At 70.1% G+C, this 55,948-nt stretch carries 52 protein-coding genes, 2 tRNA genes and 1 riboswitch (2 of these 55 cut by a window edge); of the genes, 27 read left to right on the top strand and 27 right to left on the bottom strand.

Translation table 11 applies throughout. The annotated features are described in order from the left end of the window. Window positions 1-838 carry the 3' portion of a 1-aminocyclopropane-1-carboxylate deaminase/D-cysteine desulfhydrase gene (locus tag ACZ7L4_RS23995; protein WP_472105357.1) on the top strand. The gene continues 110 nt to the left of window position 1, outside the view, so only the last 838 of its 948 coding nucleotides appear in the window; its start codon lies beyond the left edge, outside the window; it ends in the stop codon at window positions 836-838. Here the strand turns inward: ACZ7L4_RS23995 and ACZ7L4_RS23990 are convergent. Then, complete coding sequence (locus ACZ7L4_RS23990; RefSeq protein ID WP_472105355.1) at window positions 817-2,415, bottom strand: Na+/H+ antiporter; 1,599 nt, start codon at window positions 2,413-2,415, stop codon at window positions 817-819. The two genes, ACZ7L4_RS23995 and ACZ7L4_RS23990, sit on opposite strands and share 22 nt — an antisense overlap. A gap of 51 nt (window positions 2,416-2,466) precedes the next feature. On the opposite strand from ACZ7L4_RS23990, the gene ACZ7L4_RS23985 reads away from it, so the two are divergent. From ACZ7L4_RS23985 to ACZ7L4_RS23975, 3 genes are all read left to right on the top strand, one after another. Further along, entirely contained in the window at window positions 2,467-2,727 is a 261-nt protein-coding gene (locus ACZ7L4_RS23985) for a UBP-type zinc finger domain-containing protein (protein ID WP_472105353.1), read from the top strand. Between the two features lie 265 nt (window positions 2,728-2,992). Then, window positions 2,993-3,406: an ATP-binding protein gene (locus ACZ7L4_RS23980; protein ID WP_462721330.1), complete on the top strand. Its 414-nt coding sequence runs from the start codon at window positions 2,993-2,995 to the stop codon at window positions 3,404-3,406. Further along, window positions 3,403-4,446, top strand: coding sequence for an RNA polymerase sigma factor SigF (locus ACZ7L4_RS23975; RefSeq protein WP_472105351.1), 1,044 nt, complete (start codon window positions 3,403-3,405; stop codon window positions 4,444-4,446). Before ACZ7L4_RS23980 ends, ACZ7L4_RS23975 begins: the two co-directional genes overlap by 4 nt. A 73-nt stretch (window positions 4,447-4,519) precedes the next feature. On the opposite strand, the gene ACZ7L4_RS23970 is transcribed toward ACZ7L4_RS23975, so the two are convergent. Beyond that, window positions 4,520-4,963 (bottom strand): hypothetical protein, encoded by a 444-nt coding sequence (locus tag ACZ7L4_RS23970; RefSeq protein ID WP_472105349.1) that lies wholly within the window; start codon window positions 4,961-4,963, stop codon window positions 4,520-4,522. Between the two features lie 126 nt (window positions 4,964-5,089). On the opposite strand from ACZ7L4_RS23970, the gene ACZ7L4_RS23965 reads away from it, so the two are divergent. Continuing rightward, window positions 5,090-6,058 (top strand): diacylglycerol/lipid kinase family protein, encoded by a 969-nt coding sequence (locus tag ACZ7L4_RS23965; protein WP_472105347.1) that lies wholly within the window; start codon window positions 5,090-5,092, stop codon window positions 6,056-6,058. Window positions 6,059-6,378: 320 nt separating this feature from the next. Then, window positions 6,379-6,636: a WhiB family transcriptional regulator gene (locus tag ACZ7L4_RS23960; protein WP_016639615.1), complete on the top strand. Its 258-nt coding sequence runs from the start codon at window positions 6,379-6,381 to the stop codon at window positions 6,634-6,636. 205 nt (window positions 6,637-6,841) lie between these two features. On the opposite strand, the gene ACZ7L4_RS23955 is transcribed toward ACZ7L4_RS23960, so the two are convergent. After that, window positions 6,842-8,308, bottom strand: a complete 1,467-nt coding sequence (locus tag ACZ7L4_RS23955; RefSeq protein WP_472105663.1) for a sensor histidine kinase — start codon at window positions 8,306-8,308, stop codon at window positions 6,842-6,844. 376 nt (window positions 8,309-8,684) lie between these two features. Beyond that, entirely contained in the window at window positions 8,685-9,749 is a 1,065-nt protein-coding gene (locus ACZ7L4_RS23950) for an SIS domain-containing protein (RefSeq protein WP_472105345.1), read from the bottom strand. A gap of 239 nt (window positions 9,750-9,988) precedes the next feature. Here ACZ7L4_RS23950 and nagB point away from each other — a divergent pair, with 239 nt between their 5' ends. Beyond that, window positions 9,989-10,774, top strand: coding sequence for a glucosamine-6-phosphate deaminase (gene nagB, locus ACZ7L4_RS23945; RefSeq protein ID WP_472105343.1), 786 nt, complete (start codon window positions 9,989-9,991; stop codon window positions 10,772-10,774). Window positions 10,775-10,903: 129 nt separating this feature from the next. Here the strand turns inward: nagB and ACZ7L4_RS23940 are convergent, their stop codons facing one another. The 4 genes from ACZ7L4_RS23940 to ACZ7L4_RS23925 form a co-directional block, all read right to left on the bottom strand. Then, entirely contained in the window at window positions 10,904-12,397 is a 1,494-nt protein-coding gene (locus ACZ7L4_RS23940) for a glycoside hydrolase family 3 protein (RefSeq protein ID WP_472105341.1), read from the bottom strand. Between the two features lie 9 nt (window positions 12,398-12,406). Next, window positions 12,407-13,285, bottom strand: a complete 879-nt coding sequence (locus tag ACZ7L4_RS23935) for a carbohydrate ABC transporter permease (protein WP_472105339.1) — start codon at window positions 13,283-13,285, stop codon at window positions 12,407-12,409. Continuing rightward, entirely contained in the window at window positions 13,282-14,289 is a 1,008-nt protein-coding gene (locus ACZ7L4_RS23930) for a carbohydrate ABC transporter permease (protein ID WP_472105338.1), read from the bottom strand. Before ACZ7L4_RS23930 ends, ACZ7L4_RS23935 begins: the two co-directional genes overlap by 4 nt. Window positions 14,290-14,386: 97 nt before the next feature. Next, a complete protein-coding gene (locus tag ACZ7L4_RS23925) occupies window positions 14,387-15,691 on the bottom strand; it encodes a sugar ABC transporter substrate-binding protein (protein WP_472105336.1) in 1,305 nt (434 codons plus the stop codon). A gap of 406 nt (window positions 15,692-16,097) precedes the next feature. On the opposite strand from ACZ7L4_RS23925, the gene ACZ7L4_RS23920 reads away from it, so the two are divergent. From ACZ7L4_RS23920 to ACZ7L4_RS23885, 8 genes are all read left to right on the top strand, one after another. Then, window positions 16,098-16,862 carry a GntR family transcriptional regulator gene (locus ACZ7L4_RS23920; protein WP_472105334.1) on the top strand — a complete coding sequence of 255 codons (765 nt, stop codon included), beginning with the start codon at window positions 16,098-16,100 and terminating at the stop codon, window positions 16,860-16,862. 114 nt (window positions 16,863-16,976) lie between these two features. Next, the gene (locus tag ACZ7L4_RS23915) at window positions 16,977-19,118 is read left to right on the top strand and encodes a carbon starvation CstA family protein (RefSeq protein WP_472105332.1); all 2,142 of its coding nucleotides are present in this window, start codon (window positions 16,977-16,979) and stop codon (window positions 19,116-19,118) included. Continuing rightward, window positions 19,087-19,290 carry a YbdD/YjiX family protein gene (locus ACZ7L4_RS23910; protein ID WP_450812504.1) on the top strand — a complete coding sequence of 68 codons (204 nt, stop codon included), beginning with the start codon at window positions 19,087-19,089 and terminating at the stop codon, window positions 19,288-19,290. Before ACZ7L4_RS23915 ends, ACZ7L4_RS23910 begins: the two co-directional genes overlap by 32 nt. Before the next feature lie 126 nt (window positions 19,291-19,416). After that, window positions 19,417-19,689: a DUF3311 domain-containing protein gene (locus ACZ7L4_RS23905; protein ID WP_472105330.1), complete on the top strand. Its 273-nt coding sequence runs from the start codon at window positions 19,417-19,419 to the stop codon at window positions 19,687-19,689. Further along, a complete protein-coding gene (gene mctP / locus ACZ7L4_RS23900) occupies window positions 19,686-21,317 on the top strand; it encodes a monocarboxylate uptake permease MctP (protein ID WP_472105328.1) in 1,632 nt (543 codons plus the stop codon). Before ACZ7L4_RS23905 ends, mctP begins: the two co-directional genes overlap by 4 nt. A gap of 103 nt (window positions 21,318-21,420) precedes the next feature. Further along, window positions 21,421-21,912 (top strand): GNAT family N-acetyltransferase, encoded by a 492-nt coding sequence (locus ACZ7L4_RS23895; protein ID WP_472105326.1) that lies wholly within the window; start codon window positions 21,421-21,423, stop codon window positions 21,910-21,912. 61 nt (window positions 21,913-21,973) lie between these two features. After that, window positions 21,974-22,104: riboswitch (cobalamin riboswitch) on the top strand. A gap of 128 nt (window positions 22,105-22,232) precedes the next feature. Next, window positions 22,233-24,584: a ribonucleoside-diphosphate reductase subunit alpha gene (locus tag ACZ7L4_RS23890; RefSeq protein ID WP_472105324.1), complete on the top strand. Its 2,352-nt coding sequence runs from the start codon at window positions 22,233-22,235 to the stop codon at window positions 24,582-24,584. Continuing rightward, window positions 24,584-25,603 (top strand): ribonucleotide-diphosphate reductase subunit beta, encoded by a 1,020-nt coding sequence (locus tag ACZ7L4_RS23885; RefSeq protein WP_472105322.1) that lies wholly within the window; start codon window positions 24,584-24,586, stop codon window positions 25,601-25,603. Before ACZ7L4_RS23890 ends, ACZ7L4_RS23885 begins: the two co-directional genes overlap by 1 nt. On the opposite strand, the gene ACZ7L4_RS23880 is transcribed toward ACZ7L4_RS23885, so the two are convergent. Continuing rightward, window positions 25,600-25,767 carry a hypothetical protein gene (locus ACZ7L4_RS23880; protein ID WP_472105320.1) on the bottom strand — a complete coding sequence of 56 codons (168 nt, stop codon included), beginning with the start codon at window positions 25,765-25,767 and terminating at the stop codon, window positions 25,600-25,602. The genes ACZ7L4_RS23885 and ACZ7L4_RS23880 overlap by 4 nt on opposite strands. A gap of 94 nt (window positions 25,768-25,861) precedes the next feature. On the opposite strand from ACZ7L4_RS23880, the gene ACZ7L4_RS23875 reads away from it, so the two are divergent. Continuing rightward, window positions 25,862-26,824, top strand: coding sequence for a helix-turn-helix domain-containing protein (locus ACZ7L4_RS23875; RefSeq protein ID WP_472105318.1), 963 nt, complete (start codon window positions 25,862-25,864; stop codon window positions 26,822-26,824). A gap of 11 nt (window positions 26,825-26,835) precedes the next feature. Here the strand turns inward: ACZ7L4_RS23875 and ACZ7L4_RS23870 are convergent, their stop codons facing one another. The 10 genes from ACZ7L4_RS23870 to ACZ7L4_RS23825 form a co-directional block, all read right to left on the bottom strand. After that, window positions 26,836-28,221, bottom strand: a complete 1,386-nt coding sequence (locus tag ACZ7L4_RS23870; protein ID WP_472105316.1) for a cytochrome P450 — start codon at window positions 28,219-28,221, stop codon at window positions 26,836-26,838. Then, on the bottom strand, window positions 28,218-29,360 hold the full coding sequence (locus ACZ7L4_RS23865) for a terpene synthase family protein (protein WP_472105314.1): 1,143 nt from the start codon (window positions 29,358-29,360) through the stop codon (window positions 28,218-28,220). Before ACZ7L4_RS23865 ends, ACZ7L4_RS23870 begins: the two co-directional genes overlap by 4 nt. Window positions 29,361-29,652: 292 nt before the next feature. Further along, window positions 29,653-30,303 (bottom strand): peptide deformylase, encoded by a 651-nt coding sequence (def, locus tag ACZ7L4_RS23860; RefSeq protein WP_472105312.1) that lies wholly within the window; start codon window positions 30,301-30,303, stop codon window positions 29,653-29,655. A gap of 168 nt (window positions 30,304-30,471) precedes the next feature. Further along, window positions 30,472-31,452, bottom strand: a complete 981-nt coding sequence (locus ACZ7L4_RS23855; protein ID WP_399231574.1) for a tetratricopeptide repeat protein — start codon at window positions 31,450-31,452, stop codon at window positions 30,472-30,474. Between the two features lie 138 nt (window positions 31,453-31,590). Beyond that, a complete protein-coding gene (locus ACZ7L4_RS23850; protein WP_472105661.1) occupies window positions 31,591-32,820 on the bottom strand; it encodes an HD-GYP domain-containing protein in 1,230 nt (409 codons plus the stop codon). Between the two features lie 65 nt (window positions 32,821-32,885). Continuing rightward, window positions 32,886-34,217 (bottom strand): HD-GYP domain-containing protein, encoded by a 1,332-nt coding sequence (locus tag ACZ7L4_RS23845; RefSeq protein WP_472105310.1) that lies wholly within the window; start codon window positions 34,215-34,217, stop codon window positions 32,886-32,888. Between the two features lie 148 nt (window positions 34,218-34,365). Then, window positions 34,366-34,662 (bottom strand): mycothiol system anti-sigma-R factor, encoded by a 297-nt coding sequence (rsrA, locus tag ACZ7L4_RS23840; RefSeq protein ID WP_422409631.1) that lies wholly within the window; start codon window positions 34,660-34,662, stop codon window positions 34,366-34,368. Continuing rightward, window positions 34,659-35,324, bottom strand: a complete 666-nt coding sequence (locus ACZ7L4_RS23835; RefSeq protein WP_425829768.1) for a sigma-70 family RNA polymerase sigma factor — start codon at window positions 35,322-35,324, stop codon at window positions 34,659-34,661. The genes rsrA and ACZ7L4_RS23835 overlap by 4 nt, the downstream gene beginning before the upstream one ends. A gap of 244 nt (window positions 35,325-35,568) precedes the next feature. Then, window positions 35,569-36,207 (bottom strand): alpha/beta hydrolase family protein, encoded by a 639-nt coding sequence (locus ACZ7L4_RS23830; protein ID WP_472105308.1) that lies wholly within the window; start codon window positions 36,205-36,207, stop codon window positions 35,569-35,571. A gap of 27 nt (window positions 36,208-36,234) precedes the next feature. Beyond that, window positions 36,235-37,050: an SOS response-associated peptidase gene (locus tag ACZ7L4_RS23825; RefSeq protein ID WP_472105306.1), complete on the bottom strand. Its 816-nt coding sequence runs from the start codon at window positions 37,048-37,050 to the stop codon at window positions 36,235-36,237. Between the two features lie 60 nt (window positions 37,051-37,110). Between ACZ7L4_RS23825 and ACZ7L4_RS23820 the strand changes: the two genes are divergently transcribed. From ACZ7L4_RS23820 to ACZ7L4_RS23805, 4 genes are all read left to right on the top strand, one after another. Next, window positions 37,111-37,812 carry a M50 family metallopeptidase gene (locus ACZ7L4_RS23820; protein WP_472105304.1) on the top strand — a complete coding sequence of 234 codons (702 nt, stop codon included), beginning with the start codon at window positions 37,111-37,113 and terminating at the stop codon, window positions 37,810-37,812. Window positions 37,813-37,848: 36 nt separating this feature from the next. Beyond that, window positions 37,849-39,174: a 3-phosphoshikimate 1-carboxyvinyltransferase gene (gene aroA, locus ACZ7L4_RS23815; protein ID WP_472105302.1), complete on the top strand. Its 1,326-nt coding sequence runs from the start codon at window positions 37,849-37,851 to the stop codon at window positions 39,172-39,174. A 12-nt stretch (window positions 39,175-39,186) separates the two neighbouring features. Next, a complete protein-coding gene (gene rsgA, locus ACZ7L4_RS23810; RefSeq protein WP_472105300.1) occupies window positions 39,187-40,197 on the top strand; it encodes a ribosome small subunit-dependent GTPase A in 1,011 nt (336 codons plus the stop codon). A gap of 109 nt (window positions 40,198-40,306) precedes the next feature. Then, window positions 40,307-40,630 carry a DMT family transporter gene (locus ACZ7L4_RS23805; RefSeq protein WP_450812475.1) on the top strand — a complete coding sequence of 108 codons (324 nt, stop codon included), beginning with the start codon at window positions 40,307-40,309 and terminating at the stop codon, window positions 40,628-40,630. 22 nt (window positions 40,631-40,652) lie between these two features. Here ACZ7L4_RS23805 and ACZ7L4_RS23800 read toward each other — a convergent pair whose 3' ends face one another. Next, a complete protein-coding gene (locus ACZ7L4_RS23800) occupies window positions 40,653-41,234 on the bottom strand; it encodes a TetR/AcrR family transcriptional regulator (RefSeq protein ID WP_472105298.1) in 582 nt (193 codons plus the stop codon). Between the two features lie 154 nt (window positions 41,235-41,388). Here ACZ7L4_RS23800 and hisN point away from each other — a divergent pair, with 154 nt between their 5' ends. Further along, window positions 41,389-42,189: a histidinol-phosphatase gene (hisN, locus tag ACZ7L4_RS23795; protein WP_472105296.1), complete on the top strand. Its 801-nt coding sequence runs from the start codon at window positions 41,389-41,391 to the stop codon at window positions 42,187-42,189. A gap of 168 nt (window positions 42,190-42,357) precedes the next feature. Then, on the top strand, window positions 42,358-42,756 hold the full coding sequence (locus ACZ7L4_RS23790; protein WP_472105294.1) for a CBS domain-containing protein: 399 nt from the start codon (window positions 42,358-42,360) through the stop codon (window positions 42,754-42,756). A 97-nt stretch (window positions 42,757-42,853) separates the two neighbouring features. On the opposite strand, the gene katG is transcribed toward ACZ7L4_RS23790, so the two are convergent. After that, window positions 42,854-45,064, bottom strand: a complete 2,211-nt coding sequence (gene katG / locus ACZ7L4_RS23785) for a catalase/peroxidase HPI (protein WP_472105292.1) — start codon at window positions 45,062-45,064, stop codon at window positions 42,854-42,856. Window positions 45,065-45,201: 137 nt separating this feature from the next. Here katG and ACZ7L4_RS23780 point away from each other — a divergent pair, with 137 nt between their 5' ends. The 4 genes from ACZ7L4_RS23780 (at window position 45,202) to ACZ7L4_RS23765 (ending at window position 48,551) form a co-directional block, all read left to right on the top strand. Next, the gene (locus ACZ7L4_RS23780; protein ID WP_450812469.1) at window positions 45,202-45,621 is read left to right on the top strand and encodes a Fur family transcriptional regulator; all 420 of its coding nucleotides are present in this window, start codon (window positions 45,202-45,204) and stop codon (window positions 45,619-45,621) included. Between the two features lie 144 nt (window positions 45,622-45,765). Continuing rightward, window positions 45,766-46,524, top strand: a complete 759-nt coding sequence (locus tag ACZ7L4_RS23775; RefSeq protein ID WP_472105290.1) for an ABC transporter ATP-binding protein — start codon at window positions 45,766-45,768, stop codon at window positions 46,522-46,524. Continuing rightward, a complete protein-coding gene (locus ACZ7L4_RS23770; RefSeq protein ID WP_472105288.1) occupies window positions 46,521-47,387 on the top strand; it encodes an ABC transporter permease in 867 nt (288 codons plus the stop codon). The genes ACZ7L4_RS23775 and ACZ7L4_RS23770 overlap by 4 nt, the downstream gene beginning before the upstream one ends. A 30-nt stretch (window positions 47,388-47,417) precedes the next feature. Further along, a complete protein-coding gene (locus ACZ7L4_RS23765; protein WP_472105286.1) occupies window positions 47,418-48,551 on the top strand; it encodes an ABC transporter substrate-binding protein in 1,134 nt (377 codons plus the stop codon). A gap of 56 nt (window positions 48,552-48,607) precedes the next feature. On the opposite strand, the gene ACZ7L4_RS23760 is transcribed toward ACZ7L4_RS23765, so the two are convergent. From ACZ7L4_RS23760 to ACZ7L4_RS23745, 4 genes are all read right to left on the bottom strand, one after another. Next, a tRNA-Met gene (locus ACZ7L4_RS23760) sits at window positions 48,608-48,681 on the bottom strand. A 190-nt stretch (window positions 48,682-48,871) separates the two neighbouring features. Further along, window positions 48,872-50,668: a tetratricopeptide repeat protein gene (locus ACZ7L4_RS23755; protein WP_422474020.1), complete on the bottom strand. Its 1,797-nt coding sequence runs from the start codon at window positions 50,666-50,668 to the stop codon at window positions 48,872-48,874. Window positions 50,669-50,896: 228 nt separating this feature from the next. After that, window positions 50,897-50,970: transfer RNA gene (locus ACZ7L4_RS23750), tRNA-Met, on the bottom strand. A 47-nt stretch (window positions 50,971-51,017) separates the two neighbouring features. After that, window positions 51,018-53,915 carry a UPF0182 family membrane protein gene (locus tag ACZ7L4_RS23745; protein WP_472105659.1) on the bottom strand — a complete coding sequence of 966 codons (2,898 nt, stop codon included), beginning with the start codon at window positions 53,913-53,915 and terminating at the stop codon, window positions 51,018-51,020. 143 nt (window positions 53,916-54,058) lie between these two features. On the opposite strand from ACZ7L4_RS23745, the gene ACZ7L4_RS23740 reads away from it, so the two are divergent. Next, window positions 54,059-54,601, top strand: coding sequence for a PPA1309 family protein (locus ACZ7L4_RS23740; RefSeq protein WP_472105285.1), 543 nt, complete (start codon window positions 54,059-54,061; stop codon window positions 54,599-54,601). A 126-nt stretch (window positions 54,602-54,727) separates the two neighbouring features. Here ACZ7L4_RS23740 and ACZ7L4_RS23735 read toward each other — a convergent pair whose 3' ends face one another. Together ACZ7L4_RS23735 and ACZ7L4_RS23730 are read right to left on the bottom strand one after the other, a co-directional pair. Then, on the bottom strand, window positions 54,728-55,816 hold the full coding sequence (locus ACZ7L4_RS23735) for a YlbL family protein (RefSeq protein ID WP_472105283.1): 1,089 nt from the start codon (window positions 55,814-55,816) through the stop codon (window positions 54,728-54,730). A 51-nt stretch (window positions 55,817-55,867) separates the two neighbouring features. After that, window positions 55,868-55,948, bottom strand: partial view of a hypothetical protein gene (locus ACZ7L4_RS23730; RefSeq protein ID WP_266713872.1) — the 3' portion only. The gene runs 84 nt beyond the window's last position; the window shows 81 of its 165 coding nt (coding positions 85-165); the start codon falls outside the window, past its right edge; its stop codon occupies window positions 55,868-55,870.

Below are 55,948 nucleotides of genomic sequence, written 5' to 3'. Positions count from 1 at the left end.
TCTGCTGCTCAAGCGGGACGACCTGATCCACCCGGATCTGATCGGCAACAAGTGGCGCAAGCTCGCCCGGAACCTCGACGTCGCAGCGGCCCGGGGCCGGGCGATCGTCACCTTCGGGGGCGCGTACTCGAACCATCTGCGGGCGACGGCCGCGGCGGGCCGCCTCCTCGGCCTGCCCACGATCGGCGTCGTCCGCGGCCAGGAGCTGGCCGACCGTCCGCTCAACCCGTCGCTGTCGCGCTGCGCGGCCGACGGGATGCGCCTGCACTTCGTCGACAGGTCGACGTACCGGCGCAAGACCGATCCGGACGTGCTGGCCGGGCTCCTCGACGCGGCCGGCGCCGAGGACGCGTACGTGGTGCCCGAGGGCGGCAGCAACCCGCTCGCCGTCCAGGGCTGCGCGGACCTCGGCCGGGAGCTGCGCGGCCGGGCGGACGTCGTCGCGCTCGCCTGTGGCACCGGCGGCACCCTCGCGGGGCTCGCCGCCGGGCTCGCCCCCGACCAGCGCGCCGTGGGGGTCGCCGTCCTCAAGGGCGGGTTCCTGGAGGCCGACGTCCGGTCCCTCCAGGAGGCGGCGTTCGGCGGCAGGCGGGGCTCCTGGCGCATCGAGGACCGCTTCCATTTCGGCGGCTACGCGCGCGTGCCCGAGGAACTCGCGGCGTTCGCCGAGGACTTCGAGAGCCGCCACGGCGTGCCCGTCGAGCGCCTGTATGTCGCCAAAGCGCTGTACGCACTTGTCGCCCTCACCCAGGAGGGCGCGTTCCCGCGCGGCACGACGCTGGCGGCGGTGATCACGGGCGCCCCCTTCGAGGACGCTCAGCCGTCGACCTCCCGGTAGGCGGCGGCCTCCTCCAGGTCCAGCTTGCGCAGCAGCGTCCGCAGCATCTCGTCGTCGATCCGCCGCTCGTCCCGCATCCGTACGAAGACCTCGCGCTCGGCCGCGATCGCCTCCCGCGCGAGCCGGCGGTACGTGTCGTCGGCGGACTCGCCGGTCACCGGGTTGGCCTGCCCGAGCCGCTCCCACACCGAGTTGCGGCGCCGCTCCAGAACGGTGCGCAGCCGGTCCTGGAGGGGCGTGGGCAGGCAGTTGCGCTCGTCCCGCATCAGCTCCTCCACGCGCTCCTCCGCGGCCACGGAGGCGGCGTTCTGCGCCTGGGCCTCGGCGAGCGTCTCGGCCTGCGTGTCCCGGCCCGGCAGCTTCAGCCACTTGATGAGCGGCGGCAGCGTGAGGCCCTGGACGACGAGCGTGCCGATGACGGTCGTGAAGGTCAGGAAGAGCACCAGGTTGCGCGAGGGGAACGGCTCCCCGTCCTCCGTGACCAGCGGGATGGAGAACGCGATGGCCAGCGACACCACGCCGCGCATGCCGGCCCAGCTCACGACCAGCGGCCGCTTCCAGTCCGTGTCGCTCTCCCGCGCGCGGATGCGGGGCGACATGCACCACGGCAGATAGGTGGCCGGATACGACCACACGAAGCGGATCACGACCACGAAGACGAACACCCCGACCGCGTACCAGACGGCCTGCCACACGCTGTACTCGCCGAGCCCTTCGAGGACGAAGCGCAGCTGGAGCCCGATGAGCGCGAAGACCGACGACTCCAGGATGAACGCGACGACCTTCCACACCGCGGTCTCCTGGAGCCGTGTCTCGAAATCGACCTGCCAGGAGCGGTGCCCCAGGTAGAGCGCCACGGTGACGACGGCGAGCACCCCGGAGGCGCCGACCTGCTCCGCGACCGCGTAGGCGACGAAGGGGATCAGCAGCGAGAGCGTGTTCTGCAGCAGCGCTTCCTTGAGGTGCGTGCGCAACCAGTGCAGCGGCACCATCAGGAGCAGGCCCACGCCGACCCCGCCGACGGCCGCCACCAGGAACTCCTGGATCCCGCCCGCCCAGCTCGCACCCTCGCCCACCGCCGCGGCGAGCGCCACCTTGTAGGCGGTGATCGCGGTCGCGTCGTTCACGAGGGACTCGCCCTGGAGGATCGTCGTGATCCGGGAGGGCAGCCCCACCCGCCGCGCGATCGCCGTGGCGGCCACCGCGTCCGGCGGCGCGATCACCGCTCCCAGGACGAGCGCGGCCGTCAGCGGCAGGTCAGGGATCAGCTCGTACGCCAGCCAGCCCACCGCGAGCGTGGCGAACAGGACGTAGCCCACGGAGAGCAGCGCGACCGGCCTGATGTTCGCCCTGAGGTCCAGGTACGAGCTCTCCAGGGCGGCGGTGTGCAGCAGCGGGGGCAGGATCAGCGGCAGCACGATGTGCGGGTCGAGCACGTACTGCGGGACCCACGGCACGTAGGACGCGATCAGGCCGACGGCGACCAGGAGGAGCGGTGCGGGGACCGGCGTCCTGCGCGCCGCCCCCGCCACGGCCGCGCTCGCCGCGACCAGACCCACCAGAGGCAATACGTCCATGACCCGCCTTCCACCGCCCTGCTCCGCGCCGGCCGTCGTAACCTGGCCATCATGAACGAGTGCTCGCACGTCGCCGCGTTGCCGCACCCCGAGCCCGCGCCCCTGAGCGAGACCTGCTTGGAGTGCCTGGCCGTCGGCAGTCACCCTGTGCAACTACGGCTGTGTCTGGTCTGCGGTCACATCGGCTGCTGCGACTCGTCCCCGTACAAGCATGCGACGGCCCACCACGCCGAGACCGGCCATCCGGTGATGCGCACCTTCGAGCCTGGTGAGAGCTGGCGTTGGTGCTTTGTCGACTCGATTCTCGTCTGACCCGACGGATCCCCGGCACCAGCGGGGTTCGATCCACTGACACCTGGGTAACTCAAACCGGCGCCCGCTCTTTCCAATTGAGCCCGCACACCCTCTAGCCACTGTCCGTACCCATGTGCTTACTATGAGTGACAGCAATGGGCCGGGGGTCCCCGGGACAGGAAAGTCGGGCGCGCGGTAGCGTCACCGCAGATATAAGTGGCGCATCACCCGGGGGACGACGCCTCCGGAGCCCGAAAGTGCTTGTACCACCTTGGAGGTGAGGGTGTCCCAGATCGCAGGCGACCCCGGTAATCAGGACTTCGTGGAAGTCCGACTCCCGGCTGCGGGTGCCTACCTGTCGGTGCTGCGTACGGCGACGGCCGGCCTCGCGGCGCGTTTGGACTTCACCCTCGACGAGATCGAGGACCTGCGCATCGCTGTCGACGAGGCCTGCGCGATCCTGCTTCAGCAGGCCGTCGCGGGCTCCGTGCTCAGCTGCGTGTTCCGGCTGGTCGACGACTCCTTGGAGGTGACGGTCTCCGCGCCGACGACCGACGGCCGGGCCCCTGAGCGCGACACCTTCGCGTGGACGGTGTTGTCGGCCCTCGCGGGCCAGGTCGACTCCACGGTGGCCGAGGACAGGACCGTCTCCATCAGCCTCTACAAGAAGCGCGGCGCGGGCCCCGGCCCGACGTGAGGAACGGGGACGGTCCGGTGCGGGACGACAAGCGCGGCACACGGGATCTCCCGGCCGACGACGCGAGCGGGATGCAGCGGCCGACCACCGGCATCCCCGAGCAGCAGGCCCGGCCACACCCAGAGGACGCTGCGGACACGGCGGACCCGGCGACCGACGCGGCACAGCAGGCAGCGCCGACCCCGGGGGCCGTACTTCGCAGGGGCTCAGGGGGATCGGACGCGCGACGGGCGGGATTGATGAGCGACCACGAGCGACACGGCGAGCAGCACGGCCGGCACGATCCGACGGACCGCAGCGGCGCGCGGGCGATGTTCATCCGGCTGCGCACGCTGAAGGACGGCAGCCCGGAGTACGCGGAGCTGCGCAATCAGCTCGTCCGCATGCACCTGCCGCTCGTCGAGCATCTGGCGCGCCGCTTCCGCAATCGCGGCGAGCCCCTGGACGACCTGACCCAGGTGGCGACGATCGGCCTGATCAAGTCGGTCGACCGTTTCGACCCCGAGCGCGGCGTGGAGTTCTCCACGTACGCGACGCCGACGGTCGTCGGCGAGATCAAGCGGCACTTCCGCGACAAGGGCTGGGCGGTGCGCGTGCCCCGCCGGCTCCAGGAGCTGCGCCTGGCCCTGACGACGGCGACGGCCGAGCTGTCCCAGCTGCACGGCCGCTCCCCCACGGTGCACGAGCTGGCCGAGAAGCTGGCCATCTCCGAGGAGGAGGTCCTGGAGGGCCTGGAGTCGGCCAACGCGTACTCCACGCTGTCCCTGGACGTCCCGGACACGGACGACGAGTCCCCGGCGGTCGCGGACACGCTGGGCGCCGAGGACGAGGCGCTGGAGGGCGTCGAGTACCGCGAGTCCCTCAAGCCGCTCCTGGAGGACCTGCCGCCGCGCGAGAAGCGGATCCTGCTGCTGCGCTTCTTCGGGAACATGACGCAGTCGCAGATCGCCCAGGAGGTCGGCATCTCCCAGATGCACGTCTCCCGTCTGCTGGCCCGCACGCTGGCCCAGCTCCGGGACAGGCTCCTCGTCGAGGAGTGAGCCACGCACGCGAACGAGAAAGGCGCCCGAAGCGGGATCCCGCTTCGGGCGCCTTTCTCGTTCGCACCGCGTGCTACTGGGTGGACCCCGGCGTACGGATGCCCAGGGCGCGCGTGGTCTCCCGGTTGACGAGCAGCACCAGCGCGGCGATCGACACGGCGGCGAGCGCGATGCCGCCCCCGATGGCCATGCTGTCGGCCTGCAGCAGCGTGTAGGCGACCGGCAGCGCCATGATCTGCGTGATGATGGCGGGGCCGCGGCTCCAGCTCTTGCGGGCGAGCAGTCCGCGCGCGGCGAACAGCGGCAGCAGCGCGAGCACGATGAGCGTGACACCGCCGGTGACGGCCTGCTCCGGGTTGTCGGGATGCCCGGCGAGGCCCGCGACGAGCATGTAGGCGCCGCCCACGACGAGCGCGAGTCCTTCGAGCCCGGCCAGGGCCGCGGCGGCGGTCAGCCGGCCGGGACGCGGGGCGTCGTCTTCGTCGGGCTCGGGGGCGGGGTTCTGCTCTGAGGTCACCTTTGCAGCGTAGCCGCCTGCCGACGCCGTCCCGAAGCCCGGACCCCACGCGGAATCCGTGTGAAGCCTCACCCGACGCCCACCTCGGTCTGGGCGCGATCAAGGGCGCTGGGTACGCTGCCTTGCATGCGTGCACTCCTCGTGGTCAATCCGGCGGCAACCACCACCAGCGCGCGCACGCGTGATGTGCTGATCCACGCCCTGGCGAGCGAGATGAAGCTCGAGGCCGTGACCACCGAGTACCGGGGCCACGCGCGCGACCTCGGCCGGCAGGCGGCGGAGAGCAAGGACATCGAGCTGGTCGTCGCCCTCGGCGGCGACGGCACGGTCAACGAGGTCGTGAACGGGCTGCTGCACAACGGGGTCGACCTCGACCGGCTGCCCGGCCTCGCCGTCGTCCCCGGCGGCTCCACGAACGTCTTCGCGCGCGCCCTCGGCCTGCCGAACCACCCCGTGGAGGCCACGGGACAGCTCCTGGACGCCCTGCGCGAGGGCCGGCGGCGCACGGTGGGCCTCGGCCTCGCCTCGGGCACTCCGGGCACGGAGGACGAAGGCGTGCCGTCCCGCTGGTTCACGTTCGCCTCGGGGCTCGGCTTCGACGCGGGTGTGGTCGGCCGGGTCGAGCAGCAGCGGGAGCGCGGCAAGCGTTCGACCCATGCCCTGTACGTGCGACAGGTGGTGCGGCAGTTCCTCGGCGAGGCCGACCGCCGGCACGGCACGATCACGCTCGAACGGCCGGGCGAGGATCCGGTCACCGATCTTGTCGTCTCCATAGTCAGCAACACCTCGCCGTGGTCGTTCCTCGGCAACCGGCCGCTGTATCCGACGCCCCAGGCGTCCTTCGACACCGGCCTTGACGTGCTGGGACTCAAGAAACTCTCCACTCCCGCGGTGGCCCGCTACGGCACTCAGCTGCTGGCTTCGACGCCCGAACGCGGCCCGCACGGAAAGAACGCGGTCACGCTCCACGACCTGACGGACTTCACCTTGCATTCGAAGGCGCCCCTGCCCCTTCAGATGGACGGTGACCACCTGGGACTGCGGACCAGCGTGACGTTCACAGGCGTACGCCGTGCACTGCGTGTGATTGCGTGAGTGGAAGGGACTAAAGTCCTTCATCTCGAACGTTTGGGCTGGCATCCACCCCATGGAAGTACGGCTGTGACCTAGCCGACACCGAGGAATCAAAAAAAACTTTCCGGAAGGGGTTGTATCCGCCGCCGAGGTTTGCGAATCTCTACATGGCGCTCGGGACGGCCCGAAACATCGGCCCCACAGAGAGCCCGAATCCCCTCCCCAAAGCAACGGACATCCGTCGCAGATGTGACGTTCGTCCGGTTCACTTGTTGAGGGATTCGTGAAAGCGTTCACATTCACAAGCAACTTGCACGTAATACCAAGGAGAGGTAGCAGCCATGGACTGGCGTCACAACGCCGTTTGCCGCGAGGAAGACCCCGAGCTCTTCTTCCCCATCGGCAACACCGGTCCTGCGCTGCTGCAGATCGAGGAAGCCAAGGCCGTCTGCCGCCGCTGCCCCGTCATGGAGCAGTGCCTGCAGTGGGCGCTCGAGTCCGGCCAGGACTCCGGCGTCTGGGGTGGCCTCAGCGAGGACGAGCGCCGCGCGATGAAGCGCCGCGCCGCTCGCAACCGGGCCCGTCAGGCCTCCGCCTGATTCCCCACCCCGTTCGAGCCTGAGCCCGGCGGCGCGTACATCGAGTACGCATCTCCCGCCCCCGAGCCGCAGCGCGCAGTACCCCCGATGCTCCCCCAGGCTCAGCCCGGGACATGACCCGAGCAACGCGAGTAATGAGCCCCGGAACCGTTCAACGGTCCCGGGGCTCACTGCTGTTCGGGGCCGGCGCCCCGGCCTCGTACGGCTATTTGCTGCTGCGTACGGGGATGTCGAGGATGACCTGTGTGCCGCGCTCCGGTGCGGGCACCATGTCGAACGTTCCGCCGAGCTCGCCCTCCACCAGGGTGCGTACGATCTGCAGGCCCAGGTTCCCGGCGCGCTTCGGGTCGAAGTTCTCCGGCAGGCCGACGCCGTCGTCCTGGACGGTGACCAGGAGGCGGGCCTCCTTGCTGGTGCCGCCGCGCACGGCCGAGACCTCGACGGTGCCGGTGTCGCCCTGCCGGAAGCCGTGCTCCAGCGCGTTCTGCAGCACCTCGGTGAGGACCATGGACAGCGGCGTCGCCACCTCGGCGTCGAGGATGCCGAAGTGACCGGTGCGCCGGCCGACCACCTGACCCGGTGAGATCTCCGCCACCATGGCGAGCACCCGGTCGGCGATCTCGTCGAACTCCACGCGCTCGTCCAGGTTCTGGGAGAGCGTCTCGTGCACGATCGCGATGGAGCCGACCCGGCGGACCGCCTCCTCCAGGGCCTCGCGGCCCCCGTCCGAACCGATGCGGCGGGCCTGGAGGCGGAGCAGGGCGGCGACCGTCTGGAGGTTGTTCTTCACCCGGTGGTGGATCTCCCGGATGGTCGCGTCCTTGGTGATCAACTCGCGTTCGCGGCGACGCAGTTCGGTGACGTCGCGCAGCAGGACGAGCGAACCGATGCGCGGGCCCTTGGGCTTGAGCGGGATCGCGCGCAGCTGGATCGAGCCCTCCTCGCCCTCGATCTCGAACTCGCGCGGCGCCCAGCCGCTGGCCACCTTGGCGAGCGCCTCGTCCACCGGGCCGCGCGACGGGGCGAGTTCGGCCGTCGTCGTGCCGAGGTGGTGGCCGACCAGATCGGCCTGGAAGCCCAACCGGTGGTACGCGGACAGGGCGTTGGGCGAGGCGTACTGGACCACGCCGTCCGCGTCGAGCCGGATCAGGCCGTCGCCCGCGCGCGGCGAGGCGTCCATGTCGACCTGCTGGTCGGGGAACGGGAACGTACCCGCCGCGATCATCTGTGCGAGGTCGGAGGCCGACTGCAGATAGGTCAGCTCCAGGCGCGAGGGCGTGCGCACGGTGAGCAGGTTGGTGTTGCGCGCGATGACGCCGAGGACCCGGCCCTCCCTGCGTACGGGGATGGACTCCACCCGCACCGGGACCTCCTCGCGCCACTCGGGGTCGCCCTCGCGCACGATGCGGCCCTCGTCGAGCGCGACGTCCAGCATGGGGCGGCGGCCGCGCGGGACGAGGTGGCCGACCATGTCGTCCTGGTAGGACGTCGGGCCGGTGTTGGGCCGCATCTGGGCCACGGAGACGTATCGCGTGCCGTCGTGGGTGGGGACCCACAGGACGAGGTCGGCGAAGGAGAGGTCGGAGAGCAACTGCCACTCCGAGACCAGCAGATGCAGCCACTCGAGATCGGAGTCACCGAGGGCGGTGTGCTGGCGGACGAGATCGTTCATGGAGGGCACGAGCCGAGCTTAACCGCCGGGGCGCGGGGGTCCGAAAAGCTCCGGGGCCCGAAAGCTCCGGGCCCGGAAAGACCGACGGGCCGCGGCGCCGGGGGTCGGGACCCTCAGCCCTTTCCCTGGCACCGCAGCCCTTCAGGTGCACCGGCTTCCAGGTGTGCGGTCCCGGCTGCCGATCGAGGATCCGACGCGGTCAGGGCAGAGAGCGTCGGGTCCTCTGTCCGTCCTCCTGTGCGGGGAGGGCGGAAGCCTCAGTTACGCATTGTGGACTAGACCATTCTCGTCTGTCCATGCGTCTGCAGAGGTTTGTTCTCCGCATCCGCACTTGCCCAACGTACGACCTTCCCCACGAGTGCCGGGCGGATTCGGTTCACCTGGTCTCCGTCACCTTCGCGAGGGCGCGCGGGGCGTCGGGGTCCTGGCCGCGGGCGATGGTCACCTCGTAGGCGAGGAGCTGGAGCGGGAGGATCTCGAGCACCGGCTGGACCTCCTCCGCCACTCCTGCGGTCGGCAGCACGAAACCGGCGGACGCGCGGGCCACCTGGGCCTCGGGGCCGACCACCATCAGATCGGCGCCGCGCCCGCGCAGCCGGTCGAGGACGGGCTGGAGGGCCTCCCCGCCCCGGCCGTCCGTGACCACGGCGATCACCGGGGAGATGTTGTCGACCATGGCGAGCGGTCCGTGCAGCAGGTCGGCGCCGGAGTACGCGAGGGCGGGGATGTAGCTGGTCTCCATCAGCTTGAGGGCGGCTTCCTTGGCGGTCGGATAGCCGTAGCCGCGGGAGGTGATCACCATCCGCCCGGCGAAGCGGTAGCGGGCGGCCAGGGTGCGGACCTCGTCCTGGCGGGCCAGGATCCGGTCGGCGTGGCCGGGCAGCACGGCGGCGGCCGCCCCGTCGCCGCCCCGCAGGCCCTCCACGAAGAGGTACAGGGCGAGCAGCGACGCGGTGTACGTCTTCGTCGCGGGCAGCGCCTTCTCGGGCCCGGCCATGATGTCGATGTGGTGCTCGGAGACGGCGGCCAGCGGGGAGTCCGGGTTGTTGGTCACGGCGAGGGTGATCGCGCCGGCCTCGCGGGCGGCCTTCGTGGAGGCGACCAGGTCGGGCGAGCCGCCGGACTGGCTGACCGTGATCACGAGGACGTCGCGCAGATCGGGGCGGGCGCCGTAGGCCGTCGTGGTGGACATCGAGGCGAGACCGCAGGGCAGACCGAGGCGGATCTCCAGGAGGTACTTGGCGTAGAGCGCGGCGTTGTCGGAGGTGCCGCGGGCGGTGAGCAGGACGAAGCGGGGGGCGCGGTCGGCGACCCGGCGGGCCACGTCCTGGATGCGCGGGGCGCCGTCGGCGAGGAGGCGGCGCAGCACGTCGGGCTGCTCGTGCATCTCCCGCGTCATGATCCGGCCGGGGCGCTCCGGGACGGGCGGAGTGGCGGTCATACGGGCACCTCCGGTGGGGCGACGGGGGCCGGGCCGGAATCGAGGGCCCCTGGCACCTTCCACTGTGGCCGCACCGTGCCCGCGCCGCCTACCGGGCGCTCGAGGTGCCGGGCTCCGGCGCAGCGCCGAGCATGGACGAAGAGGTGTGGTGAAGGGCCTGACCGGCGGGGTCGCGCTCTGTTAGATTGGTCTATACCACATGTCATCCCGTCTCCTCTGACCAGAACGGCAGGCCCAGCGTGGAAGTTGTGATCGTTCCGGACGCCAAGGCAGGTGGCGAGCTGATCGCCGAGGCCATGGCCCAGCTGCTGCGGCGCAAGCCCGACGCACTGCTCGGTGTGGCCACCGGCTCGACCCCGCTGCCCATCTACGAGGCCTTGGCGGCCCAGGTGGACGCCGGCGCGGTCGACGCGTCGAAGGCACGGATCGCCCAGCTCGACGAGTACGTGGGGCTGCCGACCGGGCACCCCGAGTCGTACCGGGCGACGGTGCTGCGGCAGGTCGTCGAGCCGCTCGGGCTGAGCGAGGCGGCGTTCATGGGTCCCGACGGCAGCGCCGCCGACGTGCAGGCCGCCTGCGAGGCGTACGACCGGGCGCTCGTCGAGGCCGGGGGCGTGGACCTGCAGCTGCTCGGGATCGGCACGGACGGGCACATCGGGTTCAACGAGCCGTGTTCCTCGCTCGCCTCGCGGACCCGGATCAAGACGCTGACCGAGCAGACGATCACGGACAACGCGCGGTTCTTCGACGGGGACCTGAGCCAGGTGCCGCGGCATGTGATCACGCAGGGCATCGGGACGATCCTGGAGGCGCGGCACCTGGTGCTGCTCGCCACCGGTGAGGGCAAGGCGGACGCGGTGGCCGCGACCGTCGAGGGCCCGGTCGCCTCCGTGGTGCCGGCCTCCGCGCTGCAGCTGCACCCGCACGCGACCGTCGTGGTCGACGAGGCGGCGGCGTCGAAGCTGAAGCTGGCGGACTACTTCCGGCACACGTACGCCAACAAGCCGGAGTGGCAGGGGCTGTAGGCCCACCAGGACCACGCGACGGTGCCGGTCGCCCCTGTTCGGGGGTGACCGGCACCGTATTTTCAAGCCCCTGCGGCGATTGAGCAGCGGGGGCCGGGGCAGAGCCCCGAGGCCTGGCCATGGACGGCCTCAACCGCCGACGATCACCCCAGCGGCAGCGATTCCGCAGACCCGCGCCGCCCCGTGCGTCGCGATGTGCAGCGCGCCGCGTGGCGGGGCCTGGGGGACGCCCATCTCCACGACGACGGTGTCCGGGCGGGCCGCCAGCAGGTCGTCCAGGGCCCGGGCCATCCACGGGTGCCGGTGCTCGTCGCGGACCACCGCCACCACACGCCGCTCCCCCGCGGCGGCCAGGGCGGCGGACCCCGCGTCGGGGCCGGTGTAGGAGCCGGTGGTGGTGCCGGGCAGCAGGCGTTCGAGCTCGGCGGCGACGCCCCAGGGGGTCTCGTCGCCGACCGCGATGTTGGCGACGGGCGTGAAGGCGGCGACGTGCACGGGTCCCGAGACCGGCGCCACGTTCCCCCCGCGCGTCACCGTGACCGCGCGGCGCGCCGCGTCGAGCCCCACCTCGGGGTTGCCCTCCCGGGTCCCGGTGCGGGCCGACGCCGTCGCCCACTTCGACAGCGCGCGGACCCGCGCCGCCGCGTCCGCGAGCCGTTCCTCCGGCAGCTCGCCGGAGCGCACCGCGCCCACCAGGGCGTCGCGCAGCCGCAGCACCGTGTCGTCGTCGGCGAGCCCGCCGCCCACGCAGATCGCGTCGGCGCCCGCGGCGATGGCGAGGACGCTGCCGCGCTCGATGCCGTACGTCGCGGAGATGGCCTGCATCTCCATGCCGTCCGTGACGATCAGGCCGTCATAGCCGAACTCCTCGCGCAGCAGGCCCGTGAGGATGCGGCGCGACAACGTTGCCGGGTACTCCGGGTCGAGCGCGGGCACCAGGATGTGCGCGCTCATCACGGCCCGCGAGCCCGCCGCGATGGCCGCGCGGAACGGGGCGAGGTCACGGCCGTGCAGCACGTCCAGGCCGACGTCGATGCGCGGCACGTCGTGGTGCGAGTCGACCGCCGTGTCCCCGTGTCCCGGGAAGTGCTTCGCGCAGGCGGCGACGCCGGCGGACTGCAGGCCCTCGACGTACGCGGCGGTGTGCCGGGCCACGAGGGCGGTGTCCGCGCCGAAGGAACGTACGCCGATCACCGGGTTGTCCGGGTTGGCGTTGACGTCGGCGGAGGGCGCCCAGTTGAGGTTGACCCCGCATTCGGCGAGCCGGCGGCCGAGCTCGGCGGCCACGGCGCGGGTGAGCCCCGGGTCGTCGACCGCGCCGAGCGCGTGGTTGCCCGGGAAGGACGAGCCGGTGCGGACCTCGAGGCGGGTGACGTCGCCGCCCTCCTCGTCGATGGCGACCAGGACGTCGTCGCGCTCGGAGCGCAATTGGGCGGTGAGAGCGGCCAGTTGTTCGGCCGTCGCGATATTGCGTCCGAACAGCCCGACCGACGCGAGGCCCTCGCCGAGCCGGCGCAGCAGCCAGTCGGGCGCCGATGTGCCGGTGAAGCCGGGCTGCAGGACGGTCAGGGCGTCGCGCGTCAGAGTGTCGGTTCCACGTGTCAATGTCGACCGGTTTGTCATCGGGGTGCGTTATCCCTTCACGGCGCCGGATGTGAGTCCCGTGGCCATCTTCTTCTGGATGAACATGAAGAAGATCACCACCGGCAGAGCGATCATCGTGGACGCGGCCATCAACGCGCCGTAGTCGGTGCCTCGTTCGGTCGTGAACGTCATCAGCCACACGTTAAGGGTGTACTTCGAGTCCTCGTTCATCAGGATGTACGCGAACAGGTACTCGTTCCACGCGTTGACGAGGGCGAAGATCGAGGAGGCGGCGAGGCCGGGGGCGAGCAGCGGGAAGACGACGCGGCGGAACGCGGCCATGCGCGTACAGCCGTCGACCATCGCCGACTCCTCCAGCTCCACGGGGATGTTGACCACGAAGCCGCGGATCATCACCGTGGCGAAGGGCAGCGTGGAGACGAGGTAGACGACGATGACGCCCCAGTACTCGTTGAGTCCGCCCATCGCGTTGAGCTGGGTGTAGATGGGGATGAGCATCGCGGTCGGCGGCAGCATCTGGACCAGGATCAGCGCCATGAGCAGCGCGCGCCGGCCGGTGAAGCGGAAGCGGCCGATGGCGAGCGCCGCGAGGGTCGCGATGACCATGCCGCCGACGACGGCGGTGATCGAGATGACGAGGCTGGACTGGATCGCGGTGCCGAAGTTCGGCTGCTTCACGGCGCGGGCGAAGTTGTCGAAGGTGATCGACGAGGGCCACAGCGTCTGGTCGTAGGACCGGATCTCGTGGTTGGGGCGCAGGGCCGAGATGATCAGCCAGTAGACCGGGAAGGCCATCACGACGGCGATGACGAGCCCGAGGACGTTGTAGCCGAGCCTGGTCTTCTTGCGGTCGGGGCGCAGGTCGGGGCGCAGCCCCTCCTTGACCGGTGCGGTGGAGGCGCTCATTCGACCTCTCCTGTCTTCATGAGCTGGCGCAGGTAGTACACGGCCACCCCGGAGAGCAGCAGCACGGTGATCAGGGCGATCGCGGTGCCCTGGCTGAAGGACGTCGAGGTGAACGCCTTGGAGAAGGAGTAGAGACCGAGGGTCTCGTAGTCGGGTTCGGGCTTGTTGCCGCGCAGCAGCCAGATCTGCCCGAAGACGTTGAAGTCCCAGATCACCGAGAGCGTGGTGACCATGATGAAGACGGGCTTGATGACCGGCCAGGTGACGAAGCGGAAGACGCCGAAGGCGGTGGCGCCGTCGAGCTGGGCGGCCTCCTCCAGCTCCGCGGGGACCTGGGTGAGGGCCGCGTACAGGGTGATCACGACGAACGGGACGGCGCCCCAGATGACGAGCGCGGCGATGACCGAGAAGCCCTGCAGCGGGTCGAGGAACCAGTTGTGGCCGAGCCAGTCGTCGCCCGCGACCTTGGCGATGAGCGTGTTGATCAGGCCGTAGTCGGAGTCGGCGAGCCAGCGGAAGATCGACGAGGCGACGAGCAGCGGCATCGACCAGGCGGCGATCAGCGCCGTGGTGAGCGTGAGGCGCACCCAGGCCGACAGGCGCATCATCAGCAGCGAGATCAGCAGGCCGATCGCCATGGTGAGCGCGACGCAGACCACCATGAAGACCACCGTGCGGACGGTGACCTGCCAGAACTCGGCATCGCCGAGGATGTTGGTGAACTGGTCGAAGCCGACCCACGGCGGGCTGTCCCCCGTCCACAGTTCGCGGCGCCCCATGTCCTGGAAGGACATGATCACGGTCTTGACCAGGGGGTACGCATAGACAGCGGCCAGCGCGACGATCGCCGGCAGGATCAGGAGGTAAGGGAGCGACGCCCCCTTCTTCCGCGGGGGGCGGCCGGGGCCACGGGGGCCCTTGATGCCCTTGGTGAGCACGTCCCCTTCCGGGGTGCCCGCCGCGAGGGGCGGTGGCCCGGCGGCCTTGGTGTCGGCGGCAGTCACGTGGCTGACCTTTCTCGTTCTCTGCGAAACGGAGAAGAGGGTGGAACGGCGGGGCCGGTCGGTGCCGGCCCCGCCCCTCGCTCCGGAGCCCGAAGGCTCAGGACTCCTTGTTGATCAGCTCGTCGATCTTCGCGTCGGCCGCCTTGGTGGCCGAGGCGACGGACTTGCCCTTGAGGATGTCGAGCAGCATGTTCTTCAGGACCTCCTCCTTCTCGATCGCGGTCCAGCCCGGGGCGATCGGCGTGAACCAGGCGCTCTCCACCGCGTTCGCCGCCGCCTCGGTCTCCTTCTTCTCCTTCAGCGGCTGCAGCTGCTTGGTGTTGCTCGGCAGCACGTTCTTGGAGGTGAGGACGTCCTGGGACTTCTCGCTCGTGAACATGGAGATCCAGTCCTGGGCGAGGTCCGCGTTCTTCGACTTCTGGGTGACGGCGAGGTCGGAGCCGCCGACGAAGGACGGCAGGGTCTTGCCGTTCGGGCCGGGCATGGAGGCGACGGCGATCTTGTCCTTCAGCTTCGGGTTGCCGTTGGCCTTGCCGTCGACGACGGAGCCGGCCTCCCAGCCGTTGCCGTACAGGACGCCGGCCTTCTCGTTGGCCATGACGTTGGCGTGGTCCTGCTCGTCCTTGGTGATGTCGCCCTTGTTGTACTTCTTCACCAGGTCGATGAAGTGCTGGATGCCCTCCTGCGACTTGGCGTCGGAGAGGGCGCCCTTCCACTTCTTGGTGCCGTCGTCGTACGTGGCGATCTGACCGCCGTACGCCTGGACGTAGGACATGGCGGCGTACCAGTAGCGGCCCGGCAGGTAGAGCGAGGAGAAGCGCTTGTCCTTCGCGCCCTGCTTCGCCGTCTCCTTGTCCATCGCCTTGAGGAAGGCCGTCTCGTCGGTGGGCAGCTCGGCGGAGCCGGTGGCCGACTTCAGCAGGTCCTTGTTGTAGATGGCGACGCGCGCGCTGGAGTAGTACGGGACGCAGTACATCTTGCCCTCGAAGGAACAGGTGTCCTTGAGGCCCTTGATCCAGGTGTCGCTGTTGTCGTACTTCTTCGGGTCGATCTCGGCGAGCGCCCCGTTGAGGATGTACTGCATGGTCTCGGTGTTGCCGAGCTCGACGACATCGGGGAACTTGTCGCCGCCCAGGGCGGTGTCGAGCTTCTTGGCCTTGTCCGCCCACTGCTGGTACGAGACGTTGACCTTGACCTTCGGGTACTTCTTCTTGAACTGCGCGTTGACGTCCTTGACCAGGCCGGGCCAGGTGCTCTGCGCGTCCACCATCAGCCAGACCGTGACGGCGCCGGTGCGGTCCTTCGGGGCCTTGCCGGCGTCGCTGCCGCCGTCGCCCCCGCACGCCGCGACCGCGGACATCATGGCCGCGACACCAACGGCCGCTATGAGCTTGCGCTTCATGTCACCCTCCTCAGGGATGCCTGCAACCCCCCACCCACAGCGATGACATACGGCGAGCACACGTCTGCGTACGCGGATCCGGCTGATGGGACTGGGACCTGATCACTAATGGTGTAGACCAGTACGGGGAGCTTGGCCCAGACCAATAGGGCTGTCAAGGGTGGCCGAGAAAGGTCTCCGCGTCCGTTATCGGAACGACACCCGCCAGACGGGGCACGGCCGTTGGGCCCCTCGAGCAACTCCGGCGGGTGGACTAGACCAGATGGTCACCGGGCGGTATAAGAAGGGATCACGGTGCGTGCGAGAAGGCTCAAAGGGAGTTCCTCCGAGCGAGCCGTGCCACGATGTGAGCCGTGGCCGACGGGGACGAATGGTCGCATCGGCACCGGAGCCGGGAAGGCGGAGCATGAGCACCGACGTCAGCAGTGCGGAGAACGAGAGCGGGGCACCCGTCCGCACCGCACGCGTGCCCAAGTACTACCGCCTCAAGAAGCACCTGCTCGACATGACGGAGACGCTGCCGCCCGGCACCCCCGTCCCGCCCGAGCGCACGCTCGCCTCCGAGTTCGACACCTCCCGCACCACCGTCCGCCAGGCGCTCCAGGAGCTCGTCGTCGAGGGCCGGCTCGAGCGGATCCAGGGCAAGGGCACCTTCGTCGCCAAGCCCAAGGTCTCCCAGGCGCTCCAACTCACCTCGTACACCGAGGACATGCGGGCCCAGGGCCTCGAGCCGACCTCGCAGCTGCTCGACATCGGCTACGTCACCGCCGACGAGACGCTCGCCCAACTCCTCGACATCGCCGCGGGCGGCCGCGTCCTGCGCATCGAGCGGCTGCGCCTCGCGAGCGGGGAGCCGATGGCGATCGAGACCACGCACCTGTCGGCGAAGCGCTTCCCGGCGCTGCGCCGCAGCCTCGCCAAGTACACCTCCCTCTACACGGCGCTCGCCGAGGTCTACGACGTGCACCTCGCCGAGGCCGAGGAGACCATCGAGACCTCGCTGGCCACCCCGCGCGAGGCGGGCCTGCTCGGCACGGACGTGGGCCTGCCGATGCTGATGCTCTCCCGCCACTCGATCGACGGTTCGGGCCAGCCGGTGGAGTGGGTGCGCTCGGTGTACCGCGGCGACCGGTACAAGTTCGTCGCGCGCCTGAAGCGGCCCACCGACTAGCTCAACTGCCGTGCCCGGTAACGGAGTAGACGCTTTCCCGCACGCGGTGTAGCGCAGGTCACACCCTCTGGCTTACGGTCCTCCCGTCGTCGCATGGACGGGGAGGACAGACCGGTGCGTACCGCTTCTCCTGGAACCATCATCCTGTGGACCGTGGTCGCCCTAGTGGGCGCGGCCGGCTGGTCCGTACTCGCGCTCTCCCGCGGCGAGGAGGTCTCCGCCGCGTGGATGGTGGCCGCCGCCCTCGGGTCGTACGCCATCGCCTACCGCTTCTACGCGAAGTTCATCGCGAACAAGGTCCTGAAGGTCGACGCGAAGCGGGCCACGCCCGCCGAGCGGCTCAACAACGGCATGGACTTCCACCCCACCGACCGGCGCGTGCTCCTCGGGCACCACTTCGCGGCCATCGCGGGGGCGGGCCCGCTGGTCGGGCCCGTGCTCGCGGCGCAGATGGGGTATCTGCCGGGCACCATCTGGATCATCGTCGGCGTGATCTTCGCGGGCGCGGTGCAGGACATGGTCGTGCTGTTCTTCTCGACGCGGCGCGACGGGCGTTCGCTCGGGCAGATGGCGCGCGAGGAGATCGGCCCGTTCGGCGGGGCCGCCGCGCTGGTCGCCGCCTTCGCCATCATGATCATCCTGCTCGGGGTGCTCGCCCTGGTCGTGGTGAACGCGCTGGCCGAGTCGCCGTGGGGCACCTTCTCCATCGCGATGACCATCCCGATCGCCCTGCTCATGGGCTTCTATCTGCGCGTACTGCGGCCCGGACGGGTGTCCGAGGTCTCGCTGATCGGCGTCGCGCTGCTGCTGATCGCGCTCGTCGCGGGCCGCTGGGTCGCCGAGTCCTCCTGGGCCGACACGTTCACCCTCGCGCCGTCCACGCTCGTCATCTGGATGGTGATCTACGGCTTCGTGGCCTCGGTCCTGCCGGTGTGGATGCTGCTCGCGCCGCGCGACTACCTGTCGACGTTCATGAAGCTGGGCACCATCGGGCTGCTCGCCATCGGCGTCGTCGTCGCGCTGCCGACCATGAAGATGGACGCGGTCACCGACTTCGCCTCGCGCGGCGACGGCCCGGTCTTCGCGGGCTCGCTGTTCCCCTTCGTCTTCATCACCATCGCGTGCGGCGCGCTCTCCGGATTCCACGCGCTGATCTCCTCCGGCACGACGCCGAAGATGATCCAGAAGGAGACGCAGGTCCGGATGATCGGCTACGGCTCCATGCTGATGGAGTCGTCCGTCGCCGTGATGGCGCTGGTCGCCGCGTCGATCATCGACCCCGGCCTGTACTTCGCGATGAACGCGCCCGCCGGCGTCATCGGCGACAGCGTGCAGTCCGCGTCCCAGGCCGTCGCGAACTTCGGGTACTCGATCTCCCCCGCCGAGCTCGCGCAGGCCGCGAAGAACGTCGAGGAGTCGAGCCTGCTGTCCCGTACGGGCGGCGCGCCCACGCTCGCCGTCGGCGTCTCGGAGATCTTCTCGCAGGTGACCGGGGGCGGGCTGCGCTCCTTCTGGTACCACTTCGCGATCATGTTCGAGGCGCTGTTCATCCTGACCGCGCTCGACGCGGGCACCCGCGTGGGCCGCTTCATGCTCCAGGACATGCTCGGCAACGTCTACAAGCCGTTCCGGAACATCAGCTGGAAGCCGGGCCTACTGCTCACCAGCGCCGTCGTCGTCGGCCTGTGGGGCTACTTCCTGTGGGTCGGCGTGCACGAGCCGCTCGGCGGGATCAACCAGCTCTTCCCGATCTTCGGCATCTCCAACCAGCTGCTCGCCGCGGTCGCCCTCGCCGTCTGCACGACGCTGCTCGTGAAGTCCGGGCGGCTCAAGTGGGCCTGGATCACCGGGGTTCCGCTGATCTGGGACACCGTCGTGACGCTGACCGCCAGCTGGCAGAAGGTGTTCTCGTCCGACCCGCGCGTCGGCTTCTTCCAGCAGCGCTCGAACTACCAGGACGCCATCGACGCGGGCAAGATCCTGCCGCCCGCCAAGTCCATGGACGACATGCACACCGTGGTCACCAACTCCACGGTGGACGGCGTCCTTTCGGCGGCGCTCGCGCTCCTGATCGTCGTGGTGGTTCTCGACGCGCTGCGGGTATGCGTGAAGCACGTACGGAACCCGCAGTCGTCGAAGCTGAGCGAGGCGCCGTACGTCGAGTCCACGCTGGTGGCACCGGCCGGGCTCGTCCCCACGCAGAAGGAGAAGGCGGAGGCGCGCGATGCCGGCGTCGGCAGTGCTACGGGTGGCTAGGTATGTCCGCTGGTTCGTCCGGGAGTTGACGGACGAGAGTGCCTACGAGCGGTACGTGGCGCACGTCGGGGAGACCCACCCCGGTGCGCCCGTACCGTCCCGGCGCGAGTTCGAGCGCATGCGGACGGACCGCCAGGAATCGGATCCGCGACAGGGGTTCCGCTGCTGCTGAGCGGGCCTGCGAGTACGTCCGTTATCCGGACGGGGGTTCCATAGATCAAGACTCTCGCCTAGATTTCCCGCACGTTAAACATGAGATAAGTGGGATCTCTGATCAGCGAGGGGACGGAACCGCGAAATGTCCGATGCGCCTGAAGTGAAACAACCGGTGGTCACGCCGGTACGCGTGATCATTGCACTCTGTCTGGTCGCACCGTTCGTCGCGATGCTCTGGGTCAGCTCGTACGCCAAGGTCGAACCGACCTTCATCGGCATCCCGTTCTTCTACTGGTACCAGATGCTCTGGGTGCTCGTCTCGACCGCGCTCACGATGATCGCGTACAAGCTGTGGCAGCGCGATCAGCGCGCCCGTAAGGCCACTTCGGCCACTTCGGAAGGGGCAGGCGCGTGAACGGCGGCGTCAACGGTGTCGCGCTCACCGTCTTCATCTTCTTCTTCGTGGCCGTCACGGTCATGGGCTTCCTCGCCGCGCGCTGGCGGAAGGCCGAGAACGAGGCCAGCCTCGACGAATGGGGCCTCGGCGGCCGCTCGTTCGGCACCTGGATCACCTGGTTCCTGCTCGGCGGCGACCTCTACACCGCGTACACCTTCGTCGCCGTCCCCGCGGCGATCTACGCGGCCGGCGCCTCCGGCTTCTTCGCGGTGCCGTACACGATCCTCGTGTACCCGCTGATCTTCACGTTCCTGCCGCGCCTGTGGTCGGTCTCGCACAAGCACGGGTACGTGACGACCTCGGACTTCGTACGCGGGCGCTTCGGCTCCAAGGGCCTCTCGCTCGCGGTCGCGATCACCGGCATCCTCGCCACGATGCCGTACATCGCGCTCCAACTGGTCGGCATCCAGGCCGTCCTGGACGTAATGGGCGTCGGCGGCGGCGAGAACACCAACTGGTTCATCAAGGACCTGCCGCTGCTGCTCGCCTTCGGCGTGCTGGCCGCGTACACGTACTCGTCCGGCCTGCGGGCGCCCGCGCTGATCGCGTTCGTCAAGGACGGGCTGATCTACCTGGTGATCGCGGTCGCCATCATCTACATCCCCATCAAGCTGGGCGGCTTCGAGCACATCTTCTCGGCGGCGGGCGACAAGTTCGACGCCGCGAACGAGGCGGCGGGCAAACCGGTCGCCGGGCTCGCGCCGGGCTCATCGGGCACATGGACGTACGCGACGCTCGCGCTCGGCTCCGCCCTCGCGCTGTTCATGTACCCGCACTCGATCACGGCGACCCTGTCCTCCAAGAGCCGCAACGTGATCCGCCGCAACACCACGATCCTGCCGCTCTACTCGCTGATGCTGGGCCTGCTCGCGCTGCTCGGCTTCATGGCCATCGCGGCCGGGATCAAGGTGCAGAACGGGCAGTTGGCGATTCCGCAGCTGTTCGAGGACATGTTCCCCGACTGGTTCACGGGCGTCGCGTTCGCCGCCATCGGCATCGGCGCGCTGGTCCCCGCGGCCATCATGTCCATCGCCGCGGCGAACCTCTTCACGCGCAACATCTACAAGGACTTCATCAAGCCGGACGCGACGGCCGCGCAGGAGACCAAGGTCTCCAAGCTGGTCTCGCTGCTCGTGAAGGTGGGCGCGCTGGCCTTCGTCCTGACCATGGACAAGACCGTCGCGATCAACTTCCAGCTGCTCGGCGGCATCTGGATCCTGCAGACCTTCCCTGCCCTGGTCGGCGGCCTGTTCACGCGCTGGTTCCACCGCTGGGCGCTGCTCGCCGGCTGGGCGGTCGGCATGGTGTACGGCACGCTCGCCGCGTACGGTGTCGCGTCGCCGACGCAGAAGCACTTCGGCGGCTCGTCGGCGGAGATCCCCGGCATCGGCCAGATCGGCTACATCGGCATGACGGCGTTCGTCCTCAACGTCGTCGTCACCGTCGTCCTGACCTTCGTCCTCAAGGCGTTCAAGGCCCCGGACGGCGTCGACGAGACGGCGCCCGAGGACTACACGGCCGACGCGGGCGACAAGGGCGTCCAGGTCGACCTGCCGAAGGTCGGCGCGGAGGCGTCGGGCCACTAGGCACGTACAGCTGAACGCTTCGGGCCCCTCCGACTCGGAGGGGCCCGAAGCTTTTTCCGGAAACCGTTGCGACCACGGCCGCGGGTCGCGTAACCATGGCGTCGTGATCAGAACAGTGCGCCCCGATGAGTACGCCGTGCTCGGCGAGTTGAGTGCCCGCGCCTACCTGGGCAGCGGCCTCCTCGCGTTCGGCGAGGACGACTGGTACGCCGCCGAACTGCGCGACGTCGAGAAACGCGCGCGGCAGGCCGAGGTCCTCGTCGCCGAGGGGCCGGACGGCCGGGTCCTCGGCGGCGTCACCTACGTCCCCGCGCACGACCACCCGTACGCGGAGGTCTCCCGCGCCGGCGAGGCCGAGTTCCGGATGCTCGCGGTCGACGTCGAGGCGCGCGGCAAGGGCGTCGGCGAGGCGCTCGTGCGGGCCGTGGTCGACCGGGCGCGCGCCGCCGGCAAGACGGCGCTGGTGCTGTGCACGCAGCCGCTCGCGACCGCCTCGCACCGCCTCTACGAACGCCTCGGCTTCACCCGGATCCCGGACCGCGACTGGTCCCCGATCCCGGAAGTGACGCTGCGGGCGTACGAGTTGAAGCTCTAGCCGGTCCGACCCCAGGAGCACGCCGACACAACATATGGGGCTGAAGCGAAAGCCCGGCACAACATGTATGCTCGCTCTCGCTGTCGCCGCAGGGGAATCCGGTGCGAATCCGGAACTGTCCCGCAACGGTGTGCGTAGGCGTACAAAAACGCCCGCGTGAGTCCGATGACCTGTCGACGGTACGCCCGAGCCGCCCGGCCCGGGCGTCGACGACGTCCGGGCCTCGCGGAAAGGGCCGGTGGACGAGGGCCCGCCCCGTGCGCGCCCGCGCTGCCACCTCCTCCCCGCAGGCCCCGAGCCGAGCGAGGGAGAGCCTCCACGTGACCATCGCGCCCGCCGAACCGGTCTCAGCCACCCCCGAGGACGGCCCGGGTGCAGCCCTGCTGCGCACCCTGACCGAGCTGACCGCCGACCTCCCCGACGCCGACCCCGGCAGAATCGCGGCTGCCGCCCTGCGGGGACGCTCGGCGCGGGCCGACGAGGCCGAGCTGCGCGATCTCGCCACCGAGGCCGCGGCCGGGCTGATCTCCGAGGACCCGGCCTACTCCCGGCTCGCCGCCCGGCTGCTCACCCGCTCCATCGCCGCCGAGGCCGCCTCACAGGGCGTCACGTCCTTCACCGGATCGGTCGCCGTCGGCCACCGCGAAGGCCTGATCGCGGACCGCACGGCCGAGTTCGTACGGGTGCACGCGGCGCGCCTCGACGCGCTGATCGACACCGCGGGCGACGACCGCTTCGGCTACTTCGGCCTGCGCACCCTGCACAGCCGCTACCTGCTGCGCCACCCGATCACCCGGCACGTCATCGAGACCCCGCAGCACTTCATGCTGCGCGTGGCGGCGGGGCTCGCGGAGGACGACAGCGTCCGGGCGCTCGACGAGGTGGCCGCGCTCTACGGCCTGATGAGCCGCCTCGACTATCTGCCCTCCTCCCCCACGCTCTTCAACTCCGGCACCCGGCACCCCCAGATGTCGAGCTGCTACCTCCTCGACTCCCCGCTGGACGAGCTCGACTCGATCTACGACCGGTACCACCAGGTCGCCCGCCTCTCGAAGCACGCGGGCGGCATCGGCCTCTCGTACTCCCGTATCCGCAGCCGCGGTTCGCTGATCCGCGGCACGAACGGGCACTCCAACGGCATCGTGCCGTTCCTCAAGACGCTCGACGCGTCGGTCGCCGCCGTGAACCAGGGCGGGCGCCGCAAGGGTGCCGCCGCGGTCTACCTGGAGACCTGGCACTCCGACATCGAGGAGTTCCTGGAGCTGCGCGACAACACCGGTGAGGACGCGCGCCGCACCCACAACCTGAACCTCGCGCACTGGATCCCCGACGAGTTCATGCGCCGCGTGAACGCGGACGAGCCGTGGTCCCTGTTCTCCCCGGCCGACGTCCCCGAGCTGGTCGACCTGTGGGGCGCGGAGTTCGACGCCGCGTACCGCAAGGCCGAGGCCGACGGGAAGGCCCAGCGGACCATCCCGGCCCGCGATCTGTACGGCCGCATGATGCGCACCCTCGCGCAGACCGGCAACGGCTGGCTGACCTTCAAGGACGCCGCCAACCGCACCGCCAACCAGACGGCGGAGCCCGGCCACACGGTCCACTCCTCGAACCTCTGCACGGAGATCCTGGAGGTGACGGACGACGGGGAGACGGCCGTCTGCAACCTGGGCTCGGTCAACCTCGGTTCCTTCGTGGTCGAGGGCGACATCGACTGGAAGCGCCTCGACGAGACCGTCCGCACGGCCGTCACCTTCCTCGACCGCGTCGTCGACATCAACTTCTACCCGACCGACCAGGCGGGCCGCTCCAACGCCCGCTGGCGCCCGGTGGGCCTGGGCGCGATGGGCCTCCAGGACGTCTTCTTCAAGCTGCGCATGCCGTTCGACTCGGCGGAGGCGCGGGCCCTGTCCACGCGGATCCAGGAGCGCATCATGCTCGCCGCGTACGAGGCCTCCGCCGACCTCGCCGAGCGCAACGGGCCGCTCCCCGCCTGGGAGAAGACCCGTACCGCGCGCGGCGTGCTGCACCCCGACCACTACGACGTACAGCTGACGTGGCCGGAGCGCTGGGCGGCGCTGCGGGAACGCATCGCCGATGTCGGCATGCGCAACTCCCTGCTCCTCGCCATCGCGCCGACGGCCACGATCGCCTCCATCGCCGGCGTCTACGAGTGCATCGAGCCGCAGGTCTCCAACCTGTTCAAGCGCGAGACGCTGTCCGGCGAGTTCCTCCAGATCAACGGCTATCTGATCGACGAGCTGAAGAAGCTCGGCGTGTGGGACGCCCAGACCCGCGAGGCGCTGCGCGAGTCCAACGGCTCGGTGCAGGGCTTCACCTGGATCCCCGACGAGGTCCGCGCCCTGTACCGCACGGCGTGGGAGATCCCGCAGCGCGGCCTCATCGACATGGCGGCGGCGCGCACCCCGTTCCTCGACCAGGCGCAGTCCCTGAACCTCTTCATGGAGACGCCGACCATCGGCAAGCTCTCCTCGATGTACGCGTACGCCTGGAAGTCGGGCCTGAAGACGACGTACTACCTGCGCTCGCGCCCGGCGACGCGCATCGCGCGGGCGGCGGGCAACAGCACCGTCCCCGCGCAGACCGCGACCCCGGACCCGGACGCGGTCGCCTGCTCCCTGGAAAACCCCGAGTCCTGCGAGGCCTGCCAGTAATGACCACTCCTTCTTCGGACAAGAACCTGCTCGACCCGGGCTTCGAACTGACCCTGCGCCCCATGCGCTACCCGGACTTCTACGAGCGCTACCGCGACGCGATCAAGAACACGTGGACGGTGGAGGAGGTCGACCTCCACTCGGACGTCGCCGACCTCGCGAAGCTGTCGCCGGGCGAGCAGCACATGATCGGCCGGCTTGTCGCGTTCTTCGCGACGGGCGACTCGATCGTGGCGAACAACCTCGTCCTCACCCTCTACAAGCACATCAACTCCCCCGAGGCGCGCCTCTACCTCTCGCGCCAGCTCTTCGAGGAGGCCGTGCACGTCCAGTTCTACTTGACGCTGCTCGACACCTACCTCCCCGACCCGGAGGACCGGGCGGCGGCGTTCGACGCGGTGGAGAACATCCCGTCCATCCGCGAGAAGGCCCAGTTCTGCTTCAAGTGGATGGACTCGGTCGAGGAGATGGACCGCCTGGAGTCCCAGGCGGACCGCCGCCGCTTCCTCCTCAACCTCATCTGCTTCGCGGCGTGCATCGAGGGCCTGTTCTTCTACGGGGCGTTCGCCTACGTCTACTGGTTCCGCAGCCGCGGCCTGCTGCACGGCCTCGCGACCGGCACCAACTGGGTGTTCCGCGACGAGACGATGCACATGAGCTTCGCCTTCGACGTCGTCGACACCGTCCGCAAGGAGGAGCCGGAACTCTTCGACGACGCGCTCCAGCAGCAGGTCACCGACATGCTGCGGGAGGCGGTCGACGCGGAGCTGCAGTTCGGGCGCGACCTGTGCGGCGAGGGCCTGCCGGGCATGAACACCGACTCGATGCGCCAGTACCTGGAGTGCGTCGCCGACCAGCGCCTCCAGCGCCTCGGCTTCCCGCCGGTCTACGGCTCGGAGAACCCGTTCTCCTTCATGGAGCTCCAGGGCGTCCAGGAACTGACCAACTTCTTCGAGCGCCGCCCCTCGGCGTACCAGGTGGCGGTCGAGGGCTCGGTCGGGTTCGACGAGGACTTCTAGGCCGCCTCGGTGAACTCCGCGCGGCCCGACGGGCGTTCGGCGGCCCGGCTGGCCTCGCGGAGCTGCCGGTCGATGCGGCGGTCGTGGGCCATGCCGTACAGGGACGGGGTCGCCAGGAGGAGGAAGACGAAGAGGACGGCGAGGTAGTTCAGTGCTGTGGTCATGTCCTCCACTGTCCGCCGGTTCGGCGGCGCGCGGCAGTGGCAGGACTGACACCGACCCTCGAATTACTGCCATGTCTGCGGCACACTGGCAGACATGCTGAAGAACGTGGCCGCCGTGCTGCTCGACGGCGTGCATCCCTTCGAACTCGGCGTCGTGTGCGAGGTGTTCGGCCTCGACCGGAGCGAGGCCGGGCTTCCCGTGTACGACTTCGCGGTGGCCTCCGCCGCGGGTCCGACGCTCGGCACCCATGTGCCGGGCATGACCGTCTCCACCCCGTACGGGCTCGAACGCCTGGAGGAGGCGGACCTCATCGCCGTGCCCGCCGCCGACCGGCCGCGGGACGGCTATCCGCCCGAGCTGCTCGACGCCCTGCGGCGGGCCGTCGACCGGGGCGCGCGCGTCCTCAGCGTGTGCTCGGGCGTCTTCGTGCTCGGCGCCGCGGGGCTGCTCGACGGGCGGCGGTGCGCGGTGCACTGGCGGTACGAGCGCGAGCTGGCGATCCAGTTCCCGCGCACCCGCGTCGACCCGGACGTGCTGTACGTCGACGAGGGGCAGGTCATCACCTCCGCCGGGACGGCCGCGGGCATCGACGCCTGCCTGCACATCGTGCGGACCGAGCACGGCGCCGAGGTCGCGAACGCGATCGCCCGCCGCATGGTCGTACCGCCGCACCGGGACGGCGGGCAGGCCCAGTTCGTGGAGCGCCCACTGCCCGCGACGCGCTGCGACACCGTGGGCGAGGTGCTGTCCTGGATGGAGCGGCACCTGGACGAGCCGGCCACCGTGGAGGAGCTCGCGGCGCGGGCCCACATGTCCCCGCGCACCTTCGCCCGGCGCTTCCAGCAGGAGACCGGGACGACGCCGTACCGCTGGCTGCTGCGCCAACGGGTGCTGTTCGCCCAGGAGTTGCTGGAGCGCACGGACGAGACGGTGGACGCGATCGCCGCGCGCGCCGGATTCGGCACCGCGGCGGCGATGCGCCACCAGTTCATGAAGGCGCTGGGCACGACGCCCAACGCCTTCAGAAGGACCTTCCGGGTGCGGCTCGCGTCCTAGGACACGGCGGTTCAGCCGCGGGCCCGCACCCGCAGGTTCCCGTTCTTGGGCCCGATGGTGATCCCCAGCTTCGCCACCGCCTCCGTCTCGGGGACCTGCTCGAACCGCCACTTGGACACCAACGTGCCCAGGATCAGGGAGAGTTCGACCATGCTGAAGTGGTCGCCCGGGCACTTGCGGTTGCCGGTGCCGAACGGCTGGTGCGCCACGTTCGCCACGTCCGTGACACGCTCCGGCAGCCAGCGGTCGGGGTCGAAGACGTCCACGTCGTCGAACGAGCGCGGGTCGTGCTGCATCGCGTACGGGCTGTAGACGATGTCCGTACCGGCCGGAATGCGATAGCCACCGAGCGTCGTATCGGCCGCCGAAATGCGCGTGAATATCCACACGCTGGGGCGAATGCGCATCGACTCGGTAAGGAGATTCCGCATATATGCGAGTTTCCCGATGTCACCGAAAGCCACCTGCCTGGCACCACCGGTAGCCGATTCAACCTCTTGGTACAACCGGCTTTCGTGGTCGGGGTGTTCGGCGAGCAGTCCGAGCGTCCATGCCAGCGTCTTGGAGACATTCTCGCCCCCGGCCAACAGGAGGGCCAGAACCTGATCGTGGATCTCTTGGTCGGTGACCGCTTCGCCGTCGTCGTCGTGCGCGTCGAGCAATGCCGCGAGAAGGTCCCCGGTGTCGATTCCCTCGGCCGCCTGAGCCCTTCGCTCGACGATGATCTCGTCGACCATGCGGTGCAATTCGGCCATCGCGCGCTCGAAACGCCGATTGGCGGGAAGGGGCAGCCGGTACAGCGGCCCGAAGGACAGGATCATCCGCCGGTACATGCCGGCGAAGACCGTGCCCATCGTCTCGCCGAGGCGGTCCGAGCGGTCGTCCTCCGCGTCGATGTGCAGCATGGCGCGGGCCGTGATCCGGGCCGCGAGGCGGAACATCTCGGCGTTGATGTCGACGGTCTGCCCGTCCTGCCAGCGGTCGGCCGTCGCCTGCGCCTCCTCCGCCATCAGCGTGGCGTAGTCGGCCATCCGCTCGGCACGGAACGCGGGCTGGATGGCGCGGCGCTGGCGCCGGTGCTTCTGCCCGTTGCTGCTCGCCACGCCCTCGCCGAGCAGCACCTCGAGCGCGTCCCACATCGCGCCGCCTATGAGGAAGTCCGGGCTCTTCAGGAGCTTCTCGACCAGCACGGGGTCGCAGACCGCGAAGACCGTCTTCGGGCCGAGCCGCAGCCGGACCACGTCGCCGCCGTCCCGCAGCCGGGTCAGGAAGGCCAGCGGGTCGCGGAGCATCTGTGGAGCGTGGCCGAGCAGCGGCGCACCGCCGGGCGCGAGCGGCGGCAGCGACGCTCCCGCCTGGCCGGGCGCCGGGGGCGGCAACGTGGATTCCACGGTCATGCGCACTCACCTGCCTGTTCGGGGACCCCGTCGGGGATCCGGTGGGGGGCCTGCCTCGGGACGCGAGCGCCGCCGGGCCCGGCGGCGCCGACCGGCTCGTCGCTCACGTACGGCGGATTGCTGCGGTCCTCCCAGTCGTCGACCTGATAGCGGCCCGATTCGTGGTGGAACCAGTAGACGGAACTGAACCAGTTCCGCATGTTCTCCAGACATGACCTCATGGCCACGGAGAGGTCTTTCCCTTTCTCTCCGAGCACCTCGACGCCGTTCGCGATGTTCTCGACCTCGACTTCCGCCTCCAGGAAATCGTCGACACATCCGAGTACCCGGCTCCGCACTTCCGCGGCGGCTTCAGTCACGGAAAGACCCTCGTGTTCGATGAGGCTTATCCCGAGGTTGTGGAATTCGTTTCCCGCGAGTTCCTTGGGGAGCGAACACAGGTCGTTGTACCAGGCCGAGAAATCCTGCACGGCAAGTGCCGCACGCATGAACGCCGGGGTTTTCCGCACCCACGCCGGGAGTTCGTACTGCGCCGTCGCCTCGAGCAGGTCTATCCAAATCCAGTGCGCGAAGGTCTGCCGGCGCAACTCTATGTACGCGTCGACGGCGGGCACGGTTCCCGTCGTCCGGTTCCTGAACTCCTGGTCGTACGCGTCGATCACCGGGTGGAAGTGCCGGGCGAACCGCACGTTCCAGCTGCGGCTCAGCGAGCCGTAGAACCGCTGGAGGCAGTCGGCGAAGCCCGCGACCAGCGGATCCCCATGGTCCAGATGGAGTTCGGGCGCCTCGGTCGCCGCGTGCAGCTGGGCGACGAGCCGCCGCCAGTTGTCCGCGCGGCCGTGGATCACGTCGCGGTCGTGCCGGTCGTCCCAGGCGAAGAACCACGCGCTGTAGTCGCTGATCGTCGCGAGCAGTTCGTCCGGCGCACCGATGTAGTAGCCCGCGACGAGGTCCGAATAGCAGAGATCGTCGGCATACTTGGCCACCTTGTCCGGCGGCATGACCCCCATTTCCAGGAGCCAGGACCTGGTCCTTCCCTGGAGCTTCGGCCAATACGGGTGCAGCCGGCGAGGAAACCCACCCTCGATCACCGGAAGCGCCACAGCCGCCGGAACCGACGTATGTGAGAAAGCAGGCACGTAGTAACCCCTCTCTGTGGCCTGCGGCGCGCGCCTCCCGCTGTGCCGGTCGCGCGCCGTCGTGTAACCCCGCGCTTTCTATTCAGCACCATAACTGACCGCTGTGGGAACGGATTTGCTTCCCTCACTACCCCACACTTCCCGATTCTTCACGCGCCATGACCGGATTCGGGCGGTACGCGACCGGGTACTGGGCCCCCGCCCGCACATGCGAACGGCGCCCGGACGGAGGTCACTTCCGTACCGGACGCCGCGTGACGCCTCAACTCCCCCGTGGGGGAAGGGGGTTTGCTCAGGAGTTGGGGACCACCGGGTAGCGCGGCGTCCCCTCCTCCATCTGCTTCAACGCGCCCTTGCGCTCCCGCTTCGACAGCCGGTCGATGTACAGGTACCCGTACAGGTGGTCGGTCTCGTGCTGCAGGCAGCGCGCGAAGTAGCCGGTGCCGCGCACCGTGATCGCGTTGCCCTTCTCGTCCCGGCCGTCGACCACCGCGTAGTCGGGGCGCGCCAGTTCGGCGTACGCCGTCGGCACGGACAGGCAGCCCTCGTTCGAGTCGTCGAGGCGCCGCTGCTCGGCGGGCAGCTCGCGCAGGACGGGGTTGCAGACGACGCCGGTGTGCCGCACGCCGTCGTCGTCCGGGCAGTCGTACACGAAGACCTTCAGGTCGACGCCGATCTGGTTGGCCGCGAGGCCCACGCCCTCGGCGGTGTGCTGGCTCGCGAACATGTTGTCGACGAGCTTCGCCAGCTCGTCGTCGAACGCGGTGACGTCCTTGCACTCCTTGTGCAGCACCGGGTTCCCGACGACGGTGATCGGCCGCGACGTGCCGCGCTCCCGGTACGCCGCCTCCCGCGCCTCACAGTCCTCGCTGTCGACGACAAAGCCCTCGTCATCCACGGGAAGCACGCCGGCGTGCTGCTGATCGGTGTCCTGCTGAGCCATGGGGGACGAAAGCCTTCCTGGGAAACAAGGGGGTCGAACCCTTACAGGGTACGGGGGCCCCTAGGGGCGCGGGGAACTGCGCAATCTTTTCGGGGGTCTGGGGGCGCAGCCCCCAGGGACGGGACGGGAAGGGGCGGAGGGGGCGACCACCAAGACCGCACCCCGCGCCTAACAGACCTCTTCGAGATCCCGCCAGTCACGGGAGTCCGGCGAGTCCGCCACCCACCCGTCGAGCAGCCCCCGCACCAGAGAGGCCGGCGCGGCCACCCCGCACTCCCGCTCCGGCACCCACAGCTGCCCGTCGGTCCGGTGCCCGAGCGGCCCCGGATGCCCCGGCTCGCTGTGGTCGTGCGGATCGAGATGCGTGCCGTCACCCTCGTCGGACGGCATCCGCGACTCCGAGCACGTCCGGCAGAGCAGCCGCACGGAGGACGACCAGTCCTCGGCGGCGAAGCCCGCGTCGGCGGCGAGCCGCTCCAGCGCGTCCCGGTCGTCCTCGGTGGCGGCCTCGAGCAGCACCACCCAGGTGGGGACCGGCGAGGGCGCCCACAGCTCGATCTCGTCGAAGACCGGGTACGAGTGCCCGGACGCCGTGGTCCGCTCGCCGTGCGGGACGCCGTCGTGCAGCACGACCTCGCCCCAGCGCCGCCCGGAGGACGGCAGCGGGATGGAGAGCAGCTCGATGCGCGCGGGGTCGAGCCTGCGCCCCCACACGACCTCCGCCTCGCCCTCCGGCGAGAGCCGCACGGCGGCGCTCCCGAGGTCCATCCCGGTCGGCTCCCCGGCAGCGGCGGCGCCGCCGGGCACCTTCAGCCCGTACGCCTGCCAGGCCCTGCGCGCGAGCGGCCAGTCCTGCAGGGCGGTGGCCGCGATGCCCACGTTCCACCAGTCCGGTGCCCCGCCCTCCTTCTCGAGCAGGGCGACGGCCCGCAGACCCGTGGTGCGGGCCTGCTCCCAGTCGTGCCGGAACTTGTGCAGCAGCGCGAGGTTGAACCAGGACTCCGACAGCCAGGGCTCCAGGTCGGCGGCCCGCGTGAGCAGCGCTCCCGCGTCCTCGTACCGCCCGTCGCCGATCAGCGTGAACGCGCGATCCGTGGCCTGCCGCCAGGAGGCGGAGGGCCGGTGCCGTCCCTTGCCGAAGATCCTCACGATTCCCGCCTGCCGATACTCGAGGCCTGTGCCCCCGGACGCCGAGTCTTCCGCGTGCCTTGCATGTTCTGTCTTGCGTTTCCTGCCTTGCTTCGCATCCAACCACGTACGGTCCCACGACCGCTCATTACCCATGGGTTACCCAACCGACCCCAGGCTCAGACCGGGCGTGCAAACCACTCTGGCCAGCGCCTCCACGACCTCCGGCTGGTAGTCCCGGCCCGTGGCCAGACGCAGGCTCTCCAGGGCCCTGAGCGGCCCCTGTGGTCCCTGTTCCCTCGCCATCTCGTCGTACGCGTTCGCTGTCCGCACAATCCGGGCGATGAGCGGCTGCTCGCGGTACGGATCGGCCTGCCGCTCGACCACCACCGCCACCTGGGTGTCCACCCCGGTCTGGCGGACGACGGCGCCGCCGAGGAGGGCTATCCGGCGCTGCTGGGCGGGCGGCAGCGCGGCGGTGGCGCCCTCGGCCACCGGGTCGACGAGCGAGAGCTGCCCGATGTCGTGCATCAGCGCCGCGTACTCGAGGACCGACAGGTCAGGCTGGGAGAGCCCCAGGTCGCGGCCGACGGCCCGGCTGAGCTCGGCCACCCGGCGGGCGTGCCCGTGCGGGGTGTAGCCGGCGATCTCGGTGGCGCGGGCCAGTGAGGTGATGGTCTGCCGGTACGTGGCCTTGACCACGGAGTACCGCCGGAACGCCAACTGGGTGAGCAGCAGCGGCAGGCTGATCAGGGGCAGCGCCCACAGCCCGGCGACGGCGACGGCGAGCGCCATGACGGCCCCCGTCGCGCACACGGCCGATCCGATGCCGAGCATCGCCCGCAGCTCGTCGCGCAGCAGCGGGCCGAACGGCCAGCGCGTCCGGGCGTGCGCCATGGCGGCGGCGAGCACGGCGTCGCACAGCGCGGTCAGCACCAGCAGCGCGACGAGCAGCAGCGCGTAGGAGGCCCCGTCCCCGAACCACTTCGCCAACACGCCTTGGTTGTAGAGCGGTTGGAAGCAGACGGCGGCGAAGGCGACGGTGAGCACGCGCCGGGCCACATGGTCGAGCGAGGCGCCCTTGCCGCGCGCCACGTGCGGTATGCAGCCGACGAGCGTGCCCGCGACGACGATCGCGACGACCTGGAGCGCGCCGTGGTGCGTGGGCCGCCCCGCGACCTCCCCGAGCAGCGCGTACGCGAGCGCCCCCGCGGCCCCGAGCGGCGCGGCCTCCCGGTCCTCGGCGCCGCCCCTGCGGGCCAGCTCCCCCACGGCGACGAGCACCCCGAACGCCAACGCGTTCCCGCGCTCGACCACGCCGTGCCACACGGTGTCCCCGAGGGCCACGGAGGCGACCGCCACGGCGATCCCGAACACCACGACGAGCAGCCCGGGCACCCGCCCCGCCGTGCGCGGGGCCGGCCCTTCGGCGCGGTGCTCCGGGTCGGCCCCCGTCACCGGGACGCCGCCGGCGGGGCGGCGATGCTTTCCGGCCGGGGCGCGGGCACCACCGCCTCGTCCGCCGTCACCACGGGATGCCACCCGTCCCGCTCCAGGACCCGCACCAGCGCTCCCACCATCACCGGGTCGAACTGCGAGCCGGCACATCGCTCCAGCTCCGCCAGCGCCACCGGGACCGGCCGCGCCCGCGAGTACGTGCGCGTGGACGTCATCGCGTCGAAGGCGTCCGCCACCGCCACCACCCGCGCGAACTCCGGGATCTGCGGCCCCGCGAGCCCGTACGGGTAACCGCTCCCGTCGAGCCGCTCGTGGTGGTGCAGGATCGCGGCCCGCGCCTCACCGAGGAACGCGATCCCCCGCACCATCTCGTGCCCGTACTCCGGATGCAGCTGGATGACCTCGCGCTCCTCGGGTGTCAGTGGTCCGTCCTTCCGCAGCAGCCGCGTGGGCACGCCGAGCTTCCCCACGTCGTGCAGGATCCCGGCGAACCGCAGGGCCTCCACCCGCTCCCCCGCCATGCCGAGCTCGCGCGCGATCAGCATCGACGCCTGCCCGACCCGCTCGCTGTGCCCGCGCGTGTACCCGTCCTTGATGTCGACGGCCTGCACGAGCGCCCTGATCGTGGCCTGGTGGGCCGACCGCTCGCGCTGGTACTGGGCGAACACCCAGCAGGAGATGTACATCGGCAGGAGCACGAGCAGGGCGGCGACCGGACCGTACGAACTCGTCCACATCATCGCCATCACGAGACCGGCGAGCCCGTGTGCGGCCACCGGCGCGAGCATCCGCAGGAAGAGCCCGCGCCAGGCGCCGCGCAGCGGGACCCGCTCCGCGGTGGCGAGCACTCCCCCGTCGAGCACGGTGAGCGCGGCGCAGAACGCGAGGACCGCGGCGCCGCCGGGCACGAGCGCGTACGGGAACCGGGGGTCGGCGACCGCCCCGGGTCCGCCGAGCGCGCCGAAGACCCGCGCCGCGGCCCAGCAGGCGAGGGCGAGTTGGGCCGCGCGCCACACCTTGCGCAGCCATGCGGGCCGCCGCTCGACGGAGGCGAGCAGTGCACCGGGCAGGGCGACGAGCGCGGCGGCGGCTGGCGGCAGCAGAAAGGCCCCGGCGAGCAGCACGGGAAAGAAGGTGCCCATCCCCTTGGGCGCGCGCCGCCCGACGAGCCGGCAGCGGCCGAGCTGCTCACAGCCCGCGTAGAGGAACGCGAGCAGGGCGGCGCCGGGCCACCACGTGGGGGCGGAGAACGCGGGTGCGGCGCAGACCGCGGCGACACCGGCGGTCAGGAGCACATACGCACGGGCCACAGGCGGAACCGACCGCATGCCCCAACTCCCTCCCCAAGGCGTCCAGTTCAGGGAGGATAGGACGCGCGCGAAGGCGCTCGCGGGGCATCACGGGGATTGCCGGGGCCTCGGGCCCCGGATTCGCACGATCGGGTGAACGGGGCGCCGAAGTGCCCCGCCGACCGGCTCAGGCGAGCGGGTTGCCCATGCCCTCTTCGGGCGTGGCCTGGCCGGAGCGGATCACTTCGATCCGCCCCATGACCTTGGCCCGCAGATCGGTGGGCACGTCGTCATGACCGCAGCACCGCTTCACCAGCTTCTTGACGGCCTGCTCCAGGCCGTACTTCTCCAGGCACGGGGAGCACTCCTCGAAGTGCACCTCGAACTTGGTGCAGTCACTGTCCGGCATCTCGTGGTCGAGGAACTCGTAGAGATGGTCCAGGACTTCCGCGCAGTCCGTCTCGTGCGGCTCTCCGCAGCTCATGAGCCCGAGCCTTTCGCTTCGTTCGCCTGACCGGCACCGGCCGGGACGAGCCCGCGGTCACGGGCGTAGTCCTCGAGCATGCCGCGCAACTGGCGACGGCCACGGTGCAGCCGGGACATCACCGTACCGATAGGTGTTCCCATGATGTCCGCGATCTCCTTGTACGCAAAGCCCTCTACGTCCGCGAGATAGACCGCGATGCGGAATTCCTCGGGGATCGCCTGCAGGGCCCGCTTCACGTCCGAGTCGGGCAGGTGGTCGAGCGCCTGCGACTCGGCGGAGCGCAGACCGGTCGACATGTGCGACTCGGCCCGGGCCAGCTGCCAGTCCTCGATCTCCTCGGCGGCACTGCGCTGGGGCTCGCGCTGCTTCTTGCGGTACGAGTTGATGAAGGTGTTGGTCAGGATCCGGTACAGCCACGCCTTGAGGTTCGTGCCCTCACGGAACTGGTGGAACGAGGCGTACGCCTTCGCATACGTCTCCTGCACCAGGTCCTCGGCGTCGGCCGGGTTGCGCGTCATGCGCAGGGCCGCCGAATACATCTGGTCGAGGAATTCCAGCGCGTCCCGCTCGAAGCGCGCGTTGCGCTCTGCCGTGCTCTCCGGGCGCTCGTCCGCCTGGCCGTGCTCGGTCCCTGCGTCGGTCCCTGTGACCGGACCCACCTCCTCAAGCGACGTCGCGGGGACGAACGAGACCCCGCTCGAATCGGAGGATAGACGACGATCCGGTCCGCCCGCCGCCCGAACAGAAGTGGTCTTGGCCGCGCTCAGCACGCTCCACTCCAGGTCAGGAGCGGTGGCACGACTGGGGCAAGCGACTGAACCCATGCGGCGGACTTCCTCTCGTACGAACTCTGTGCACCGACAGTCCGCACAACAGCCGTCCCGCCCTCAACATTCCCGATCGTCAGGCGAGTGATCCGGTCCACTTCACGACGGCGTCGGTGATGACGTCGAGGGCCTCGTCCTGGGTGATGTCCGCGCGCTTCGGCACGGCGAAGCCGTGGTCCCCGAAGGGGACTTCGACGAGTTCGTACGCGCCCTGCTCGGGGAACTCCGCTGGCTTGCCGAACGGGTCGTTGCCGCCCTGCACGACGAGGGTGGGCACGCCCGCGCCGAGGAGTTCGTCGGCACGGGACTTCTCCGGCTTGCCCGGCGGGTGCAGCGGGAAGCTGAGCGCGAGGACGGCGGCGGCGCCGAGCTCCCCGGCGGTGCGGCAGGCGACACGGGCGCCGGCGCTCCTGCCTCCGGCGATCACCGGGAGGCCGGGCTTCTCCAGGGCGGGCCAGATGCCCCGCCACCCCTTGTCGAGCGTCTTGGGCGCGGGCGCGAGCTTCTTCCCCGCGATGCGCCACGGCTGCTCGACGAGCGCGACGGTCACTCCGTGGGCGGGCAGGGCGGCGGCGAGGGCCTGGAGATCGCGGGCCTCGATACCGCCGCCTGCACCGTGGCTCACGGCCAGGACCAGTTTCGCCTTTTTGGCCACGTGCCAGGTGATGCGGGCGTCGCCGGTTTCGGTGGGGACGAGTTCAGTGGTGCTGGTCACCCGGCCATCGTGCCTCTCCGAGGCCGCCTAGAACAGCGTCCCCTCCTCCGGCCCCTCCAGTTCCTTCAAGAGTTCCGGTCCGTTGTTGCGCACATTGCTCACCGCCGTGGACACGGGATACGCCCGCATCAGCCCCTCCGGAGGAGGGGCGAGGAGCGCACGCAGGTCGTCGACGTCCGTACGCGCCGGGTCCAGCCAGTCGTCCCACCGGTCCGGCGTCAGCATCAGCGGCATCCGGGGGTGGATGTCGGCGAGGGACCTCGGCCCCTCCTCCGGTGCCACACCCAGCGGCCCGGTCTCCGCCTCCGTGGTGATCACGGAGCACGTCACCCACCAGGCCAGCGGATGCTCGTCCGGGAGCGTGCGGTCGTGCCAGAACTCGTAGAGCCCCGCCATCGCGAAGACCGAGCCGTCCGCGGGCGTCACGAAGTACGGCTGCTTGCGCGGGCGCTTCTTCTTGCCCTCGACCTCCAGATCGCGCTCGGAGGCCGCGGTCACCCACTCGTAATAGCCGTCCGCGGGCAGGATGCAGCGCCGCGTGGTGAAGGCCCGGCGGTACGAGGGCTTCTCGTGCACGGTCTCGGCCCGCGCGTTGATCATCCGGGCGCCGCCCTCAGGGGTCTTCGACCAGGACGGCACGAGCCCCCACTTGAGCTTGCGCAGCTGGCGAACCGGACGCCGGTCGTCGGCGTCTTTCACCGGGCGGTCGAGTACCGCGTAGACCTCCTTGGTGGGAGCCACGTTGTAGTCGGCCTCATAGGCCTCCTCCGGCTCCCACTTCTCGATCTCAAAGATTCCTGCGAGATCCTCGGGCCTGCGACTCGATGCATAACGTCCGCACATACGTGCCACAGTGCCAGATGCCGACCCGCCACCGAACCCGAACGGGAGCAGCCGAAATACATGGACGCCAGCCTCTGGGACCGGATCTTCGGAACCCAGTCCGACCCCGACCAGTGGGTGACGATCGCCACAGCCGTCGTCGCGCTCGCCGCGATCGTCCCGCACACCGTCTGGCGGCTGACCCGTAACGCCATCACGATCGCCCACGAGGGCGGCCACGGCCTGATCGCGCTCCTCATGGGCCGCAAGCTCGACGGCATCCGGCTGCACTCCGACACCAGCGGCCTGACCGTCAGCCGGGGCAAGCCGACCGGGCTCGGCATGGTCCTGACGGCCGCCGCCGGGTACACGGCCCCGCCGCTGCTCGGCCTCGGCGGCGCGGCGCTCCTCTCCGAGGGGCACATCACCCTGCTGCTGTGGCTGGCCACGGCGCTGCTCGTCGTGATGCTGGTGATGATCCGGAACGCGTACGGGGCGCTGACCGTGGTGGTCACCGGCGGCGCCTTCGTCCTCGTCTCCTGGCTCACGGGGCCGCAGGTGCAGGCCGCCTTCGCGTACACCGTCGTCTGGTTCCTGCTGCTCGGCGGCGTACGCCCCGCCTTCGAGCTGCAGCGCAAGCGCCACAGGGGCGGCGCGGGCGATTCCGACGCGGACCAGCTCTCGCGCCTCACGCATGTCCCCGCGGGCATGTGGCTGTTTTTCTTCCACGCCGTCTCACTGTGCTCACTGATCGGCGGGGGCCGCTGGCTGCTGGGGCTGTGAGCAGGTGCCTTCCCGGGGGCCGACTAGAGTTGGGGCATGACCACGAACCCGGCCCACACCGCCCTCTGGCCCGCCCCTCTCGCGAGCGGAGCCGTCGACGCGACTGTTCAGGTGCCGGGGTCCAAATCCGTCACCAACCGGGCGCTCGTGCTCGCCGCCCTCGCCGCGGAGCCGGGCTGGCTGCGCCGCCCGCTGCGCTCCCGGGACACGCTCCTGATGGCGGCCGCGCTGCGCGAGATGGGCGTGGGCATCGACGAGGGCGTGGGTCCCGACGGGACCGGTGAGGCCTGGCGCGTCATCCCCTCCGGCCTTCAGGGGCCCGCCACGGTCGACGTCGGCAACGCGGGCACCGTGATGCGCTTCCTGCCGCCGGTCGCCTCGCTCGCCGACGGCCCGATCCGCTTCGACGGCGACCCCCGTTCGTACGAGCGTCCGCTGCACGGCGTGATCGACGCGCTGCGCGCGCTCGGCGCCCGGATCGACGACGAGGGACGGGGCGCGCTGCCGCTCACGGTGCACGGCGGGGGCGCCCTGGAGGGCGGCCCGGTCGAGATCGACGCCTCGTCGTCCTCCCAGTTCGTGAGCGCCCTGCTGCTGTCGGGCCCGCGCTTCAACCAGGGCGTCGAGGTCCGGCACGTCGGTTCGGCGCTGCCCTCCATGCCGCACATCCGGATGACGGTCGACATGCTGCGCGCGGTCGGCGCCCAGGTCGACACCCCGGAGTCCGGCGGCGAGCCGAACGTGTGGCGGGTCACGCCCGGCGCCCTGCTCGGCCGGGACATCACCATCGAGCCGGACCTCTCGAACGCCCAGCCGTTCCTGGCCGCGGCCCTGATCACCGGCGGCAAGGTGACGATCCCGGACTGGCCGGAGCACACCACGCAGCCCGGCGACGCGCTGCGCGACATCTTCACGCAGATGGGCGGCGCCTGCGAACTGACCGAGCGCGGGCTCGAGTTCACCGGCTCCGGCAGCGTGCACGGCATCGACGTCGACCTGAGCGAGGTCGGCGAGCTGACCCCCGGCATCGCCGCGGTGGCCGCCCTGGCCGACTCCCCGTCCACCCTGCGCGGCGTCGCCCACCTGCGACTGCACGAGACGGACCGGCTCGCCGCCCTCACCAAGGAGATCAACGAGCTGGGCGGTGACGTGACGGAGACCGCCGACGGTCTGCACATCCGCCCCCGCAAGCTGCACGGCGGGATCTTCCACACGTACGACGACCACCGCATGGCCACCGCGGGCGCGATCATCGGCCTCGCGGTCGATGGCGTACAGATCGAGAACGTGGCGACCACCGCGAAGACGCTGCCGGACTTCCCCGACATGTGGGCCGCGATGCTCGGGACCGACCGGGCGTAGGGGCACACCGCGATGCGCCGCTACGGCAAGCACACCGACGAGGACGACATCCGCCAGCGCCCGAACCGCAAGGGCAACCGGCCGCGGAGCAACATCCGTCCCAAGCACGAGGACGCGGCCGAGGGCATGGTCCTCACGGTCGACCGCGGCCGCCTCACCGTCCTCATCGACGACGTCGCCGTGACCGCCATGAAAGCCCGTGAGCTGGGCCGTAAGGCGGCGGTCGTGGGCGACCGGGTCTCCGTCGTCGGCGATCTGTCCGGCAAGAAGGACACCCTCGCGCGCATCGTCCGCATCGAGGGGCGCAGCTCCGTGCTGCGCCGCACGGCCGACGACGACGACCCGTACGAGCGGGTGGTCGTCGCCAATGCCGACCAGCTGGCCATCGTCACCGCGCTCGCCGACCCCGAGCCGCGCCCGCGCATGATCGACCGCTGTCTGGTGGCGGCGTTCGACGGCGGGCTCGACCCGCTCCTCGTCCTGACGAAGTCGGACCTGGCCCCGCCGGAGAAGATGCTCGAGCTGTACGGGGCGCTGGACATCCCCTACGTCGTCACCAGCCGCGAGGAGCTGGAGGACGGCACGGCCGTGGAGCGGGTGCGCGAGCAGCTCGACGGGAAGGTCACGGCGTTCGTCGGGCACTCCGGTGTCGGAAAGACGACGCTGGTCAACGCGCTGGTGCCGGACGACCAGCGGCGCACGGTGGGGCACGTGAACGCGGTGACGGGCCGCGGCCGGCACACCACGACGTCGGCCCTCGCGCTGCCGCTGTCCGGGGACGCGGGCTGGGTGATCGACACGCCCGGCGTGCGCTCCTTCGGCCTGCACCACGTGGACCCGTCGCGCGTCATCCACGCCTTCCCCGACCTGGAGCCGGGCACCGAGAACTGCCCGCGCGCGTGCAGCCACGACGAGCCGGACTGCGCTCTCGACGCCTACGTGGAGGAGGGGCACGCGGATCCGGCCCGGCTGTACTCCCTGCGCCGGCTGCTCGCCACGCGCGAGCGGCGCGAGGGGGACTGACCTCGGCCTTGTTTGCTGCCGCCGCACACAGGTAAGGGCATAATCGCACCAAGCCGGACGCAAGATCACAGACATTCAGAGATCAGTGGAACGCGGGAGGCACAAGGACATGGCGTGGCTGCTGGTCGTCGTCGCGGGGATCCTGGAGACCGGGTTCGCCGTCTGTCTGAAGCTCTCCCATGGTTTCACCCGGCTGTGGCCGACCATCGCGTTCGCCGCGTTCGCCCTCGGCAGCTTCGGCCTCCTCACGCTCTCCCTGAAGAAGCTCGACGTGGGGCCCGCCTACGCGGTGTGGACGGGCATCGGGGCGGCCGGCACGGCGATCTACGGCATGGTCTTCCTCGGCGACGTGGTCTCGGCCCTCAAGCTCATCTCGATCAGCCTCGTGATCGCGGGCGTCATCGGCCTGCAACTGTCGGGCTCCGCGCACTGAGCGCGTCCGTTCCACGGCCTGCCTACCGGCGCACGACCTCGCGCACCATCCGCGCGACCCCGCCCTCGCCCGGCGGCGCCATGACGCACGACAGCGCGAGCCGCACCGCCACCTCGCAGTCCCGCGCCAGCGCCTCCGCCTCGCTCTTCGCCACTCCCGGCACCCCGAGCGCGGCCACGCTCCGGTCCCGTACGGCGGCCACGAAGTCGGCAGGACCCGGCAGCGGCCCGTCGGCCCTGCGCTGCGCCGGCACGGACGAGGAGGACGGCACGGCGGACAGCGTCGGCGAGGGCAGGCGCTCGCTCCAGCAGCCGGTGAGCGCGGCCCGCACGAGCGGATTGCGCCGCGCGCTGGCGACGGTCCACTCGGCCACGGAGTCGAGCCCGCCCTCCTTCAACGCCCGGTCCACGCCCGCGAGATACGCGTCGGCCTCCCGCCGCACGAGGGCGCGCGCGAGCCCTTCCTTGCTGCCGAACTCGTTGTAGAGGGTCTGCCGGGAGACCCCGGCGACCGCCGCCACGTCGACCATGCGCACGCCGCCCCACGGTCGCCGCGCGAGCGCCGTGTAGGCCGCGTCCAGTAGGGATTCCCGCGCTGCAGGCATCGTCGCCTCCCCGGTTCGCCGGGTTTCGTAAGGCCTGTGTGGCCAGAGTTGACGCGCCCGTACGCAGTGTCAAGGCCTCTCGCCGAGCGCACCGGGCCCGCCGTCGGATCGGTCCCTGTAGCAGTCGGCGTACCACGATCGATACTGTTCACTCATGCCCGACTACCAAGATGATCTGCGGCTCGCCCACGTCCTCGCGGACGTCGCCGATGCCGCGACGATGGACCGGTTCAAGGCGCTCGACCTGAAGGTGGAGACCAAGCCGGACATGACTCCGGTGAGCGAGGCGGACAAGGCCGCCGAGGAGTTGATCCGCGGCAATCTCCAACGGGCGCGACCGCGGGACGCGATCTTGGGCGAGGAGTACGGGATCCAGGGCACGGGCCCGCGCCGCTGGGTGATCGACCCGATCGACGGGACCAAGAACTATGTGCGCGGCGTGCCGGTCTGGGCGACGCTGATCTCCCTCATGGAGGCGGGCGAGGGCGGCTACCAGCCGGTCGTCGGCGTCGTCTCCGCCCCCGCGCTGCAGCGTCGTTGGTGGGCCGCGAAGGGAGCGGGCGCGTACACGGGGCGCAGCCTGACGTCCGCCTCGCGCATCCACGCCTCGAAGGTGGGCCGCCTGGAGGACGCCTCGTTCGCGTACTCCTCGCTGACCGGCTGGGAGGAGCAGGGCAGGCTCGACGGGTTCCTCGACCTGACGCGCGCCGTGTGGCGCACGCGCGGCTACGGGGACTTCTGGCCGTACATGATGGTCGCCGAGGGCTCGATCGACATGTGCGCCGAACCGGAGCTCTCCCTGTGGGACATGGCGGCGCCGGCGATCGTCGTCGCCGAGGCGGGCGGCAGCTACACCGGGCTCGACGGCCGACCCGGCCCGCACAGCGGCAACGCGGCGGCCTCGAACGGCCTGCTCCACGACCAGTTGCTGAGCTATCTGCGCGCTTCGGTGTGAGCGCGCGTTGAGCGGCACGCGCGCCTGAACTCGCTTCTCGCGCCCTCTTGTTGACACTCCCTTTGCCTGCGACTCTGAGAGTCCCCCCACTTGTGAACTTGTGAACCGTTTCTCGTACCGCACGGGACCGGTGCCACAAGTGCCTCACACAGGAAGGTGGCTCCATCCATGCTCGTCCGTGACGCCATGAGCACGATGGTCCTCACCATCGGCCCCAACCACACCCTGCGCCAGGCGGCCCGGCTGATGTCGGCGCGCCGCATCGGCGCCGCCGTCGTCCTCGACCCGGACGGCTGCGGCATCGGGATCCTGACCGAGCGCGACATCCTCAACGCCCTGGGCCAGAACCAGAATCCGGACCAGGAGACCGCCGGCGCCCACACCACGACGGACGTCGTCTTCGCCGCCCCGTCGTGGACCGTGGACGAGGCCGCCGCCGCGATGGCGCACGGCGGCTTCCGGCATCTCATCGTGCTCGACGGTCAGGAGCCGGTCGGCATCGTGTCGGTCCGCGACATCATCCGCCGCTGGGCCCCCCGGCGGCAGCCCGCCTCGCTCCCGGCGTAGACCCACGGCAGAGGGCCGGTCCCCCGAAGGGAACCGGCCCTCTTCACTCACGCGCCGAATTCACTCACACATCGAATTCACTCACGCGGCAAGGCGCTCAGCGCACGTCGAACCGGTCCAGGTCCATGACCTTGGCCCACGCCGCGGCGAAGTCCTTCACGAACTTCTCCTTGGCGTCGTCGCTCGCGTACACCTCGGCGAGCGCGCGCAGCTCGGAGTTGGCGCCGAAGACCAGGTCGGCGCGGGTGCCGGTCCACTTGACCTGCCCCGAGGCGTCCGTGCCCTCGAACTCGTCCTGCGCCTTCGTCGTCGACTTCCACTGGGTGTCGATGTCGGTGATGTTGACGAAGAAGTCGTTGCTCAGGACGCCCGGACGGTCGGTCAGGACGCCGTGCTTCGACCCGCCCGAGTTGATCCCGATGGTGCGCAGGCCGCCGACGAGGACGGTCATCTCGGGAGCGCTCAGGGTCAGCAGGTTCGCCTTGTCGGTGAGCAGGAACTCCGCCGGGAGGCGGTTGCCCTTGCCCGCGTAGTTGCGGAAGCCGTCGGCCTTCGGCTCCAGGGCGGCGAAGGACTCGACGTCCGTCTGCTCCTGCGAGGCGTCGACACGGCCGGCCGTGAACGGCACCTCGACCTGGACGCCGCCGTCCTTGGCGGCCTGCTCGACGGCCGCGGAGCCCGCGAGCACGATCAGGTCGGCCAGGGAGACCTTCTTGCCGCCCTTGGCGTTGAAGGACTCCTGGATGCCCTCGAGCACACGGAGCACCTGCGCCAGGCTCTCCGGGTCGTTGACCTCCCAGCCGCGCTGCGGCTCGAGGCGGATCCGGGCGCCGTTGGCACCGCCGCGCTTGTCGCCGCCGCGGAACGAGGAGGCCGAGGCCCAGGCCGCGGAGACCAGCTGCGGAACCGTGAGGTCCGAGGCCAGCACCTGCTCCTTGAGCGCCGCGACGTCGGAGGCTTCGATGAGCTCACCCTCGCGCGCCGGCAGCGGGTCCTGCCAGAGCAGCTCCTCGGAGGGGACCTCCGGGCCGAGGTAGCGGACGACCGGACCCAGGTCACGGTGCGTCAGCTTGTACCAGGCACGGGCGAACGCGTCCGCGAACTCCTCGGGGTTCTCGTAGAAGCGGCGCGAGATCGGCTCGTAGATCGGGTCGAACTTCAGCGAGAGGTCCGTGGTGAGCATCGTCGGAAGACGCTTGACCGAGGGGTCCTCGGGGTCCGGGATGATCGCCTCGGCGTTCTTCGCCACCCACTGGTTGGCGCCGGCCGGCGACTGCGTGAGCTCGTACTCGTACTCGAAGAGGTTCTTGAAGAAGTAGTTGCTCCACTGCGTGGGCGTCTCGGTCCAGGTGACCTCGAGGCCGGAGGTGATGGCGTCGCGGCCCTTGCCGGAACCGTGGCCGGACTTCCAGCCGAGGCCCATCTGCGCCATCGGGGCACCCTCGGGCTCGGCGCCCACGAGGTCCGCGTCGCCCGCGCCGTGCGTCTTGCCGAAGGTGTGGCCACCGGCGATGAGGGCGACGGTCTCCTCGTCGTTCATCGCCATGCGGCGGAACGTCTCACGGATGTCGCGGGCCGCGGCGATCGGGTCCGGGTTCCCGTTGGGACCCTCCGGGTTGACGTAGATGAGGCCCATCTGGACGGCGCCGAGCGGGTCCTCGAGGTCGCGGTCGCCCGTGTAGCGCTTGTCGTCGAGCCAGATCTGCTCGGGGCCCCAGTAGACGTCCTCGTCCGGCTCCCACACGTCCGCGCGGCCACCCGCGAAGCCGAAGGTCTTGAAGCCCATGGTCTCCAGGGCGACGTTGCCGGTGAGGATCAGGAGGTCGGCCCAGGAGATGCTCTGGCCGTACTTCTTCTTCACGGGCCACAGCAGACGGCGGGCCTTGTCCAGGTTCCCGTTGTCCGGCCAGCTGTTGAGCGGGGCGAAGCGCTGCTGACCCGCGCCCGCGCCACCGCGGCCGTCGCTGATCCGGTACGTACCGGCGGAGTGCCAGGCCATCCGGATCATCAGCGGGCCGTAGTGCCCGAAGTCGGCCGGCCACCAGTCCTTGGAGGTGGTGAGGACCTCGGCGATGTCGCGCTTCACGGCCGGGAGGTCCAGGGAGTTGAACGCCTCGGCGTAGTCGAACTCCTCACCCAGCGGGTTCGCCACGGCCGGGTTCTTCGCAAGGATCTTGAGATTGAGGCTCTCGGGCCACCACTGACGGTTGCCGCCACCCTGCGTCGGGTGCGCCGCTCGGCCGTGCGCGACCGGACAACCGCCCGCCTCCGCGTTGGGGTCCGTCACAAATTCTTGATTCTCGGACATTGGGTGCCCTTCCCGAGTCGTCCTGTCGCTTGGCTATAGCCGAGCCTGATCCTACAATGGACAATGTCTAAGTCAAGGAAAGCTCCAAAGTCACATCCAATCGGGGCCCAGGTCCCCTGACTGTTAGGCTGGTCCTTATGAGTGACCTGTTGGAACGGCTGCGCGGACGCGGCTGGCGGATGACCGCACAGCGGCGCGTCGTGGCCGAGGTTCTCGACGGGGACCACGTACACCTCACGGCCGACGAGGTGCATGCGCGCGCGACCGCGAAGCTGCCGGAGATCTCACGGGCCACCGTCTACAACACGCTCGGTGAGATGGTCTCGCTCGGCGAGGTGATCGAGGTCGCGACGGACAAGCGCGCCAAGCGCTACGACCCGAACGCGCACCGCCCGCACCAGCACCTGGTCTGCGACCTGTGCGGCCAGATCCGCGACGTCCACCCGACGGGCAATCCGCTGACGGCACTGCCGTCCGACGAGCGCTTCGGCTTCACGATCTCGGACGTCGAGGTCACGTACCGGGGGCTGTGCCCGAACTGCGCCGCGAAGGCGTAGCGCTCCACACACCTCGAAAGGCCCGCACCGCACGGTGCGGGCCTTTCGCATTGCATGAGCCAACCACGCACCCCCTTCCGCAATCTGACGGGTCGTCATATTCTCGCGGTCGCCCACGAGAATCCGCCGCACCCCGGAGGGCCCATGCATCCCAAGCTCCAAGCCCGCGCACTCACCAGGACGTTCGGCAGCACGCACGCCCTCGGCCCGCTCGACCTGACGGTCACCCCCGGCGAGTTCGTCTGCGTGGTCGGCCCCTCGGGCTGCGGGAAGTCCACCCTGCTCCGGATCGCCGCGGGCCTCACCCGCCCCTCCGGCGGCACCCTGGAGATCCGTACGACGAGCCCGCGACCGGCCGCGATGATCTTCCAGGACTACGGGATCTACGACTGGAAGACCGTCCTGGCCAACGTCCGCTTCGGCCTCGACATCCAGAAGGTCCCGCGCAAGGAGGCGAACGCCCGGGCCCACGACTGGCTCGCCCGGATGGGCCTCGCCGACTTCGCCGACGCCTACCCGTCCGCCCTCTCCGGCGGCATGCGCCAGCGCGTCGCCATCGCGCGGGCACTGGCGGTGGAGCCGGAGATCCTCCTCATGGACGAGCCCTTCGCGGCCCTCGACGCCCAGCTCCGCACGATCCTCCAGGACGAGCTGCTGGCGCTCACCCAGACGACGCGGACCACCACGCTCTTCATCACGCACAGCCTGGAGGAGGCGATCGTCCTCGGCGACCGGGTCCTCGTGATGTCGGCCCGGCCGGGGCGCGTGATCGCCGAACGCAGGCCGCCGTTCGAGCGCCCGCGCTCCGGCGACATCCGCGACACCCCCGAATTCACCGCGCTGAAGGGCGAGTTGTGGGACCTGCTGCGCGGCGAGGTGCACCAGGAGGCGGTCCCGGCATGAGCGCGCTCACCCCCACCAAGGCCGCCGACGACCTGCTGGTCCGCGCCCCCGGCCCCGAGGAGCTCCACCCCACCCGCGCCCGGCGCAGGCGCCGCGCCCTCGAACTCTCCCTCGCGGTCGCGGTCCCCCTGGTCCTCGTCCTGCTCTGGCAGCTCGCGGCCACCCAGTCCTGGATCGACGAGCGGATCTACCCGGCCCCGTCCACGATCCTCGCCGACGGCTGGCAGCGCGCGGCCGACGGCGAACTGTGGCCGGACGTCTGGGCCACCCTCAAGCGAGTCCTCGCCGGGTACGTCATCGGCACGGTCTCCGGCTACCTCCTCGGCCTCCTCATGGGCTCGATCTCCCTGGTCCGCGCGGCACTCGAACCCCTGCTCGACGCCCTCTACGTCGTGCCGAAGCTCGCCCTGCTGCCGATCTTCCTGAACATGTTCGGCCTGGGCGAGGGCCCGCAGATCGCGCTCGTCGCGGCGACGGTCTTCTTCTTCGTATGGATCTCGACGATGGCCGCGGTCATCTCGGTCCCCACAGGCCACCGGGACGCCGGCCAGGTCTTCGGCGCCTCACCGTGGCAGATGTTCCGCCACGTCCTGCTCCCCGCCTCGCTCCCCGCCGTCCTGGTCGGCGCGCGCATCGCGGCGGGCGTCGCGGTCCTGGTCATCGTCGCCTCGGAGCAGATCGCCGCGAACGACGGCCTGGGCCATCTGATCTTCGACGCCCGCGCCCTCTTCCAGAACGACGTGATGTTCGTCGGCATCGTCTGCGTCGCCGCCCTCGGTGTCCTCTTCTCCGAACTGGTGCGCCTGGCGGGTCGTTTCCTCACCCCCTGGGCCCCACGCGACCGCGGCCGCGGCCAGTCCTGACTCCCCCTCTGCTTCTTGTACGGAGGCTCCATGCGCACCAGATACGTAGGTACGACCCTGCTCGCAACCGGCGCCCTGCTACTGGGCACCACGTCCTGCGCGAAGAACGACACCTCGTCGGACGCCGCGGCCAAACCCCGGGCGATCAAGGCGGTCGCGGGCTGTGGCAAGGGCTCCTGGACCGATCCGGCGGAGCGCTCCGCCGACCGCGAGCCGGCCCGCTGCGACAAGGGCGCGCCCGCGCCGCGGAAGCTCGGCAAGCCGCGCAAGTTGACGATCGCGACGGGCACGCTGAGCGCCGAGTACGTGGCGCCGCTCGAAATGGCGGTCAAGAAGGGCGAGTTCAAGAAGGAGGGCCTCGACGTGAAGCTGAAGGTCCTCCCCACGCCCGACGCGCTCCCCCTCCTCGCCAAGGGCGACATCGACGCCCAGTGGGCCGCACCGGAGGCCGCGGTCATGAACGGCATCCTCGGCGGCTTCGACATCAAGTGGGTGTCCGGCAACTTCTCCCCCGACCCCAAGTCCAAGAGCGGGCTCTGGGTTCGCCTCAAGAAGGGGCAGAGCGCGTCCCAGGTCCGGATGGCGGGCAAGAAGATGGGCACGCTGATCGGCAAGGGCTCGGTCGCCTCGTACCCGATGAACATCGCCCTGAAGGAGCACGGCGGCGGCCTCGACAAGATCCAGTTCCAGCAGCTCGGCTCGGCGGACGTGCTGACCGGGCTGCAGAACGGCGGCGTCGACTCCGCCTGGCTCCTCGACCCGATCTGGCGCAAGGTCGACGGCGACAAGCGCTACGCGTTCCTCGGCGGTCAGCCGCAGGGCGAGCCGCTCGGCGGCATGCTGTTCGGCCCGAACCTGCTCAGCAAGGACCCGGACGCGGGCGTCGCGCTGCTGCGCGCGTACATCCGCACGGTCAACACGTACTTCCGGGACGACTACAAGAAGGACCCGGCGTTCGTGTCCGAGCTGGCGCGCATGCTGAAGACGGACAAGAAGGTCCTGGAGGAGACGCCGTCCCTGCGGATGGACTGGGAGATCCGCTCCGGCACGACGGACCGGCTGCAGGCGGCGTACAAGGCTGCGGGCGTCTCCGAGGGCGATCCGCTGCCGGAGTCGAAGACGGTGAACAGGAAGCTGTACGAGGAGGCGGTGGGCCACAAGTAGCCCCGAACACGCCTGAGGCCCGGAACCATTACTGGTTCCGGGCCTCAGACCTTGAGTAGCGGGGACAGGATTTGAACCTGCGACCTCTGGGTTATGAGCCCAGCGAGCTACCGAGCTGCTCCACCCCGCGCCGTTGTGTTCACAACTCTACGCTACGCCCCCGACCAGCGCAAACCGCTCCGCGGGGGACGGGGGTGCCGCCCGCTGCGGTCGGCCGCCACTGCCTTGGGCAATCTGCCGCCTTGGGCGGCAGGGTGGGCAAGGCGGCGCCCGGTGCCGCGCAACGAGAACGTCGGGCTCCGCCCCGGTGCAGCCCGGCGCTACGCCGACAGCTCCTGCCGCAGCGCGTCCCGCAACCGCCCCGCCCGCTCCGCGACTTCCGCGGGGCCGAGCTCGACCGCCCGGGACGCCCACTTCTGCCCCTCGGCGAGATCACCGCGCCGCGCACACAGCAGCGCGAGCCGCAGCGCCGCACGCCCGTGCCCCGCATCGGCCGCCCGTGTCCACCACAGCGCCGCCTCCGGCTCACTGCCCTCCCGGGCGAGCAGCAGCCCCAGGTTGAACGCCCCGTTCCGCGACCCGGCCTCCGCGGCCTCGCGGTACCACCGTGCCGCCTCCACCACATCGCCCCGCGCGGCGGCCAGCATCCCGACCCGCACCTGGGCCCGCCGGTGCCCGTGCTCGGCGGCCCGCTCGTACCACTCCTCGCACTCGCTCTTCTCGGTGACGGGCTCCCCCAGCTCGTGCCGCACCGCAGGCGGCCGCCGCACGTCGAGCAGCGAGGCGAGCCGGTACGCCGCCTCCCCGCTGCCGCCCCCGGCCGCACACCGCAGGTGCCGCTCGGCGGCCTGCTCGTCGCCCTCGCGCTGCCGCGCGATCCCGGCCTGCAACGCCGCCTCGGTGTGCCCACCGGCCGCGGCCCGCTCGTACCACTGCAGCGCCGCCGCCTCGTCGTCCCGACTCGCGTACAGGATCCCGAGGTTGAACGCCGCGTCGACGCTGCCGGCCTCCGCCGCCTTGGAGAACCAGGGCTCGGCGCCGACCGCGTCCCCGTTCTGCAGAAGCAGCACCGCCAGCGCGTTGGCCGCCTCGCGGTGACCCGCGTAGGCGGCGCGCCGGTACCAGCCCTCGGCCTGCGCGGTGCGCTGCTGCTCGGCGCAGAGCAGACCGAGGTTGTACGCGCCGTTGTTGTCGCCCGCGTCCATGGCCGCGCGGTACCAGCGCTCGGCGGTCTGCGTCTCGCCGCGCTCGGCGTGCAGGGCGCCCAGCGCGTTCGCCGCGTTGCCGTCGCCGTCTTGGGCGGCCCGCAGCCACCACACGGCGGCGCTCTCCTCGTCGCCCGCGTCGCGCAACAGGAACGCGAGGGCGCACGCGGCGCGCGCCTCACCGTCCTTGGCGGACGTCAGGTACCAGCGTCCGGCCTCCTTCAGCTCGCCGCGCTTCTCCAGGATCGAACCGAGGTGCAGCGCGGCCCGCCGGTGCCCGCGCGCGGAGGCCTGCCGGTACCACTGCTCGGCCTCCTCCGCCGGGTTGCCGCCGTCCCCGGAGACGAGCACATCGGTGCCGCCCTTCCGGTCGAGCGCGCGGGCGAGCCGGTACGCGGCCTCCCGGTGCCCGCGCTCGGCGGCGACCCGCATCCAGCGCTCGGCCCCGACGTCGCTGCGGTGCTCCAGAAGATCGGCGAGTGCGTACGCGCCCAGGGTGTGGCCGTGCTCGGCGGCCTGGCGCAGCCAGTACTCGGCGGCGGGCTCGTCGCCGCGCTCGCGGAAGTGCCGGCCCAGGGCGTGCGCGGCGGGCGCGGAGCCCGCGACGGCCGCGACGCGCCACCAGCCCGCGGCCTCGTCCGCGTAGCCGCGCGTGTGGAGCAGGACTCCGAGGTTGTTGGCCGCGGCCCGGTCACCGGCGCCGGTGGCAGCACGCAGCAGGGGCTCGGCTCCGTCGAGATCTCCGCGGCGCAGCAGCATGGCGCCGAGGACGCTCATCGCCTCGACGTCGCCGGCCTCCGCGGCCAGCCGCTGGCGTGCTTCTTCCGCAGCCTCGCCGGGTTCGTCCCGATCGGTCGGCTGCACAAACCGCCCTGTCTCCAACAGAGTTGCCTTGTCCCCCATAACGTCCATCGTCGCACCACCTGCAACCTGGGTACACCTCGTATACCGCAGCCAGTGAGGTCACTTCAGCGTTTTGTCGACATGCCCACAGGGAGACAAGTGAAACACAGATTTCTGAACTCCCCCCGAGGGGAGCACCGTTCGCACATGCTTCGCACATGCCAGTGGCTCATGACGGCAGGGGCCCCGACGCACCGAAGGCCCGGAAGCCTTAGCTTCCGAGCCTTCGATCTTCAGTAGCGGGGACAGGATTTGAACCTGCGACCTCTGGGTTATGAGCCCAGCGAGCTACCGAGCTGCTCCACCCCGCGCCGTTGTGCTGAAACCGTACCACGGCGCGGAGGGGTCACTTGACCAGTCAGCCGCCGGCCGCCTCCTTGTCGCTGTTCTTGTCGTTCTTGTTGTCCGCTGCCGCCTTGTCCGCCTTGTTCTGCGCGTCCTCGGCCCGCTGCAGAGCGTCCTGCAGCCGGTCCTGGGCCTCGCCGTAGGCGGTCCAGTCGTTGTCCTTCAGGGCCTTCTGGCCGTCCTTGAAGGCCTCGTCCGCGTCCGCGAGCGCTTCCTTCACCGTCGAGTTCTCCGGCGTCTCGCTCGTGTCCCCGCCGGGCTTCTCCGGCTCCGCCGGGGAGTCGCCCTTCACGTCGAAGGCCTGGTTGAGCGCCTCGGGCAAGGAGTCCGCGAACCCGATCTTGTTCCCGTAGCTGACCGCGACCTTGCGCATGAGGGGGTACTCGGCATTGCGGCCCTGGGCGTAGATCGGCTCTACGTAGAGGAAGCCCTTGTCGAGCGGCACCGTCAGCAGATTGCCGTACAGGACCGTCGAGTCGGCACCCTTCATGTCGCGCACCCAGTTGGCCACGGTGTTCGAGGAGTTGAGCGTGTTCTGCACCTGCTCGGGTCCCGCGACCTTGTCCTCGGTGACTCTGAGGAGCCTTATGGCGCCGTAGTCCTTACTGGTCGCGTCGGCGTCGACCGCCATGAACGCTCTCAGGTTGGGCCTGCCGCTCGGCGTGAACGTCGTCGTCAGCGAGAACTGCTGACTGGTCTGACCCGGCATCTTCATGGACAGGTAGTACGGCGGGACCGCGCTGTTGTCCTTCTTGGTCGGGTCGTTCGGCACCTGCCACGCGTCGGACGCGTTGTAGAACTGGTTCGAGTTCGTCACGTGGTAGAGGCTCAGCAGCTCACGCTGCACCTTGAACATGTCCTGCGGGTAGCGCAGGTGCTCCTTCAAGGAGGCCGGGATCGCGCTCTTGGGCTCGACCGTGCCGGGGAACGCCTTCTTCCAGGTCTTGAGGACCGGGTCCTTGTCGTCCCACGTGTAGAGCTTGACCTCGCCCGTGCCCGCGTCGACGGTCGCCTTCACCGAGTTGCGGATGTAGTTGACCTGGTTCTGCTGGGCCACCACGGCGCGCTGGCTGTCCGCCTCGTTGAGCGAGTCGGCGGTGCTGTCGCCCAGCGTCGTACGGGACGCGTAGGGATAGCCGTTCGACGTCGTGTAGGCGTCGATGACCCACTTGATCTTGCCGTTCACGACCGTCGGATACGGGTCCCCGTCGATCGTCAGCCACGGCGCGACGGCCTCGACGCGCTCCTTGGGAGTGCGGTTGTAGAGGATCCGCGAGCCCTCACCGATGGCTCCCGAGTACAGGATCTGCGGCTCGCTGAAGGCGACGGCGTACGCGGCGCGGTTGAGCGGGTTCGCCAGATTGACGCCGCCCTTGCCCTTGTAACTGGTCGTCTTCTGGGTGCCGTCGTCCTGCTCGTAGTCCAGCTCCTTCTGCGGCCCGCCGACGATCGAGTACTGCGAGGTCTTCTCGCCGTAGTAGATGCGCTGGTTGTAGTCCCCGAGGTCGCCGGTGGTCGGCAGGCCCGACTCGGTGAACTGCGGGGCGCCGCCGGAGGTCGCCGTGCCCTTCGCCGTCACGGCGCCGTAGCCGTGCGTGTAGACGAAGTGGTCGTTGATCCAGTTGCGCTTGTCGAGCTTGCTCAGGTTCAGCTCGCGCAGGCCGACGACGGTGTCCTGGCCCTTGTACCGGTCCACGTCCAGGGTCGTCGGGAACTGGTAGTACTTCCGCTGCTGTTCGAGCTGCTGGAAGGTCGGCGAGACGATGTTCGGGTCGTTCAGCCGGTAGCTGGCCGCCGAGTCGGACTCCGTCCGCTGCTTCTTGGCGTCGTCCGAACCCTTGCCCTTGTAGTCCACGGGCTTGGCCTTGTCGATGCCGTACGCCTTACGGGTCGCCTCGATGTTCTTCGTGATGTACGGGGCTTCCTTGGACTGCTCGTTCGGCTGGACCTGGAACTTCTGGACGATGGCCGGGTACAGGCCGCCGATCAGGATCGCCGAGAGCACCATCAGGCCGAAGCCGATGACCGGCAGCTGCCAGGTGCGCCGCCACAGGGTCGCGAAGAAGAGGATCGCGCAGATGACGGCGATGCAGAACAGGATCGTCTTCGCCGGCAGATACGCGTTCGCGTCGACGTACCTGAGGCCCGTCCAGTTGTCCGTCGCCTTGAAGTCGCTCTGCTTCACCGCCAGCCCGTACCGGTCGAGCCAGTACGCGACCGCCTTCAGGGCCACGAAAACGCCCAGCAGCACGGAGAGGTGCCCCGTCGCCGCGGCCGTGGCACGCGCGCCCGGGCTGGTGATCCGCAGGCCGCCGTACAGGTAGTGCGTCAGCGCCGCGGCGACCAGGCCGATGACCGCCGCCGCGAACCCGAAGCCGAGCAGGAAGCGGTACCAGGGCAGATCGAACGCGTAGAAGGACACGTCCATGTGGAACTGCGGGTCCTTCTGGTTGAACGGCACGCCGTTCACGAACATCAGCCACGTACGCCACTGGCTGGCGGCCGAGGCTCCCGCGATCAGGCCCACGAGGGCGGTGACGCCGACGAGCAGCCATCGCTTGAAGGGCGCGATGCCCATCCGGTAGCGATCGAGGCTCTGCTGCTCCATCGACATGGCGCTCAGCGGCGGGCGCAGCCGGTGCGCCAGCCACACGTTCACCCCGACGGCGAGCGCCATCAGCAGGCCGAAGACGAAGAAGAGCCCGATCTTCGTCCACAGTTGGGTCGTAAAGACGGACGAGAACTTGACCGAGCGGTACCAGAGCCAATCGGTCCAGAATCCGGCGAACATGACGAAGGCCATGCCGAGCACGGCCAGGACGCCCAGCGTCAACAAAAGCGTTCGGGCACGCCGGGAGGGTCGGCCGACTCTGATCCGCGGACCCGTCGGGCCCCCGCCGCGGTCCGGCATCTGGAAAGCCAAGGTGTGCACCTCGAAGTTCGGTATTCGATCGGTCGGTCGGGCCCCCGAGATCGCGGACCCATCACCTATGCAACTTACTCACGCTTTACTCAGTTCCCGGTTCGGGGCAGGAACGAGGCAGGATTGTGACCATGTCCAACACTCCCATGGCAGCGAGCCCCCTCACCCGAGCCGTTCTCGAGATCGACGAGTACGCCGCCGGTCTCGGCTGGGACCAGCCCGCTCGCCTCTTCGCCCTCGTCGACACGGCCGCGCTGCGCGCCCAGGAACCCGCTCTCGCGGCCCAGCTCGGGCTCGAGGACGAGCAGGAGGCCCCCGGCCTCACCCCGATCGAGCAGGACGAGATCCCTGCCGGTAAGCCGCTGGACGAGTTCCTCGGCACCATCGCGTGGCCCGACGCCGTCGTGGGCTGTGCGCTGACGGTCGAGCGCCTGATGCTGCCGCCGTCCGCGGAGGCCTCCGTCCCGGAGGGCCTGAGCGGCAAGAAGCTCACGAAGTGGGTCTCCGAGCACCCGGACCGCCAGGAGGTCCGCATGACGGTCGGCGTACTGCGCGACGGCACCCGCGACTCGGCGCTGCGGCTGCGCGAGAAGGACGCGACGACCGAGGTCCTCACGGGCTCGAATCTCGTACCGGGTCTCGCGGAGGCCCTGTCGGTGACGTTCGCCGAGTGAGCTTTTCCTCGGCTACGTAGAGGGGCGCCACCGGTCGGATCCGGTGGCGCCCCTCTACGTAGTGCGGTGTTTGCGCTCTACGTAGTGCGGTGTTTGCGCTCTACGTAGAGCGGTGTTTGCGCTCGCTCAGCCCTTGGCCGTGCACGTGGGCAGGTCCGCCGTGTTGCCGCTGCGGATGTCCTTGAGGGCGTCCATCGCGTCGTCCAGGGTGTTCACCTTGACCAGCGTCAGCCCGTCCGGGGTGTCCTTGGCCGCGGTGGCGCAGTTGTCCTTCGGCGTCAGGAAGTACTGGGCGCCCTTGTCGCGCGCGCCGACGGTCTTCATGCCGATGCCGCCGATCGGGCCGACCTTGCCGTCCTCGTCGATCGTGCCGGTGCCGGCCACGAACTTGCCGCCGGTCAGATCGTCCGAGGTGAGCTTGTCGACGATGCCGAGGGAGAACATCAGGCCCGCGCTCGGGCCGCCCACGTCGGCGAGCTTGATGTCGATCTCGAACGGGAAGGTGTGGTCGGTCCCGGCCTGGATGCCGACGATCGCGCGGTCGTCCTCGGCCTTCTCCGTCTTGATCGTCACGTTCTCCGTGCGGGTCGCCGTCTTGCCCGCCTTCTCGGCGGCGGCCGCCTCCTTGACGGGCACGACCGTGAAGACGACGTTCTCGCCGGGCTTGTGCTTGGTGACGAGCTTGGCGACGTCGGTGGGCCTGGTGACCTTGGTGCCGTCGACGGCCTTGATGACGTCACCGGCGTGCAGCCTGCCCTGGGCCGGGCTGTCCTTGACGACGCTGGAGACGATCACCCAGGACTTCACGGGGATGCCCAGCTCGTGCAGCGCCGCGACCTTGGCGCTCTCCTGGGACTGGCTGAACTCCTCGGCGTTCTGCTGCGAGGACTGCTGCTCGGTCTGACCGTCCGGGTAGAGCGTCTCGTGCGGCACCACGATGCTGTCGTGCGCGAGCCACCCGTAGACGGCCGACACCAGGTTCATGTTGTAGTCGGCGCTGGTGACCCGGACCGTCGTCATGTTCAGGTGGCCCGACGCGTCGTACGTCTTGTGGCCGTTGATCTGGATGACGGGTTCGCCGCCGTGGTCCGCGAGCGTGTTCACCGTCGGTCCCGGCGACATCTCCGCGTAGGGCACTTTGATGAGTACCCCCGCGCACAAGAGCGCGATCAGAATCAGGGTCGAGGCGAGCATCGTCGCAGTGCGGCGTGGCATGGAACGACAGTACGGGACGACGCTGTGGGCGCACCTGTGGGGCCGGGCCCGTCAGGTGCCCTGGTGCGACTTCTCCATCGCCTCGCGGAAGCGCGCGTAGCCACTGAGTTCGGTGACGTCACCGGTCTTGTG

This window comes from Streptomyces sp. NPDC107575, from assembly GCF_055657265.1.
Note: the sequence above shows the minus strand (reverse complement) of the source record. Positions and strands in the feature narration are given on the sequence as shown.

Coding starts and splice junctions, on each gene's coding strand:
- ACZ7L4_RS23990 (WP_472105355.1), bottom strand. CDS start 2,415: ATGGACGTATTGCCTCTGGTGGGTCTGGTCGCGGCGAGCGCGGCCGTG.
- ACZ7L4_RS23985 (WP_472105353.1), top strand. CDS start 2,467: ATGAACGAGTGCTCGCACGTCGCCGCGTTGCCGCACCCCGAGCCCGCG.
- ACZ7L4_RS23965 (WP_472105347.1), top strand. CDS start 5,090: ATGCGTGCACTCCTCGTGGTCAATCCGGCGGCAACCACCACCAGCGCG.
- ACZ7L4_RS23960 (WP_016639615.1), top strand. CDS start 6,379: ATGGACTGGCGTCACAACGCCGTTTGCCGCGAGGAAGACCCCGAGCTC.
- ACZ7L4_RS23955 (WP_472105663.1), bottom strand. CDS start 8,308: ATGAACGATCTCGTCCGCCAGCACACCGCCCTCGGTGACTCCGATCTC.
- ACZ7L4_RS23950 (WP_472105345.1), bottom strand. CDS start 9,749: ATGACCGCCACTCCGCCCGTCCCGGAGCGCCCCGGCCGGATCATGACG.
- ACZ7L4_RS23940 (WP_472105341.1), bottom strand. CDS start 12,397: ATGACAAACCGGTCGACATTGACACGTGGAACCGACACTCTGACGCGC.
- ACZ7L4_RS23935 (WP_472105339.1), bottom strand. CDS start 13,285: ATGAGCGCCTCCACCGCACCGGTCAAGGAGGGGCTGCGCCCCGACCTG.
- ACZ7L4_RS23925 (WP_472105336.1), bottom strand. CDS start 15,691: ATGAAGCGCAAGCTCATAGCGGCCGTTGGTGTCGCGGCCATGATGTCC.
- ACZ7L4_RS23920 (WP_472105334.1), top strand. CDS start 16,098: ATGAGCACCGACGTCAGCAGTGCGGAGAACGAGAGCGGGGCACCCGTC.
- ACZ7L4_RS23910 (WP_450812504.1), top strand. CDS start 19,087: ATGCCGGCGTCGGCAGTGCTACGGGTGGCTAGGTATGTCCGCTGGTTC.
- ACZ7L4_RS23905 (WP_472105330.1), top strand. CDS start 19,417: ATGTCCGATGCGCCTGAAGTGAAACAACCGGTGGTCACGCCGGTACGC.
- ACZ7L4_RS23885 (WP_472105322.1), top strand. CDS start 24,584: ATGACCACTCCTTCTTCGGACAAGAACCTGCTCGACCCGGGCTTCGAA.
- ACZ7L4_RS23880 (WP_472105320.1), bottom strand. CDS start 25,767: ATGACCACAGCACTGAACTACCTCGCCGTCCTCTTCGTCTTCCTCCTC.
- ACZ7L4_RS23875 (WP_472105318.1), top strand. CDS start 25,862: ATGCTGAAGAACGTGGCCGCCGTGCTGCTCGACGGCGTGCATCCCTTC.
- ACZ7L4_RS23870 (WP_472105316.1), bottom strand. CDS start 28,221: ATGACCGTGGAATCCACGTTGCCGCCCCCGGCGCCCGGCCAGGCGGGA.
- def (WP_472105312.1), bottom strand. CDS start 30,303: ATGGCTCAGCAGGACACCGATCAGCAGCACGCCGGCGTGCTTCCCGTG.
- ACZ7L4_RS23845 (WP_472105310.1), bottom strand. CDS start 34,217: ATGCGGTCGGTTCCGCCTGTGGCCCGTGCGTATGTGCTCCTGACCGCC.
- rsrA (WP_422409631.1), bottom strand. CDS start 34,662: ATGAGCTGCGGAGAGCCGCACGAGACGGACTGCGCGGAAGTCCTGGAC.
- ACZ7L4_RS23825 (WP_472105306.1), bottom strand. CDS start 37,050: ATGTGCGGACGTTATGCATCGAGTCGCAGGCCCGAGGATCTCGCAGGA.
- ACZ7L4_RS23820 (WP_472105304.1), top strand. CDS start 37,111: ATGGACGCCAGCCTCTGGGACCGGATCTTCGGAACCCAGTCCGACCCC.
- aroA (WP_472105302.1), top strand. CDS start 37,849: ATGACCACGAACCCGGCCCACACCGCCCTCTGGCCCGCCCCTCTCGCG.
- rsgA (WP_472105300.1), top strand. CDS start 39,187: ATGCGCCGCTACGGCAAGCACACCGACGAGGACGACATCCGCCAGCGC.
- ACZ7L4_RS23805 (WP_450812475.1), top strand. CDS start 40,307: ATGGCGTGGCTGCTGGTCGTCGTCGCGGGGATCCTGGAGACCGGGTTC.
- ACZ7L4_RS23800 (WP_472105298.1), bottom strand. CDS start 41,234: ATGCCTGCAGCGCGGGAATCCCTACTGGACGCGGCCTACACGGCGCTC.
- hisN (WP_472105296.1), top strand. CDS start 41,389: ATGCCCGACTACCAAGATGATCTGCGGCTCGCCCACGTCCTCGCGGAC.
- ACZ7L4_RS23790 (WP_472105294.1), top strand. CDS start 42,358: ATGCTCGTCCGTGACGCCATGAGCACGATGGTCCTCACCATCGGCCCC.
- katG (WP_472105292.1), bottom strand. CDS start 45,064: ATGTCCGAGAATCAAGAATTTGTGACGGACCCCAACGCGGAGGCGGGC.
- ACZ7L4_RS23780 (WP_450812469.1), top strand. CDS start 45,202: ATGAGTGACCTGTTGGAACGGCTGCGCGGACGCGGCTGGCGGATGACC.
- ACZ7L4_RS23775 (WP_472105290.1), top strand. CDS start 45,766: ATGCATCCCAAGCTCCAAGCCCGCGCACTCACCAGGACGTTCGGCAGC.
- ACZ7L4_RS23770 (WP_472105288.1), top strand. CDS start 46,521: ATGAGCGCGCTCACCCCCACCAAGGCCGCCGACGACCTGCTGGTCCGC.
- ACZ7L4_RS23765 (WP_472105286.1), top strand. CDS start 47,418: ATGCGCACCAGATACGTAGGTACGACCCTGCTCGCAACCGGCGCCCTG.
- ACZ7L4_RS23755 (WP_422474020.1), bottom strand. CDS start 50,668: ATGGACGTTATGGGGGACAAGGCAACTCTGTTGGAGACAGGGCGGTTT.
- ACZ7L4_RS23745 (WP_472105659.1), bottom strand. CDS start 53,915: ATGCCGGACCGCGGCGGGGGCCCGACGGGTCCGCGGATCAGAGTCGGC.
- ACZ7L4_RS23740 (WP_472105285.1), top strand. CDS start 54,059: ATGTCCAACACTCCCATGGCAGCGAGCCCCCTCACCCGAGCCGTTCTC.
- ACZ7L4_RS23735 (WP_472105283.1), bottom strand. CDS start 55,816: ATGCCACGCCGCACTGCGACGATGCTCGCCTCGACCCTGATTCTGATC.